The organism is Mycobacterium sp. AT1, assembly GCF_002043095.1.
GTDB lineage: Bacteria > Actinomycetota > Actinomycetes > Mycobacteriales > Mycobacteriaceae > Mycobacterium.
This window is the reverse complement of record NZ_MVOC01000059.1, coordinates 1-56,872: the sequence shown is the minus strand read 5'-3', so window position 1 is coordinate 56,872 and position 56,872 is coordinate 1. Positions and strand designations below refer to the sequence as shown.

At 67.3% G+C, this 56,872-nt stretch carries 52 protein-coding genes and 2 pseudogenes (1 of these 54 cut by a window edge); 27 read left to right on the top strand and 27 right to left on the bottom strand.

Translation table 11 applies throughout. The annotated features are described in order from the left end of the window. The 3 genes in view from B1790_RS26095 to eltD are tightly spaced (at most 38 nt apart) and all read right to left on the bottom strand, a layout consistent with a single transcriptional unit that may run on beyond the window. Positions 1-920, bottom strand: the 5' portion of a protein-coding gene (locus B1790_RS26095; protein WP_079926197.1) for a carbohydrate ABC transporter permease. Its footprint begins 37 nt before the window's first position; the window shows 920 of its 957 coding nt (coding positions 1-920); it begins with the start codon at positions 918-920; the stop codon falls past the left edge of the window. A gap of 14 nt (positions 921-934) precedes the next feature. Then, complete coding sequence (locus tag B1790_RS26090; RefSeq protein ID WP_079926196.1) at positions 935-2,383, bottom strand: extracellular solute-binding protein; 1,449 nt, start codon at positions 2,381-2,383, stop codon at positions 935-937. A 38-nt stretch (positions 2,384-2,421) separates the two neighbouring features. Continuing rightward, a complete protein-coding gene (gene eltD, locus B1790_RS26085) occupies positions 2,422-3,510 on the bottom strand; it encodes an erythritol/L-threitol dehyrogenase (RefSeq protein ID WP_079926195.1) in 1,089 nt (362 codons plus the stop codon). Between the two features lie 131 nt (positions 3,511-3,641). Here eltD and B1790_RS26080 point away from each other — a divergent pair, with 131 nt between their 5' ends. After that, positions 3,642-4,670, top strand: coding sequence for a sugar-binding domain-containing protein (locus B1790_RS26080; RefSeq protein ID WP_079926194.1), 1,029 nt, complete (start codon positions 3,642-3,644; stop codon positions 4,668-4,670). Between the two features lie 10 nt (positions 4,671-4,680). Here B1790_RS26080 and B1790_RS26075 read toward each other — a convergent pair whose 3' ends face one another. Beyond that, positions 4,681-5,538 carry an LLM class flavin-dependent oxidoreductase gene (locus B1790_RS26075; protein ID WP_079926193.1) on the bottom strand — a complete coding sequence of 286 codons (858 nt, stop codon included), beginning with the start codon at positions 5,536-5,538 and terminating at the stop codon, positions 4,681-4,683. Next, complete coding sequence (locus B1790_RS26070; protein WP_079926192.1) at positions 5,535-6,287, bottom strand: SDR family oxidoreductase; 753 nt, start codon at positions 6,285-6,287, stop codon at positions 5,535-5,537. Before B1790_RS26070 ends, B1790_RS26075 begins: the two co-directional genes overlap by 4 nt. 98 nt (positions 6,288-6,385) lie before the next feature. On the opposite strand from B1790_RS26070, the gene B1790_RS26065 reads away from it, so the two are divergent. Beyond that, positions 6,386-7,378 carry an Lrp/AsnC family transcriptional regulator gene (locus B1790_RS26065; RefSeq protein ID WP_079926191.1) on the top strand — a complete coding sequence of 331 codons (993 nt, stop codon included), beginning with the start codon at positions 6,386-6,388 and terminating at the stop codon, positions 7,376-7,378. Between the two features lie 37 nt (positions 7,379-7,415). Here B1790_RS26065 and B1790_RS35690 read toward each other — a convergent pair. After that, positions 7,416-8,659: pseudogene (locus B1790_RS35690) on the bottom strand (DUF222 domain-containing protein). Between the two features lie 140 nt (positions 8,660-8,799). Here B1790_RS35690 and B1790_RS26055 point away from each other — a divergent pair. From B1790_RS26055 to B1790_RS26045, 3 genes are all read left to right on the top strand, one after another. Next, entirely contained in the window at positions 8,800-9,294 is a 495-nt protein-coding gene (locus B1790_RS26055; RefSeq protein WP_079926190.1) for a lipoprotein LpqH, read from the top strand. A gap of 101 nt (positions 9,295-9,395) precedes the next feature. Beyond that, complete coding sequence (locus tag B1790_RS26050) at positions 9,396-11,126, top strand: hypothetical protein (RefSeq protein WP_079926189.1); 1,731 nt, start codon at positions 9,396-9,398, stop codon at positions 11,124-11,126. Beyond that, on the top strand, positions 11,108-12,316 hold the full coding sequence (locus B1790_RS26045) for a CHAT domain-containing protein (protein WP_079926277.1): 1,209 nt from the start codon (positions 11,108-11,110) through the stop codon (positions 12,314-12,316). Before B1790_RS26050 ends, B1790_RS26045 begins: the two co-directional genes overlap by 19 nt. 4 nt (positions 12,317-12,320) lie before the next feature. Here B1790_RS26045 and B1790_RS26040 read toward each other — a convergent pair whose 3' ends face one another. After that, positions 12,321-12,965 carry a hypothetical protein gene (locus B1790_RS26040; protein WP_079926188.1) on the bottom strand — a complete coding sequence of 215 codons (645 nt, stop codon included), beginning with the start codon at positions 12,963-12,965 and terminating at the stop codon, positions 12,321-12,323. Between the two features lie 83 nt (positions 12,966-13,048). On the opposite strand from B1790_RS26040, the gene B1790_RS26035 reads away from it, so the two are divergent. After that, positions 13,049-14,371, top strand: coding sequence for a hypothetical protein (locus B1790_RS26035; RefSeq protein ID WP_079926187.1), 1,323 nt, complete (start codon positions 13,049-13,051; stop codon positions 14,369-14,371). Further along, a complete protein-coding gene (locus B1790_RS26030; RefSeq protein WP_079926186.1) occupies positions 14,368-15,453 on the top strand; it encodes a hypothetical protein in 1,086 nt (361 codons plus the stop codon). Before B1790_RS26035 ends, B1790_RS26030 begins: the two co-directional genes overlap by 4 nt. On the opposite strand, the gene B1790_RS26025 is transcribed toward B1790_RS26030, so the two are convergent. The 3 genes from B1790_RS26025 to B1790_RS26015 form a co-directional block, all read right to left on the bottom strand. Beyond that, positions 15,447-16,823 (bottom strand): alpha/beta hydrolase family protein, encoded by a 1,377-nt coding sequence (locus tag B1790_RS26025; protein ID WP_079926185.1) that lies wholly within the window; start codon positions 16,821-16,823, stop codon positions 15,447-15,449. The genes B1790_RS26030 and B1790_RS26025 overlap by 7 nt on opposite strands. A 131-nt stretch (positions 16,824-16,954) precedes the next feature. Continuing rightward, entirely contained in the window at positions 16,955-20,257 is a 3,303-nt protein-coding gene (gene lysX, locus B1790_RS26020) for a bifunctional lysylphosphatidylglycerol synthetase/lysine--tRNA ligase LysX (RefSeq protein WP_079926184.1), read from the bottom strand. A gap of 45 nt (positions 20,258-20,302) precedes the next feature. Beyond that, positions 20,303-20,689 (bottom strand): DUF1844 domain-containing protein, encoded by a 387-nt coding sequence (locus B1790_RS26015; RefSeq protein ID WP_079926183.1) that lies wholly within the window; start codon positions 20,687-20,689, stop codon positions 20,303-20,305. A gap of 251 nt (positions 20,690-20,940) precedes the next feature. Between B1790_RS26015 and infC the strand changes: the two genes are divergently transcribed. The 4 genes from infC to B1790_RS25995 are packed head-to-tail and all read left to right on the top strand — an operon-like array spanning position 20,941 to position 23,002. Further along, on the top strand, positions 20,941-21,576 hold the full coding sequence (infC, locus tag B1790_RS26010) for a translation initiation factor IF-3 (protein ID WP_079926182.1): 636 nt from the start codon (positions 20,941-20,943) through the stop codon (positions 21,574-21,576). A gap of 24 nt (positions 21,577-21,600) precedes the next feature. Further along, positions 21,601-21,795: a 50S ribosomal protein L35 gene (rpmI, locus tag B1790_RS26005; protein ID WP_056547671.1), complete on the top strand. Its 195-nt coding sequence runs from the start codon at positions 21,601-21,603 to the stop codon at positions 21,793-21,795. Positions 21,796-21,848: 53 nt separating this feature from the next. Beyond that, positions 21,849-22,238, top strand: a complete 390-nt coding sequence (rplT, locus tag B1790_RS26000) for a 50S ribosomal protein L20 (protein ID WP_056547667.1) — start codon at positions 21,849-21,851, stop codon at positions 22,236-22,238. A 2-nt stretch (positions 22,239-22,240) separates the two neighbouring features. Then, the gene (locus B1790_RS25995; protein ID WP_079926276.1) at positions 22,241-23,002 is read left to right on the top strand and encodes an RNA methyltransferase; all 762 of its coding nucleotides are present in this window, start codon (positions 22,241-22,243) and stop codon (positions 23,000-23,002) included. Here B1790_RS25995 and B1790_RS25990 read toward each other — a convergent pair. Both B1790_RS25990 and B1790_RS25985 read right to left on the bottom strand, forming a co-directional pair. Then, positions 22,992-24,236 carry an acyl-CoA dehydrogenase family protein gene (locus B1790_RS25990; protein ID WP_079926181.1) on the bottom strand — a complete coding sequence of 415 codons (1,245 nt, stop codon included), beginning with the start codon at positions 24,234-24,236 and terminating at the stop codon, positions 22,992-22,994. The genes B1790_RS25995 and B1790_RS25990 overlap by 11 nt on opposite strands. 4 nt (positions 24,237-24,240) lie before the next feature. Then, positions 24,241-25,278, bottom strand: a complete 1,038-nt coding sequence (locus B1790_RS25985) for an oxygenase MpaB family protein (protein ID WP_079926180.1) — start codon at positions 25,276-25,278, stop codon at positions 24,241-24,243. Between the two features lie 189 nt (positions 25,279-25,467). On the opposite strand from B1790_RS25985, the gene B1790_RS25980 reads away from it, so the two are divergent. Beyond that, positions 25,468-26,334, top strand: coding sequence for an adenylate/guanylate cyclase domain-containing protein (locus tag B1790_RS25980; RefSeq protein WP_079926179.1), 867 nt, complete (start codon positions 25,468-25,470; stop codon positions 26,332-26,334). On the opposite strand, the gene B1790_RS25975 is transcribed toward B1790_RS25980, so the two are convergent. Beyond that, entirely contained in the window at positions 26,324-27,022 is a 699-nt protein-coding gene (locus B1790_RS25975) for a hypothetical protein (RefSeq protein ID WP_079926178.1), read from the bottom strand. The two genes, B1790_RS25980 and B1790_RS25975, sit on opposite strands and share 11 nt — an antisense overlap. A 77-nt stretch (positions 27,023-27,099) precedes the next feature. Between B1790_RS25975 and B1790_RS25970 the strand changes: the two genes are divergently transcribed. From B1790_RS25970 to B1790_RS25955, 4 genes are all read left to right on the top strand, one after another. After that, the gene (locus B1790_RS25970) at positions 27,100-28,608 is read left to right on the top strand and encodes a carboxylesterase/lipase family protein (protein WP_079926177.1); all 1,509 of its coding nucleotides are present in this window, start codon (positions 27,100-27,102) and stop codon (positions 28,606-28,608) included. Between the two features lie 63 nt (positions 28,609-28,671). Continuing rightward, positions 28,672-30,615 (top strand): primary-amine oxidase, encoded by a 1,944-nt coding sequence (locus tag B1790_RS25965; RefSeq protein ID WP_079926176.1) that lies wholly within the window; start codon positions 28,672-28,674, stop codon positions 30,613-30,615. A 64-nt stretch (positions 30,616-30,679) separates the two neighbouring features. Continuing rightward, complete coding sequence (locus tag B1790_RS25960) at positions 30,680-32,674, top strand: phosphotransferase (RefSeq protein ID WP_079926275.1); 1,995 nt, start codon at positions 30,680-30,682, stop codon at positions 32,672-32,674. Next, a complete protein-coding gene (locus tag B1790_RS25955) occupies positions 32,671-33,000 on the top strand; it encodes a YnfA family protein (protein ID WP_079926274.1) in 330 nt (109 codons plus the stop codon). Before B1790_RS25960 ends, B1790_RS25955 begins: the two co-directional genes overlap by 4 nt. On the opposite strand, the gene B1790_RS25950 is transcribed toward B1790_RS25955, so the two are convergent. Beyond that, on the bottom strand, positions 32,997-33,929 hold the full coding sequence (locus tag B1790_RS25950; RefSeq protein WP_369832427.1) for a hypothetical protein: 933 nt from the start codon (positions 33,927-33,929) through the stop codon (positions 32,997-32,999). The genes B1790_RS25955 and B1790_RS25950 overlap by 4 nt on opposite strands. 3 nt (positions 33,930-33,932) lie before the next feature. Here B1790_RS25950 and B1790_RS25945 point away from each other — a divergent pair, with 3 nt between their 5' ends. Next, the gene (locus tag B1790_RS25945; RefSeq protein WP_158083881.1) at positions 33,933-34,454 is read left to right on the top strand and encodes a DUF4333 domain-containing protein; all 522 of its coding nucleotides are present in this window, start codon (positions 33,933-33,935) and stop codon (positions 34,452-34,454) included. Here the strand turns inward: B1790_RS25945 and B1790_RS25940 are convergent. Continuing rightward, a complete protein-coding gene (locus B1790_RS25940) occupies positions 34,435-35,142 on the bottom strand; it encodes a FadR/GntR family transcriptional regulator (RefSeq protein WP_079926173.1) in 708 nt (235 codons plus the stop codon). The two genes, B1790_RS25945 and B1790_RS25940, sit on opposite strands and share 20 nt — an antisense overlap. A gap of 138 nt (positions 35,143-35,280) precedes the next feature. Here B1790_RS25940 and B1790_RS25935 point away from each other — a divergent pair, with 138 nt between their 5' ends. Then, the gene (locus tag B1790_RS25935) at positions 35,281-35,775 is read left to right on the top strand and encodes a gluconokinase (RefSeq protein WP_079926172.1); all 495 of its coding nucleotides are present in this window, start codon (positions 35,281-35,283) and stop codon (positions 35,773-35,775) included. Beyond that, positions 35,775-37,175: a GntP family permease gene (locus B1790_RS25930; RefSeq protein ID WP_079926171.1), complete on the top strand. Its 1,401-nt coding sequence runs from the start codon at positions 35,775-35,777 to the stop codon at positions 37,173-37,175. Before B1790_RS25935 ends, B1790_RS25930 begins: the two co-directional genes overlap by 1 nt. A 57-nt stretch (positions 37,176-37,232) precedes the next feature. Here B1790_RS25930 and B1790_RS25925 read toward each other — a convergent pair whose 3' ends face one another. Continuing rightward, positions 37,233-38,231: a DoxX family protein gene (locus B1790_RS25925; RefSeq protein WP_079926170.1), complete on the bottom strand. Its 999-nt coding sequence runs from the start codon at positions 38,229-38,231 to the stop codon at positions 37,233-37,235. Between the two features lie 113 nt (positions 38,232-38,344). Between B1790_RS25925 and B1790_RS25920 the strand changes: the two genes are divergently transcribed. Then, positions 38,345-39,745, top strand: coding sequence for a xylulokinase (locus B1790_RS25920; RefSeq protein WP_079926169.1), 1,401 nt, complete (start codon positions 38,345-38,347; stop codon positions 39,743-39,745). A gap of 17 nt (positions 39,746-39,762) precedes the next feature. Here the strand turns inward: B1790_RS25920 and B1790_RS25915 are convergent, their stop codons facing one another. Beyond that, positions 39,763-40,488: an alpha/beta fold hydrolase gene (locus tag B1790_RS25915; protein ID WP_079926168.1), complete on the bottom strand. Its 726-nt coding sequence runs from the start codon at positions 40,486-40,488 to the stop codon at positions 39,763-39,765. A 117-nt stretch (positions 40,489-40,605) separates the two neighbouring features. Further along, positions 40,606-41,514, bottom strand: a complete 909-nt coding sequence (locus B1790_RS25910; protein ID WP_079926167.1) for a LysR family transcriptional regulator — start codon at positions 41,512-41,514, stop codon at positions 40,606-40,608. A 34-nt stretch (positions 41,515-41,548) separates the two neighbouring features. Between B1790_RS25910 and B1790_RS25905 the strand changes: the two genes are divergently transcribed. From B1790_RS25905 to B1790_RS25895, 3 genes are all read left to right on the top strand, one after another. Then, positions 41,549-42,364: an acyl-CoA thioesterase domain-containing protein gene (locus B1790_RS25905; protein WP_079926166.1), complete on the top strand. Its 816-nt coding sequence runs from the start codon at positions 41,549-41,551 to the stop codon at positions 42,362-42,364. A gap of 107 nt (positions 42,365-42,471) precedes the next feature. Then, positions 42,472-43,335: a DMT family transporter gene (locus tag B1790_RS25900; RefSeq protein ID WP_079926165.1), complete on the top strand. Its 864-nt coding sequence runs from the start codon at positions 42,472-42,474 to the stop codon at positions 43,333-43,335. 319 nt (positions 43,336-43,654) lie between these two features. Beyond that, positions 43,655-44,461 (top strand): hypothetical protein, encoded by an 807-nt coding sequence (locus B1790_RS25895; protein ID WP_198952122.1) that lies wholly within the window; start codon positions 43,655-43,657, stop codon positions 44,459-44,461. On the opposite strand, the gene B1790_RS25890 is transcribed toward B1790_RS25895, so the two are convergent. Genes B1790_RS25890 through B1790_RS25875 form a run of 4 tightly spaced genes read right to left on the bottom strand, consistent with a single transcriptional unit; the run spans position 44,458 to position 48,571 of the window. Then, positions 44,458-45,321 carry an ABC transporter permease gene (locus B1790_RS25890; protein ID WP_079926164.1) on the bottom strand — a complete coding sequence of 288 codons (864 nt, stop codon included), beginning with the start codon at positions 45,319-45,321 and terminating at the stop codon, positions 44,458-44,460. The two genes, B1790_RS25895 and B1790_RS25890, sit on opposite strands and share 4 nt — an antisense overlap. Beyond that, complete coding sequence (locus tag B1790_RS25885; protein ID WP_079926163.1) at positions 45,318-46,193, bottom strand: ABC transporter permease; 876 nt, start codon at positions 46,191-46,193, stop codon at positions 45,318-45,320. Before B1790_RS25885 ends, B1790_RS25890 begins: the two co-directional genes overlap by 4 nt. 15 nt (positions 46,194-46,208) lie before the next feature. Next, a complete protein-coding gene (locus tag B1790_RS25880; protein ID WP_079926162.1) occupies positions 46,209-47,402 on the bottom strand; it encodes a spermidine/putrescine ABC transporter substrate-binding protein in 1,194 nt (397 codons plus the stop codon). A 59-nt stretch (positions 47,403-47,461) separates the two neighbouring features. Then, positions 47,462-48,571: an ABC transporter ATP-binding protein gene (locus tag B1790_RS25875; RefSeq protein ID WP_304528838.1), complete on the bottom strand. Its 1,110-nt coding sequence runs from the start codon at positions 48,569-48,571 to the stop codon at positions 47,462-47,464. Positions 48,572-48,896: 325 nt separating this feature from the next. Here B1790_RS25875 and B1790_RS25870 point away from each other — a divergent pair, with 325 nt between their 5' ends. The 3 genes from B1790_RS25870 to B1790_RS25860 all read left to right on the top strand — a co-directional run bounded on the left by B1790_RS25870 (position 48,897) and on the right by B1790_RS25860 (position 51,231). Further along, positions 48,897-49,379: a TspO/MBR family protein gene (locus tag B1790_RS25870; protein WP_079926161.1), complete on the top strand. Its 483-nt coding sequence runs from the start codon at positions 48,897-48,899 to the stop codon at positions 49,377-49,379. Between the two features lie 7 nt (positions 49,380-49,386). Then, positions 49,387-49,869, top strand: a complete 483-nt coding sequence (locus B1790_RS25865) for a phosphate-starvation-inducible PsiE family protein (RefSeq protein WP_079926160.1) — start codon at positions 49,387-49,389, stop codon at positions 49,867-49,869. A 150-nt stretch (positions 49,870-50,019) separates the two neighbouring features. After that, entirely contained in the window at positions 50,020-51,231 is a 1,212-nt protein-coding gene (locus tag B1790_RS25860) for an acyl-CoA dehydrogenase family protein (protein WP_079926159.1), read from the top strand. Positions 51,232-51,237: 6 nt separating this feature from the next. Here B1790_RS25860 and B1790_RS25855 read toward each other — a convergent pair whose 3' ends face one another. After that, entirely contained in the window at positions 51,238-51,987 is a 750-nt protein-coding gene (locus tag B1790_RS25855; RefSeq protein WP_142271518.1) for a hemolysin III family protein, read from the bottom strand. 8 nt (positions 51,988-51,995) lie between these two features. Next, positions 51,996-52,229 carry a hypothetical protein gene (locus B1790_RS25850; RefSeq protein WP_079926157.1) on the bottom strand — a complete coding sequence of 78 codons (234 nt, stop codon included), beginning with the start codon at positions 52,227-52,229 and terminating at the stop codon, positions 51,996-51,998. A 55-nt stretch (positions 52,230-52,284) separates the two neighbouring features. Between B1790_RS25850 and B1790_RS25845 the strand changes: the two genes are divergently transcribed. Then, positions 52,285-53,082, top strand: coding sequence for an SDR family NAD(P)-dependent oxidoreductase (locus B1790_RS25845; protein ID WP_079926156.1), 798 nt, complete (start codon positions 52,285-52,287; stop codon positions 53,080-53,082). Between the two features lie 52 nt (positions 53,083-53,134). On the opposite strand, the gene B1790_RS25840 is transcribed toward B1790_RS25845, so the two are convergent. From B1790_RS25840 to B1790_RS34800, 3 genes and pseudogenes are all read right to left on the bottom strand, one after another. After that, complete coding sequence (locus B1790_RS25840) at positions 53,135-54,013, bottom strand: 1-acyl-sn-glycerol-3-phosphate acyltransferase (RefSeq protein ID WP_079926155.1); 879 nt, start codon at positions 54,011-54,013, stop codon at positions 53,135-53,137. A gap of 67 nt (positions 54,014-54,080) precedes the next feature. Continuing rightward, positions 54,081-56,408: a pyruvate dehydrogenase gene (locus B1790_RS25835; protein ID WP_079926154.1), complete on the bottom strand. Its 2,328-nt coding sequence runs from the start codon at positions 56,406-56,408 to the stop codon at positions 54,081-54,083. Continuing rightward, positions 56,405-56,872: pseudogene (locus B1790_RS34800) on the bottom strand (hypothetical protein); the annotation flags it as partial. The pseudogene B1790_RS34800 and the gene B1790_RS25835, both read right to left, overlap by 4 nt.

Here is a 56,872-nt window from a genome sequence, read left to right as displayed (position 1 = left end):
CCGAGCACGCTCACGAGGTAGCGCGCGGTGATGAACACGATGATCCAGAGCAGCAGCATGTACGTGCTGCCGCGGGAGTAGTCGAGGTTGATGATCGAGTCCTCGAACGCTCCGATCTGCAGGGTGCGGGTGGCCACGCCGGGGCCGCCTGCGGTCAGGACGTAGATGTGGTCGAACACCTTCAGGTTGTCCATGAACCGGAAGATGACGGCCACCAGGATGTACGGCCACAGCATCGGCAGCATGAGCTTGCGGAACATGTAGAACCAACTGGCTCCGTCGACCTCGGACGCCTCGAACGGCTCCTTCGGAAGGGACCGGATACCGGCCAGCACGAGAATCGCCACGAACGGCGTGAAGATCCACAGGTCGACCAGGATGACCGAGAACAGGGCGTTGCCACTGGACAACCAGTCGAAGGTGTTGCCAAGTCCCAGAACGTGGTTGAGGACGCCGAACTGCGGGTTGAACATCAGCTTCCAGATCACGCCCGCGATGACGGGGGCGATCATCAGCGGAAGGATCAACACCTTCTCGAAGATCTTGCCGATGATGCTCGACCGGTTGAGCAGCAGGGCCAGGCCCACTCCCAGCGCGGTCTCGACCAGGGTGGCGAGGACGGCGAAGATGGCCGTCGTGCGCACGCTGTACCAGAACACCTGGTCACCGAGAACGGATTTGAAGTTGTCGAACCAGACGAAGTGCGGGTTCGGGTTGACCGCCGCGTAGTTGAGGAAGGCGTAGTAGGCGCCCACCACGAAGGGGTAGAGGATGCCGACGACGATCACCAGAGCGGGAATCGACAGCAGGTAGGGACGGAGCTTGCGGCGCCAGGTCGGCACCTCGGGCGCGTTGCGCCGCTGCGCGGCGGCAGGCTGTTCCGGCGAAGTTGCCGGCGCCTTGGGGGTTTGGGTGGTCATGACTGCCAGAACTCCTAGAGGTTGACCTTGGAGGTGTTGGTCTTGGCGAGGCTGCGTAGGCGAGACGCAGCGTCGTCACCGCCGTAGATGTCCTGCAGGGCTACGGCCCAGTTCTGCGTGGTGTCGAAGAACTTCTTCTGCGGTGTGAACTGAATCTTCGACTGACCGATCACGGTCTCGAAGGCCTCCAGGTAGCCGAACTGGTCTGCGGCGACCCGCTTGAACGTGGTGTCGAACACCGACTTTCGCACCGGGTCGGCGTACGTGCCGCCTTCGACGGCCTTGTTCATCGCCTCCTTGCCGGTGGCCCACTGGATGAACAGCCAGGCGGGCAGCTTGTTTCGGGAGTTGGCGCTCATCGCCCAGCTCCACGTCCACAGGTTGGTCTTGTAGTTGCCGTCAGGCCCGGCCGGTCCCGCGTACCAGGCGATGTTGCCGGCTTCCTTGCTGGCACCGGGCTTGTTCTTCGGGTAGGTGGCGCTGTCGGCGTCGAACACCATCATCGCCTTCCCGTCACCGAGATCGCCTGTGGCATTGGGGTAGTCGTAGGTGGTCCACGACGTCGGCCCGGCTTGGTGCTGCATGTCGATCCACTTCTTGGTGAAGTCGATCGCCTTGTCGCTGTCCATCTCGGCGATGAGTTCCGAACCGTTGAACGTGTAGTCGACCGCACCCTCACGGCTGTACTGCGTCATGAAGCCGGGGTGAATGGTGGCCCAGGACTTCGAGCCGCGGGTGGAGATGCCGTAGCGGTTCTCCGAGCGGTCGGTCAGGTCGACCGCCAGCTGGATGAAGTCGTCGAGGTTGTCGGGCAGCTTGGTGATGCCCTTTTCGTCGAAGATGCGCTTGTTGTAGGCGACGACGTTGTTCTCGAAGCCCCACGGGATGGCCCACTGGCCGCCGGTCCCCAACGGGTTGCCGTTGACGAAGTCCCACCTGGTAGAGGTTCGCAGACCCTCGAAGATGTCCTCGAAGTCGTACTCGGCACTGGTGGCCGAGCTGTTCTGCAGCCACGGGTTGAGATCCTCGACCCAGCCCGGCGGGCCGTACTGCCAGATGAAGTAGGCGCCTAGCATGAAGGCATCGTGCTTGCCAGAGCCGCCGGCCAGTTCGGTGTTCAGCTTGGTGAAGTAGTCGGCCTCGGGAACCAGGTCGACGTTCACCGTGATCCCGGTGAGCTCGCTGAACTCCGCGAGCAGCGGTTGGTACGACAGCTGATACGGGTGCGGCGTCTGAAGGATGTTCAGCGTCTGCCCGGACGCCTTCTTCCAGTCGAAGCCACCGGTCACCGCCGACGCCCCGTTGGGGGCGCTGGCCTTGCCGCCGACGCCGCAGGCGCTCAGCACGGGCAGGCTGGCCGCGGCGGCTCCGGCAACGCCCAACGCCGCCAACATGTTTCGTCGCGACATCTGGGGGCCACCCGGGCCGGCCCGGAATATGCCTGCGCTGCGATCTCGACTCATCTTCGTGTCCTTCGTGGGATCCTGCGGGGGATGTCGGACTACGCCGGGATCAGGGAGACCTTGACTGATTCCTTGCCGCTGCCAACGAGGTCCAAGCCCTTCTGGAACTCGCTGAGCGGAAGTTGGTGGGTGCAGATTTCGTCGAGTGGCAGCACGCCGGACTCGATCATCTTGATGGCGGCGGGCCAGCAGTACGGCCCGAGGTGGGCGCCGAGGACGTCGAGTTCCTTGTCGTCGCTGATGATGCTCCAGTCGACCGTGACGTCGCTGCCGAAGACGCCGTACTCGACGTAGCGGCCCAGCTTGCGCAGGGCGTTGAGCCCCTGCGGCACGGCGGACGGGTGCCCGGTGCCCTCGAGGTACACGTCGGCCCCGTAACCACCGGTGAGGTCCTTGACGATCTTCTCGACGTCTTCCTCGGCGATGTTGATCGTGATGTCGGCACCGCACTTCTTGGCGAGCGCGAGCTTCTCGGGTGCCATGTCCAGCGCGATGACGTGCATCGGGTTCTTGGCCCTGGCCCCGGCGATCATGCCGAGCCCGATGGGTCCGCAGCCGGCCACGACGACGGTGTCCTCGAACGTGATCTGCGCGCGTTCGACGGCGTGCAGCGAGCAGGACAGCGGCTCGACGAACGCGGCATGCGCGGGCGGGATGTCGCCGGAGATCTTGTGCACCAACGCTTCTACGGGGTAGGTCATGTACCCGGCCATCGCGCCGGGCGTGCGGCGCTTGAATCCGTAGAGGTCGTGGGGTTGGCACATGTGATACTGGCCGCGCTTGCAGAAGCGGCACTCCCAGCACGGCACGATCTGTTCGGAGGTCACCCGGTCGCCGACCGCGATGCCCCACCGGCTTGCCGCTGCGTCGTCGAGTTCGACGACGCGGCCGACGAATTCGTGGCCGGGGATGACCATCGTCTCGGTCCAGGCGGGGCGGTTCTCGTCGCCCCAGAACTTCGCGGCGCCGTGGTAGCACTTCAGGTCGCTGGCGCAGATGCCGACCGCTTCGACCCGGATGAGCGCTTCGCCCGGCTTGCGCTCCGGAACCGCGACCTCCTCGAGTCGGTAGTCGTTCGGTCCGTGACAGACGACGGCCTGCATCTTCTCGGGGATCTGTTCGGGCATTTCGGGGACTCCTTCGGCTGTGGCTGAGGTCACATTATCGAGACCGTGCACATTTGTCCAGAACGAATGTTCAGCAAAATTCGCTTCAGAACATATGTGCAGGCATGCGCGAGCGGTGCCATACTTCCTGCATGCCCAGGTCGGCTCAGCCCATGCCGGCGAACCAATCGGTCGACGCCGCATCGCAGGACGGCGAGGCCAGTCACTTCGCGGCTTCACTGCTCTACGCAGCCGCGCGGCTGTATTACGAGGACGACGCCACCCAGGCCGAGGTGGCCGAACAACTCGGCACCAGCCGCGCCACCGTCAGCAGGTTGCTGTCCGAGGCCAAGCGGCAGGGCATCGTCCGCATCGAGGTGGTGCCACCCGCCGAGGCGCGCACCGGTGACCTGGCCGATCGGCTGGCCCGCGCACTCAACATCACGTCGGTCTATCTCAGTGCGCAACTCCCGGCCCCTACCTCGGGTCGCTCCGTCGTCGACGTCATGGGACGGGTACTCGCACCGGCGGTGGCGAGGGCGCTCGGCGAGGCCGGGCTGCTACCGGGCGACGTGCTCCTGGTGTCGTCGGGACGCACCGTGTACGAAGTCGCCCAGTGCGAGCTGACCCCGTTGCCCGGCGTCGTGGTCGCCCCGACCGTCGGCGGCAACGACCAGCCCGAGGAGTGGTACCAGACCAACGAGATCACCCGACTCGTCGCCAACCGGATCGGCGGGCGGGCGAACTACCTCTTCGCCCCGGGGCTGCCAGGCGTCGAGCTGTACCAGTCACTGCTGAACGATCCGAGCATCCAACGGGTGCTGCATCTTTGGCCTCATGCGCGGTGTGCGCTGATGGGTATCGGCGCTCCCCCGCTGACCCGCTCGGACATCCCTCGATTCGTTCCGACGGGCTCGACGTCGCTGCGCTCCGCCGTCGGAGACGTGTGCTCGCGCTTCTACGACCGGGACGGCCGGCCGGTCGAATTCGAGGACGGCGACCGCTTGATCGCCGTGGAACTCGAAGTGCTGCGGCACATTCCGGCGACCATCGCCGTGGCCATCGGCAAGGAGAAGGTCGACTCCATCATCGCCGGCGCTCGAGGCGGCTACTTCAACCGTCTGGTCACCGATCCCGGGACGGCCAACGACATCTTGACCAGTCCCACACTCACCGACTGACCGTCGGCGGCTACAGCACGGCGTCGGCGAGTCGGTCGACCTGATCCAGCGAGGCCACACTCGGATGGAACAGCAACTGGTCGAAGCCCATGTCGCGATACCGCTGCACGGTGCCATGGGCATCCGCCGGCGTGTCCACCATGTCCGCGACGTTGAGCGCCGCATACTCCGGCTTGTTTCCGTAGTACGTGCCCAGGTTTCGCCGTCCCTCCGCGACTACGGAATCGTCACCGAGCGTGAAGTTCACCGACGTCTGCATCAGCGGACGGCCCGTGCGACCTGCGTCCTGCCAACGGGTGCGGATCTGCTCGGCGAAGGACGCCTGGGTCTCGTAGTCGCGCACGGCGCCGCCGGCCCAGCCGTCACCGAGCGTGGCCGCCCTCCGCAACGTCGGCTTCCCCTTTCCGCCGAACAGCACGGGGATGGTCACGGGAGCCGGGCACAGCGCCGTCTCCCCGTCGAACGGCGCACCCGACCAAACCCTCCGCCAGACGGTCACGGAGTCGTCGAGAATGGCTCCGCGAGAACCGAACTCGACCCCGGCGCCACGGTAGTCGTCGGGTCGCGCACCGACTCCGACACCGACAACGAGCCGACCGCCGGAGGCGTCCGACAGGGTCGCCAACTGCTTGGCGAGAAGGACCGGCGGGTAGAGCGGGGCCAACAGAACATTGGTCACCAGACCAACCGTCGAGGTGGCACCCGCGGCCAGCGCCAGAGTGGTGACCGAGTCGAGGCTCGGGTAGATCAAACGGTCGATCGTGGTCACGACGTCGAATCCGCGCTGCTCGGCCCGGCGTGCACACTCGACGACCAGCGTGCCGTCGACTCCGGCGACGTGGTTGGGCAATCCGATTCCAATCTTCATTGGGTTCCCTTCGAATCCTCGTAATTGACTGCTGCATAGACTTCTTGGTAGTCGCCGCGGCGTTCGGCGAACCGCAGCTGCATGGCCGCGTCGACGACGACCTCATCGGCCTCGGGACGGGAGGCCAGCAGCGAAACGACGTCGCGGACAAAACCCTCGACTCCCACCCCGTAGTCGTCGTCCGCGGTCGCGTCGGTGTAGACCCGGGGCGGAGGAATCTCGATCACCCGAATCGGGCTGGCCCGCAATTGGAATCGCAGGGATTCGGTGTAGGAGTGCATCGCCGCCTTGGTGGCACAGTAGGTGGGGAGGCCAGCCTTCGGTACGAAGGCAAGGGACGAGGTGACGTTCACGATCAACGCGGATGACCTGCGTCTCAGCGCGGGCAACAGATGCGCGGTGAGCAGGAGTGGGCCGAGCAGGTTCGTCGAGATCACGTCGCCGATGACATCGGGATCCGGGGCCTGCAGATCTTCGGTGCGCATGATTCCCGCGTTGTTGATCAACACGTTCACCCGCGGATGTCGCCGCACGACCTCCTCGGCGAAGGCGCGAACGGCACCCGCGTCACTCTGGTCGAGCGGAAGGCACGCGATACCTGGGTGCCGACGGGCAACGGATTCCAGCGCATCCCGGCGGCGACCCGCGATGACGACCTGGTTACCTGCCTGATGCAGAGCGGCGGCTAGACCTTCGCCGATACCGCTGCCGCCGCCGGTGATGAGGATGGTGTTGCCCGCTAGCCGCATGCACTCCAGAGTGGCCGGGCGCGGTGCCGATCAGCGACTGACGGCCGTAGAATCGTCAACAATCTTCATGACAGCGCCACACCCATAGTGTTATCCACATGATCGATGCGCTCGACGGCCAAATCATTCACGCGTTGCAGCTGTCACCCAGGGCGTCGTTCCGTCTTGTCGCCGACACCGTCGACGCACCCGAACAGACGGTCGCCCGTCGCTACCACCGACTACGGCGCGACGGAGCGTTGCGCGTCGTCGGTCTGCTGAACCCGAGGGTGCACGGTGACGCCCAGTGGGTGGTCCGTGTCCGCGCCAAGCCCGATGACATCCCTCGCCTCGCCGAGGCGCTGGTACGGCGGCCAGAAGTGACTCACGCCAACATTCTTTCGGGCTGGAGCGAACTTGTCTTCGTCGTGCGTGCGCCGCTGACCGAGGGCCCCGACGGGCTGCTCGGGCGACTGCCGCGCACCACGTCGGTGATCGACCTCGACATCGACCTGATCCTCCACACGTTCGGTGAGGCGGGCACCGAACCGTGGACCGCCTACGGCCACACCCTGGACGCCGATCAGGTTCATCACATCCTGCAACGATCCACCCCGCCGTCGCCCACCGTTCGACCCGCCGCGCCGACCGCCGAGGATCAGCCACTCTTCGACGCGCTGGCCGCAGACGGCCGCGCACCCCACTCGCGCCTGGCCCAAGAGACCGGCTGGTCCACGCCTCGCGTCGCACGCCGCCTCGCCGCACTCGAGGCCGCGGGCACCCTGACCTACGACCTCGACGTCCTGCCCCAGCGCCTAGGCTTCGAGCTCAACGCGATGATTTGGCTGACGACGACGCCGCAACACCTCGACAGCATCGGGCAGCAGATCGCGGCACACGCCGAGATCGCGTCCGTGGCCGCCATCAGCGGTCGAAACAACCTGATGGCCATCGCCATTTGCCGCGACGTCCAACATCTCTACGGCTATCTGTCCGGTGAGTTCGCCGCCGTGGAGCACGTGGGAGGCTACGACGTGAGCATTCGCGCCCAACGCCTCAAGCAGACGGCGTCCTTGATCTCACGCGGGCGGCTGATGAACGCGTACGCGTGACTGACGTTGTCCACCAACGTCATTGACATCTGATGGGTCAGTTGTCTCGCGGTGGCGGTTGGGGTTCGAACGGTGTGTACCACCACCATTCAGCCCGCTCCCCCAACGGGCCACGACACGGTTTCACCGACGGGCGGGGTTGAGTCGGCGGACGCGCCAACGACCCTGGTTTCAGGGGTGTGCCGTCGGCGTCGGTCACGACGAGCTGTTGGGCGGGGCCGGTGATGGTGATGCCGCCGCTGTGATGAAGGCGATGGTGAAACGGGCACAACAACACCAGGTTGTCGAGCTCAGTAGCTCCGCCGTCCTCCCAATGCCGGATGTGATGAGCATGCAGACCGCGCGTCGCGCCGCACCCGGGGACCACACAGCACCGGTCGCGGTGCTCCAGGGCTCGGCGCAGGCGGCGGCTGATCTGGCGGGTCGCCCGCCCGGACCCGATGACCTGGCCGTGACGTTCCAACCAGATCTCACAATCCGCCTCGCACATCAGGTACCGGCGGTCCTCCTCGGACAGAAACGACCCAAGATGCAAAGCAGCATTGCGGTTTTCGACGTCCAGATGCACGACGACGGTGGTGTGCTGCCCATGCGGGCGACGCGCCACGTCACTGTCCCACCCCGCCTCCACCACGCTCATGAACGCATCCGCGGCGGTGGGGAACGGTGGCACCTGGACCGAGGGACCCTCGGGATTCTCCCCGTGCCGGGCACCGCCGCCAGCTTCGATATCGGTGTCGATATCAGCATCGTCGGCGTGGTCACGCTTCCACGCCGCCACCAACGCATCACGATGCGAATCCAGCGCGGCATCCAGTTTCGCCGCCTCTACCTTCGGCAGCGTGATCCGGTAGGTGGTGTGCGTCTCCCCGACGGACTTGCGGACCGANNNGAACGCAGCTGGGTCACCGTCGCCACCGCCGCCAACTGCGCGTAATGCTCATCGGACCCCTTCCCGGCCCGCTCGGCGATCACCGCGACCTGATCCAACGACAACTGACCGTCGCGCATCATCGCCGCACACCGCGGGAACTCCTCCCACCGCCGCGCAGCGGTCACCATCGTCTCCGCGGTATGCGGGGAGACACCCAGCTTCCACGCCACCAACGCCGGCACCGACCGGCAACCGGTCGCACCCCAAATCCCGTCACCCTCGATCTCCGCGGCGATCTCCACCAACCGGCTGTCGATCGCGTTGCGCTGCCCCGCCAGCTCCTCCATCTCGGAGAACAACACGTCAAGGCGCTCCTTAGAGCTCAAAGACGTTGTCGCCGAAGACATGCCACCATTCTACGAGAGGGGTCTGACATCAACGGCGGATGAACGTCACCCGCAATTGTTGGGATCGGTAGCGCTTCGGCCCTCGTGTACTTGTCTCACGACGACGCCATAGGGGCGAAGCGACTTGAAGGGAAACACCCATGAAGAACATCGTGACGGCGGGTATCGGCATCGCGGCAGCGGCATTGGTCTTGGTCGGCTGCTCCGACGACAAGGGCTCGACTCCCGGCTCGAGCACTCCCGCCGCGAGTGGCAGCAGCACCCAGGTCAGCACCAGCGGCAACACCGAGGTCAAGGTCGAGGGCCAGGATCTCGCCGGTCTGGATACCAGCACCGTCACCTGCGTCAAGGCCGGCGGCAAGATCAACGTCGCCAGCGGCGCGGTCGGCGGCCAGCAGGGCGTGGCGGTCGTGATGTCGGATGCGACGCCTCCCGCCGTCGAGTCTCTCGGCTTGGTCGTCGACGGCAGTGCGCTCGCGGTCGCCCAGATGGGCGGCATGACGACCGGGTCGGCGGACGTCGCCGTCGACGGCAGCACCTACACCATCACCGGTGAGGCGCAGGGCGCCGACATGAAGAACCCGATGGCGGGGATGATCACGAAGAAGTTCGAGATCAAGGTGACCTGCAACTGACAGGTCGCCCCGGGGGAAGCGGCGGACGTGCATCGCACGTCCGCCGCTTTCGCCACTTCCGACTTCAACTCCTCGGCTCCGCCGCGACTTATGATGCACCGGTGTCGATCCCCGGGGAGCTGGAACGGGCGCGCCACCTCGCCCTCGCCAGCGACGAGACGGCCGCCAAGGAACTGTTGCTGTCCCCGATGCCGCAGATCGAAGAGGCCGACCGCGACGACTGGATGATGGAGACGCTCGCCCAACTCGGTGAGCTCTACCTGGTCAGGACGGCGTACGACGGTGTCCGCGAAGGCGCGCTGCGCATTCGGGCGTGCCTGGCGGTCTACGCGTCGATCCTGGCGGGAACCGCCACCGCGGACGTGGTCGAGAAGTCGACCTTCACGACCACCGAGATGCGCCATCTGATCCGACGGTACGGGCGCCGGGCCGGATTCCTCGAAACCGGGCTCGCCGCAGCGATCGGCGACCACGAGGAAGCCGCGGTCGCGCTTGCCGCACTCGACGACGGCGACGACGAATTCGCCGACCTGGCAGACGAACACGCCTATCTGCTGACCTATGCGCGGATCGTCTGCGCCGAGGGATTGTGCGGCGACGATCTGCACGTTCGGTCGGTGCCATTGTGGGACAGGGTGATACGACACCTCGACTCGTCGACGGGCAGCGATGAATCGGTCGACAATCTGCGCGTCCTCGGCGGCATCGGCTACGCCAGGTTTTGCATCGAGACCGGCCGTCTCGACGAGGCCGAACCATGGTTGCGCCGCGTCGAAGCCAGGGCCGCGGCGCGCGGGTGGGAACTGGCGACGGCGCGAGCACGGTTGGAACGCGGCGCCGCCAGCTGGTCGGCCGGCGACCGGGTCAGCACCGAGGCCCGGATGTACGAGGCGTACCCCGTGATCGCCAACTACGCCAGGGCCAACGACGTGTCAAGGTGCTGGCTGTTCTTCGGCCTGACCAGGTTGTCCGCGGGTGGGCTCAAGGTCGCCGACGAGTGCTGGGAGCACGCCGAGCGGCACTGGCGCGAGCTGGGAAAGCCCCTGCACATTCACCGCATCTTGTTGCAGCGCAGCTGGATCAGCATCTTCCGCGGCCGGTATGCCGAGGCGGTCGAAATGGTCACGCAGGCACGCGCCTGTCTCGACTCCTCGCCCCGCAGTAGCTGGTTGGCGTACGCCCGCCTCGACGATCACCTCGGCAACATCTGGCGGGCCGAGGCGCTGGCCGATCTCGGCCTCGACGGTGCCGGCCGCCCGGGCGACGACTGGGAGACCGCCGAGGCGCGGTACCAGGCGGGCGCCGGGTCGACCGGGGCAGAACCGGGAACCGATCAACATCGGGCGGCGATGCAGAAGTTGGAGCGCGCCGCGGAACTCAAGGTGCCTGCGTCGCTCGCCGTCGACTCGGTGAGATATTCGGTCGCCGACGCCGAGGCAAGGGCGCAATGGGCGACGTGCGTGTCGGCGCCGCTGCTGGCTGGCGCGTTTGCCGTCGCACTGGAGTGGGAGAACACCGACCTGGTCAGCCAATTGGTCGAATACCACAGTGCACGAGGGACGTTCAGTGCCGAGATGTCCGACGCCGCGGCGCTGGAGTGGTCGAGTGTGTCCACGGCTGCCGCTCCGATCACCGACGTCGACGAGCTCGCGCTGGTGGCCGCGGGCCCACCGATCACCGACGGCACCGGGCTCACCCGGCTGGGTCCGCTGCCGCCGCTGCGGATGGACCCCCTGACCGGACCCGTCCTCGACCACTACCGACTGCTGGCGTTCGAACGCTACGGCCAATGCGTCACCGCAGCCGAATCAGTTTGGGAGACATGGCCATAACGGAGGTGACCCTGATCCTGCGATTCGCCGACGTCGGGGTGGCGACCTACGCCAGTCTCCGGATCGTGGGGGACCCGTCGCGCACGGTGACCTGGGTGATCCAATCCGCTCAGGTCCGCGACGGGCTCGACGAGCTCGCCGCGGCCCTGCCGGAGCCGACGCCGGGGGAGTCCCTGACCGACGCGCTGGAAAGGGCCCTGACGACAGGGCCGTTCGCCGCCGCCGACACCGAAGCGGCGCTCGCCAGGCGACTCGGGTCGTCGCTGCTGTCCGAGCAAGCCTGGAACCTGCTGCTCGACAGTGCACCCGGCGCGGTGCTGTTCATCTCGCCGAGCGCCCGATTGGGGCGCGTGCCGTGGGGTTCACTCGCGGTTCCCGACGACGACGACGTTCGTCGCCTGGTGGAACTGGTGGACCTACTGATGGCCATTCCGCCGAACATCGTCAACGCGCCACGTCCGCGCACCACATGGGTAGAGCGACGGCATCGGTCGCCCTTGGTGATCCTCGATCCGCGCGTTCCCGGGCAACGCCCCGACTCGGCGTTGGGCTCGGTGCTGGGCCGGCCGGCACCGGACACCCTCCTGGCCCGGCACTTCGCGGACGACGTGGCCGCTCGGCGACTGCTGCCCGCGGTGTCCGCGCCGACCGAACTGTTCCGCCGCACCGACGCCGACCGGGACTGGCTGGCGACGATGCTCGCCGAGGCGCCAGGCCGCCTGCTCTACGTCGGTCATGCCAGCGCCGCCGAGGACCGGTCGGGGCGGGCGGATCAAGCGTCCCTGCACCTGGCCGAAGAGGATCCCCTGACCGCCGCGGCGATCATGTCGCGGCGGATGCCGATCCCGCCCCGGGTGGCCCTGATCGCGTGCGCGTCCGGCGGGGACTATCGGTTCGACGAGGCGACGGGACTGGTCGCGGCGATGGTCCTGTGTGGGGCTCAACTGGTCACGGCCACGCTGTGGTCCCTGCCGACGACGGCGGGCTATCGGCGGTTCGCCGGCGGGCAGACCGATCCGATGGGCGAGCTTATCGTGGCGGTCGACGGCGCCCACGGTGACGACCGGGCCGGTCATGCGGTCAACGAGTGGCAGCGGGAGTGTCTGCGGCGCTGGCGTTCCGGTGACGCGACCGCGAATCCGGTGTACTGGGCGGCGTTGGCAACATTCGCGGTCGACGGCGCGCGGTGAGCCTCTAGGCGGGTGGAATCGACACCGCCACCGACGATTCGTCGCCGCTGCGGTAGAAGACGTCGACGATGCATCCCGGAGCCACGTTCGCCAGGGCCGAGGCGGGTATCAGCGTCGTCTCCCTGGCCGGAAACTGCCCGCCCTTGGCTCGGCGGACCATCAGGTCGACCTCGACCTCCCGGTAGTCCTCACGGGCCATCCCCGTGCTCCTCATCGCGGTGACGGTCCCGCGCGACTTCACGCCGTACCTGATCAGGTCCATCTGGGCGGGTGCCACCAGGCCCTTTCGGACCAGCATCTGGTCGAACGCGGTCCGCACCGCGACCATGTCGTCGGCAAGTGAAAGCTGTTCGCGTTCAGCCGGATCGAAGGTCACCAACAACAGCACTCCTGGCTGCAGCTGACCCAGTGACGCGCCGCCCGCGTGCTGGCGCAGGCTGCCGACGAAGTGTTGACCGGTCACGCACTCGACGTCCAGGGTGACGTGCTCGTCGACGGCGCGAACGGTGCCGATGCCGACCTCGGTTGGTCGCCGGGCGCGGCAGGGCACCACCGGTTCGCTCAGCGCGCGGGACAGGGGTATCCAGAGGAGGGCACCGATGGTGCAGGCGAGCAGGAACACGGCGGCGGCGAGCAAGGCGTTGGACATGACGTCAGCCTCTTGGTGCGCGCCGGCTACCGATCCCAACTTCTTCGCGTCGTGTTTTCCAAGCGTGCGCCTATCCTCTCCACATGACCACGGCCGCCGACGTCACCACCAGGGAGGTGCTGGTGTTGCCCAGACGCTCGGTGATCGACGAGGCGTGGCGCGCCATCGGACCGGGTGTCGAGGTGCTCAGCGGCACCGACGGGGCCCCGCTGCGGCGCACCATCAAGCGCATCCTGGATCCGTTGGTGCTGCGCTTGCGCGCCAACCCTCAGTTCTCGGCTCCGGCGGTGACGGCGGAGACGGGTGCGGCCATGCGGGCCCTGATGCTGGACGTTGCACCGCAATTACGTTGGGCGGCAACGTGGTTCGCAATCTTGAAGCTAGAGCGGCGACGGCTGCGCATCACTGCGGGCAACGCCCAGGAACTGTACTTCCCGGTCTGCTTCGAGCTCGCGGTGACCAGGGGTGCACCCCTACCCGACGACCGCGAGACCGCAGCGACCGTGCTCCGTGGCGTTCACGACGACCGCGACCGGACGGGTGTCGAGGTTCTGAACCGCTACGTCGACGACGCCGTGGTGACGCAGTTGAGCCGTCAGCTGGAGTTCAGCTGGCGCGACGTCCGGCCGGGTAGCACCATCGCCGGACCGTTCCTGTCCGGTCTCACCACGGTCCTCGGCGACGCGACGAGCCACAACGCCGAGGCCGCGCGGCAACGGGTGTGGTCCGCGCTGATCGCGGACGCGACGCCCTACAACTTCGGCGCGAGGGCGCGCACCGACACCGAACTACCGTGGTCCATCGTGGACGTCGGCCTGAGTTCCGTTGCCCCGCAACCACCGCCACCGGTCATGTCGGGTGCCGACGGCGCACCGCCGCTGAACCGCAGCGTCGTCGACAGGGTCAGGGCGACACTGCGCCGCGCGCTGGATCGCGACGAACTGCCGGACATCCCGATGCTGTGCGCCGAGGAAGTCGACAGAGCCTGCGCGCCATGGGGTTTGCTCGCCGAAGACAAGCAGGCGGCGCTCGTCGCAGGGATCGAGGTCGCCGTCGACCTCGCCCCGCTGAACGCTGACTCCGCCACCAGGTACGACCTGTCTGGTGACATCCAGGCCCGTTTGCGCAAGGAGGCCTACGTGCTGCACGCCCGCCGCTATCTGGTCGACGGCGGACCGATTCATCCCCGCCAGCGCCAGGTGGTCGACGACCTCGCCGACTTCGCGAAGCCCTATCTCAGGAGGCTCTGGGCGCGCCTTCACGGCCGCGACGTCTGGCAGGAACCCTGCGACGACGTCGACGACCTGCGTTCCCTCCTCGAGGGCGTGGCGCGTTCGGTCAACCTCGATCATCGGCAACGCATCAAGTCCATGCTGGAACTCCAGGAGTACGAGGTGGCCCCGTGAAGCTCGAGGCCAGGAGAGGCGGCTGGACCGGCGGCCCGGCCGTCGCCGACGTGCCCGCCGTGGCGGTTCTCGAGGTCAGCGGCGCGGTGCTGGAGTGGACGGTGGACGATCCGGACGGCGCGGCAGCCCCCCGCATGACGGTGACCGACGTCGCCGCCGCCGACTGGCTGTGGCGGGTGGTGGGTCCGGCGAGCCACGCGGCCCTCGTGTCGGGAGCGGAGCTGGCCGAGGTCGACCTGCTGCCCGAGGCACTGGCACCGCTGCGGCGCCTCGCGATCGGATACTGGCTGCGCAGGTGGTGGCCCGAGAGCAGCCGCGACGGAATCGCGCGCCTCGACCCGGCGCTGCTCGACGGGGAGCTGGCGCTGCTGGTCGGCTCGGCGCAGGAGTTCTTCACCGAGGACACACTGGATTCCGACGTGGAGGGGCTGCTGGCGCCGCACCGGACCGCGCTGAGCGCCCTCGAGCGTGGCGGCGACCCCCGCGTCGTCGAGGTGGTGCGGGCCTGCGTCGACCTGGCCGACGATTCGGGCGTATGGGCTGACGACCTCGCCTCGGCGCCGATCCATGCGGCCGTTGGCCGCCGTGAGGACTACGCGTTGGCAGCGGGGCGGGACGGCGAGCGGAGCCGAGGCGCCATCGCCGGTGGTGTCGCGTCGGTGGACTGGCTGGCAGTGCCGCCCCGGACGTTCGACGCGGCGGAGCACACCGTCGACTGGTCCGTGGAAGCCGCCGACGCATCGGTGTTCGCCACCGTGCGGGTCGCGCTGACCGACGGCGCGTCTGCCGCGGGCGTCCCGGTGCGACTGCAAGCGGGCGCCGCCAGCGCCACCGGCGTCCTCGACGGCAACGGGACGGCCGCGCTGCCGTTGGTGAACTCCGACGGCGACGAGCTGACCGAGATCCAGGCCTGGGACCACGGGTGGTCGACGACGACGGTTCTCGTCGGACCCGGGCGCCCCGACACCGCTGAGGCGGCGGCCCTGCGTGATCGCATCCGGGACTTCGCCAGGACGCGCCTGGCTCAGCCCGGACCCGACGCGTACCTCGCCGAGATCGTCGCCGCCGAGTCCGACTACTGAAGGTGCGACGCCACTGGGGATGCTCCTGGTAGGCCAAGCCTCGGCACCCCCTGCGTGCGGACCTGGCCGGCCAGCCAGGGCAGCGCCGCAGCGAACGCACGGTCGGCGAACGGCCAATCGTGCTTGCCCGGCTGCATCACCACCGAGCAGGTGATGCCGTTGGCGGCACCGAGTGCACACAGTGAGTTGGCCGCCGACGCTTGATCACTGAGGTGCACCGCGGCGTCCTTTCCGCCGAGGCCGGTGCCGTTGGCGTTGACCGCGTCGACGACCGTCGGCCCCGACGACGGCGCCGACCCGTTGACGTCAAACCACCCCGACAGCCCTTGATAGGCACCATGTTTGGTCATCACGGCAGTCGGGTCGAACGCGGCGTAGGCGGCGGCGTTGCCACCGAACAGCCGGTCGACGGTTTGCTGCTTGTTGCCGGAGTTGGGGGCCAGGTCGCCAGCGATGTCCTCAAACGTGCTGAACATGTCGGGGTGCATCGTGGCCAGGTCGACGGCGCAGGTGCCGCCCATCGACCAGCCGACCAGACCCCAGTTGGCGCGGTTGGTACTCACGCCGTAGTTGGCCTCCATGAACGGCACCACGTCCTTGGTGAGGTGGTCTGCCGAGTTGCCGCGCGGGCCGTTGACGCATTCAGTGTCGTTGTTGAACGCGCCGCCGGTGTCGACGAACACCAGGACCGGGGCGTTGCCTCCGTTGGCCGCGGCGAAGTCGTCAACCGTCTTGATCGCATTGCCGGCCCGGAGCCAGTCACCGGGGGTGTTGAATTCGCCCCCGATCATCATCAACGTTGGCAGGTGCGGTGCCGGGTTGGTCGCGAACCAGGCGGGCGGGAGGTACACCAGTTCACCGCGGTGCTTGAAACCCGATGCCGACGACGCGATGTTCACGGGGACGACGACGCCCTTGGCGGGCATCTCGTGCTTGGTCTGCATCGCCACGACCGTCGCCTGATCGGTTTGGTCGGGAAGCGGTCCCTCCGTGAGCTGATTGAAGGCAGTCTGGACGGTGGGGAAGTAGCCGACCCAGAGATTGAGGGCCAGTGCCGCGCACAGAGCGCACAGCGGAAGTCCGGCGGCCGACGCCGACCGTCGCCACCAGCCGGCGTTGCGCCAGCCCGCGACGAGTACCACCGCGGCAAACCCCGTGACGACGATCCAAACCCACAGCAACTTCGGAGCTGGGTCGTCCGACATGCCCTGTGAGGAGATGAACCAGTAGGTCGTGACGGCCATGCCGACGCCGACGGCCACCGCCACGGGCAGCCACAAGAGACGCCACCGTCGGTTCCGCCAGCCGACCGCGGCCACGACGACGGCCACTGTGACGGCTTGGATCACCAGCGGCAACCACCCGTGCATCAACGAGAGGTGCTGTTGCCGAAAGTCTCCTGCTGCCAACCACGATGTCACGACGTCATCGTGAATGGCGTAGCTGACGGTTGGCTGTGGGTGCGGAGGGCAGGAGCGGAGCGACCCGGGATTGATGTGGCCTAGCGGGGCTTGGCCAACGGGAAGGGCAGCGTCTCGCGGATGCTGCGTCCGGTGATCAGCATGACGACGCGGTCGACGCCCATCCCCAAGCCGCCGGTAGGCGGCATCGCGTACTCCATGGCCTGGAGGAAGTCCTCGTCGAGCTCCATCGCCTCCGGGTCGCCGCCGGCGGCAAGCAACGACTGCTCCTGGAGTCGGCGACGTTGCTCGACGGGGTCGGTCAACTCGCTGTAGGCGGTGCCGAGCTCGACGCCCCAGGCCACCAGATCCCACCGTTCCGCCACCCCGGGCAGGCTGCGGTGCGGGCGGGTCAGCGGCGAGACCGACGTCGGGAAGTCCTTGTAGAACGTCGGAGCCTCGGTGCGGTCTTCGACGAGGTGCTCGTACATCTCCAGCACGACGGCGCCTTCGTCCCAGTGGGTCTGGTATGGGATCCGAGCGGCATCGGCGTAGCGCCGCAACGTCGTCAGATCGGTGTCAGGGGCCACGTGTTCCCCGAGTGCGTCGGACACGGCACCGTGCACGGTCTTGACGGCCCACTCACCGGAGACGTCGACCGGCTCGAGCGTTCCGTCCTCCCGTGGCCGCATGACGACGTGGGCACCGTTCGCCGCGAGTGCGGCGTTCTGGATCAGCTCGCGGCAGCCGTCGATCCACACGTTGTAGTCGGCGTGGGCCTGATAGGCCTCCAAGAGGGTGAACTCGGGGTTGTGACTGAAGTCGACGCCTTCGTTGCGGAACGCGCGGCCCAGCTCGAAGACCCGCTCCACCCCGCCGACGCAGAGCCGCTTGAGGTAGAGCTCGGGCGCGATCCGCAGGTACAGCGCCAGATCGTAGGCGTTGATGTGGGTGACGAACGGTCGCGCGTTGGCGCCGCCGTGGATCTGCTGCAGGATCGGCGTCTCGACTTCGAGGAAGTCCTTGGCGAACAACGTCTCTCGAATCGAGTGCAGAACGTTGCTGCGGGCCCGGATGAGGTCGCGGGATTCGGTGTTGATGGCCAGGTCGACGTACCGGGTGCGCACCCGCGCCTCCTGGTCGGTGAGGCCCTTCCACTTGTCCGGCAGCGGGCGCAGGCACTTGCCGATCAGCCGCCACCGGTCGACGAGCAGCGACGGGGTGCCGGACTTGCTGGCACCCATGGTGCCGGTCACCTCGACGAGGTCGCCGAGGTCGACGGCCTTGGTGAAGTCGGCGGTGCTGCCTTCACTCAGACCCGAATTGTCCAACAGCAGTTGAACTTCGGCCGACCAGTCGCGCAGGTCGGCGAACAACACCGAACCGTAGTCCCGGATGCGCAGCACCCGACCCGCCACCGTCACGGTCTCGCCTGCGGTCTCGAGTGCCAGTGCGACGGTGTGGCTGGGCGCCACCCCGACGGGGTAGGCGTCGACGCCCCTGTCCTGCAACGCCTTCAGCTTGGCCATCCGGACGCGGACCTGCTCGGGAAGTCGGTGAACCGGATCCTCGGACGGCCCCTCGAGTCCAAGCCCGGAGGTGTCGGGGGCGCTGCCGTCGGGATGCAGCCTGCCCGAGAGCACCAGCGTCTCAGGAGCCGAAATGTGTTGGCCCGTGTGTTGTTCGGCCCGACGGCTGAACGGCAGCACCAGGAAACCCTCGGCGATGACCGACGCGACACCGACCCGTGGTATCAGGCGGGCGTCCTCGTAGCACGCGAAGCGGGGCACCCATTCGGGCATGTACTTCATGTTCGACCGGTACAGGGTCTCGAGTTGCCACCAGCGCGAGAAGAACACCAGCAGCGCCCGCCACAACCGGGCCACCGGACCCGCGCCGAGTTGGGCGCCCTCCTCGAACGCCGACCGGAACATGGCGAAGTTCAGCGAGATGCGGGTGATGCCGATGTCCGCGCCCTGCAGGCACAGCTCGCTGACCATCAATTCGTTGGTGCCGTTGGGGGATTGAGGCGAGCGCCGCATCAGGTCCAGCGAGGCGCCGTTGGTGCCCCACGGCACCAACGACAACATGGCGACTACCTCGTCCTGCTCGGTGACCGCCTCGACCAGCATGCAATCGCCGTCGGCCGGATCACCAAGGCGACCCAACGCCATCGAGAAGCCGCGCTCGGTCTCGGTGTCGCGCCAATCGTCGGCCCGCTTGATGACGTCGGCCATCTCCTCGGGGGTCAGGTCCCGATGGCGACGAATGTGGACGGTGAGACCCGCCCTCCTGGCCCTGGTGACGGCCTGCCGGACGGGCTTCATGTCGGAGCCGGACAGCTTGAACCTGTCCGGGTACAGAATCGCCTCGTCGCCGAGTTCGAGCGCGTTGAGGCCGGCTTCCCGAAAGGCTTGGGCGGCAGCGGCGCTCGCACCCATCACGCCGGGAGCCCACCCGTAGGACTGACACAGCGTCAGCCATGCCCCGATCGCGGCGGGCCAGGATCGGGGATCACCAAGGGGGTCACCGCTGGCCAGACATACGCCGACCTCCACGCGGTAGGTGATCGCGGCCCGCCCGTTGGGGGCGAACACCACCGACTTGTCCCGACGGGTGGCGAAGTACCCCAGCGAGTCGTTCTTGCCCCAGAGTTCGAGCATCCCGCGGATCGCGGACTCGTCCTCGCCGGTGAGCGCGTTCTCGGCGCGCTGCGACTGGAACAGGACGACGGCGGCCACCATGAGGGCCACCGCCCCGAACAGGCCGAGCAGGGCGTTGACGAAGACGTGCGGGTGGTGGCCGTCGAAGGCATCGGCGTCAACGCCCGCGAAGACGACGACGCGGTTTGCCGCATAGGTCAGCCGTTCGTCGCGGTCCAGGGAACCGGGGAACATCTCCAGCAAGCCCCAGCCGATGAGGATGCCGATCGCCATCCCGGCCGCCAAGGTGGCCGCCGCCTTGATCAGCGCACCGCGCCGCACCCTGGCCCAGAACTCCTTGCGCGCCAGCACCAGGAAGGCGATCGCGGCGACGTGGAACACCAGGCCGATCACCTCGCCGATGTCCTCCATCACCGACTCGGGACCCGTGGAGAGGTCGCCGACGTTCCAGCCGATCGCGGCGACCATGTAGAGCACCAGAATCCACCAGGCGACGCTCTTGCGGGCCGCCAGCGCCGCGGCCAGCAGGGCGAGCACGAACGCCCAGGCGAAGCTGGTGTCGGGGAAGTTGAAGATGTAGTCGTTGACCCACTCGCGCGGCACCCTGATCGCCCACCGCACCAACGGCGAGATGCTGGCGATCAACGACAGCGTGGCGATGATGCCGACGAGCCATCCCGCGGCGGCGGGCACCCATCGGAACGTCGACGTTCGATGCTGCTTCGAGCTAGTCAGCGTCATAGGCCGCGACAATATTCGCTCTGCCCGCGAAATGGTTGGCAGTGGCTACCAGACGGGGCCGGTGAACTTCTCTCCCGGACCATGGCCGGGCTCGTCGGGGAACGCGGAGGACTCGCGAAACGCCAACTGCAGTTGCTTGAGTCCGTCGCGAACCGGCCCGGCGTGCGGGCCCAGGTATTCCGCCGACGCCTTCACCAGCCCCGCCAGCGCAGTGATCAACCTGCGCGCCTCGTCCAGGTCACGGTGCGGCGATTCGTCGGGGTCGTCCTCCGACAGGCCCAGCTTCTCGGCGGCGGCGCTCATCATCATCACCGCGGCCCTGGTGATCACCTCGACGGCGGGGATTTCGGCGAGCTCGCGGACGGACGGCTCTGGCCTCTGGGGGGAGGTCGTGGGGTCGACGTAATCGGGGAGTTCGGGAACCTCGGTCATGCCTGTTAGACTGGCACGTGCGACCGTCCCGGCCTACGCCAGGACAGCAAGTGGAGTCCCGCTCCCACCGTTGACCTTCCAGGTACAGCGGTCCGGTCACACCCACCGCGAGGTGGATGTTCTGCGCATTTGCACAGGCGACGCAAGTCGTGATCGGTCGGCATCGGGCCCTGTCATGTACAGGGCCTTTTCGCTCTGTATGGGCGGATGGCTGATGGTGTGGACTCCTCGAAGACTACATAGGAGGCCCCATCAGCACTGAGACCCGCATCAACGAGCGCATACGTGTACCTGAAGTCCGTCTGATCGGACCGAACGGTGAGCAGGTAGGCATCGTGCGCATCGAAGATGCACTCCGCGTCGCCGCGGACGCCGATCTCGACCTCGTCGAAGTTGCTCCGGCTGCGAAGCCGCCAGTCTGCAAGATCATGGACTACGGCAAGTTCAAGTACGAGACGGCACTCAAGGAGCGCGAGTCTCGCAAGAACCAGCAGCAGACCGTCGTCAAGGAACAGAAGCTGCGACCCAAGATCGACGACCACGACTACGAGACCAAGAAGGGTCACGTCGTCCGCTTCCTCGAGGCGGGGTCGAAGGTCAAGGTGACCATCATGTTCCGCGGACGCGAGCAGTCGCGGCCCGAACTGGGCTACCGCCTCTTGCAACGGCTCGGCGCCGACGTGGCCGACTTCGGCTTCGTCGAGACGTCCGCCAAGCAGGACGGTCGCAACATGACGATGGTGCTGGCTCCTCACCGCGGCGCCAAGACCAAGGCACGAGCGGCACACGACGCCGCTGCACCCCAGGCGCAGCGCGCGGCCCCCGCTCCCGCCGAGCCGGCTGCGGCACCGCCTAGTGACGCACCACCTGCTCCATCCACGACCTGATCCACCACTAGAACCGAGGACTCCATGCCCAAGGCCAAGACCCACAGCGGCGCCTCCAAGCGCTTCCGGAAGACCGGCACCGGAAAGATCGTGCGCCAGAAGGCAGGTCGCCGACACCTGCTCGAGCACAAGGCGACCAAGCGCACCCGCAGGCTCGACGGCCGCGCCGTGGTGGCGAAGAACGACGCCAAGCGCATCAACAAGCTGCTCAACGGCTGACCTGACACGTCTTTCTAGGCCCCAACCTGACCCGCTCGAGATAGGAACACCCCATGGCACGCGTCAAGCGCGCACTAAACGCCCACAAGAAGCGGCGTACCGTACTGAAGGCTTCGAAGGGCTACCGCGGCCAGCGGTCGCGGCTCTACCGCAAGGCCAAGGAGCAGCAGCTCCACTCCTTGACCTACGCCTACCGTGACCGCAAGGCTCGCAAGGGCGACTTCCGCAAGCTGTGGATCACGCGCATCAACGCCGCGGCCCGCGCCAACGGAATCACCTACAACCGGCTGATCCAGGGCTTGAAGCTGGCCGGCGTCGAGGTCGACCGCAAGAACCTCTCCGAAATCGCGATCAGCGACGAGGCTGCGTTCACCGCACTGGTCGAGGTCGCCAAGGCAGCCCTGCCCGAAGACGTCAACGCGCCGTCGGGCGAAGCCGCCTGACACTGCTCACCGAGAAGTCCAATCGGGTAGCTGCGGCAATCAAGCTGCAGCGTCCGATTGGGCGCCGCCACGCCGCACGCTTTCTCGCCGAAGGTGCCAACCTCGTCGAGTCCGCGTTGCGGCGTGGTCTCGTAGACGAGGTCTTCGTCACCGAGTCCGCCGCCGAGCGGTTCGGTGATCTCCTGGTCGACGTCCCGGTTCAGCTGGTCACCGAACGCGCCGCGAAGGCGTTGTCGGACACCGTCACTCCCGTCGGACTGGTGGCGGTGTGCCGGATGCCCGAGGCGTCGCCGGCCGACGTGCTGTCGGCGCCGCGTCTGGTGGCCGTCGCCGTCGACACCGCCGATCCAGGCAACGCGGGCACGCTGATCCGGCTGGCCGACGCGATGGGGGCCGACGCCCTCGTCCTGTCCGGCGAAGGAGTCGACCCCTACAACGCGAAGTGCCTGCGGGCCTCCGCCGGCAGCATCTTCGGAGTGCCTGTGCTGGAGATGCCCGACACCGCCGAGCTGGTGGACGCCCTGAGAGCCGCCGGGCTCCGAGTCCTCGCCACCACGCTCGACGGCGAGACGTCCCTCGACGACGCCGACCTGTCGGCGCCGACGGCGTGGCTGTTCGGTCCCGAAGCGCACGGACTGTCCGACGACGTGGCCGCCCTCGCCGACGCCCGCGTGCGGATCCCGATGGCGGGAAGCGCCGAGAGCCTCAACGTCGCTGCGGCAGCGGCGATCTGCCTGTACCAGAGTTCGCGGGCTAGCCGCTGAGCAGCCCGCGGGCCACGTGGGTAATCTGGACTTCGTTGCTCCCCGCGTAGATCATCAGCGACTTGGCGTCGCGGGCCAACTGCTCGACGCGGTACTCGGTCATGTAGCCGTTGCCGCCGAAGACCTGAACGGCCTCCATGGCGACGTCCGTCGCCGCCTGCGAGCAGTACCACTTCATCGCCGAGGCTTCTGGCAGTGAGATCGGTGTCCCCGTTTGGGCGGCTTCGATGACCCGGAACAGCATGTTGCGCACGTTGATTCGGGCCACCTCCATGCTCGCCAGCTTGAGCTGGATGAGTTGGAACTGGCCGATCTCTTGGCCCCACAACGTGCGTGACTTCGCGTAGTCGACGCAGAGCCGCAGGCATTCCTCGATCACGCCGAGTGCCATCGCGGCGACGCCGATGCGTTCGGCCGAGAAGTTGGAGCGGGCGCTGTCGCGACCGTCGCCCTTGTCGTTGTCCTCAGTCTCGCCGAGCAGCCGATCGCGGCCGACCCGCACGTTGTCGAAGAACAACTCACCCGTCCGCGAGCTGTGAATGCCCATCTTGCGGAACGGCTTCGACTGAACGAAGCCGTCCATCCCCTTGTCGAGCACGAATGTCAGAACCTTGCGGTCGCGCTTGTTGGCGCCGTCCTTCTCGTCCAGCTTGGCGTACACCACCGTCACGTCGGCGTCGGGACCATTGGTGATGAACGTCTTCTGCCCGTTGAGGACGTACCCGTCCCCGTCGCGCACCACATAGGACTTCATGCCGCCGAAGGCGTCGGAGCCCGAGTCCGGCTCGGTGATCGCCCAGGCGCCGATCTTCTCGTAGGTGACGAGCTCGGGTAGCCAGCGTTCCTGCTGCGCCAGGGTGCCGCGCGACGCGATCGTCGGGACGGTCAGGCCGAGGCTGACGCCCACACCGGTGACCAAACCCATGCTGACGCGGCACAATTCGCTGATCAACACGAAGCCCATGCCGGCCTGCGCACCGCCGCCGCCGAACATCCCGCCGCCCGACGACCCGCCGCCGGAGGCACCCCCGCCTTCGCGCATCGAGGCCAGTCGCTTCTCAAGTGACTCCTTGGCCATCGCGTCGATGCCAAAGGTGGAGAACAACTTTCGGATGACCGGGTACGGCGCAATGTCGCCGCTCTCCAGTTCGTCGACGTGCGGACGGACCTCCCGGTCGACGAACTCTCGGACCGCGTCGCGCACGGCGACGTCTACGTCTGACCATTCGAGCATGTGTTCAGGCAGCCCTTTCCGGCTCGTGCCGACCACGCGCCGGGCGCAGGCCTGCGAGGGAGAACGTGGTGTGCATCAGGGACCCGGCACGTTCGATCAACGCCGCGGCATGTGACCCACCAGGGACATAGTGCACCGGGAGGCCTCGGCGGTCACGTGGGGGACCCATGAATGCCGGCGCCTCGACCAGCGGCGCATCGGCCCGCGACCGCCCGGATGCACGCTTGTAAGCCGCCAATGCCCTTGGGTGCAAACGGACTTCGTCGGGGACGGCGACGAACGCCAGTTCCACCAGCTTGCCGAACACACGCAGCACCACCTCGTCACCCGGTGTCCACCGCAGTCCTGCCTTCTCACGGACCTCGGGGTCGAAGAGCCCTGCCGCGATCCACCGCTGACCGGCCACCATGGGTTTGAACAGTTGGTCCCACACCGGGGTCGGCATGGCGACGAACCACGGTTTGGGGATGCGGATCGAGAAGATGTCCAGCGTCGCCCGGTTGATCTCCAACTCGTCGCGGCACGTGGTCTCCCAATAGACCTGGAAGTCCTCCCAACTGGCGGGCACGGGGCGCATGCTCATGCCGTACATCCGGTACCACTGGACGTGCTCGTCGAACAGTTGACGCTTCTCGGCCTCGGTCAGTCCGCCGCAGAAGTACTCGGCGGTCTTGATGATGAGCATGAAGAACGTGGCGTGCGCCCAGTAGAAGGTCTCTGGGTTCAACGCGTGGTAGCGGCGGCCCTTGGCGTCGGTGCCCTTGATGGTCTGGTGGTAGCCCTTGATCTGGGCACCGGTCTGCGCGGCGCGATCGCCGTCGTAGACCACGCCCATGATCGGGTAGACCGACCGTGCCACCCGCTGCAGCGGCTCCCGAAGTAGGACCGAATGCTCTTCGACCCCCGCGCCGAGTTGCGGGTACATGTTCTGCATGGCGCCGATCCAGACGCCCAACATGCCCGTGCGGAGGTCGCCGAAGTACTTCCAGGTCAGCGAGTCGGGACCGAGCGGATCGGCGGTCGTCGTCGATATCGCGGTCATCGCGTCCTCACAGCCGTACAGCTCGGTTCGTCACCCCAACGTATTCGTGACAACGCACGTTGTCCACGAGTGCCCGCGGCGCGGCGGCCTTCGTTACCCGATCGTGCGTCGCCCCTCCACGCCGACGTGACCTGCACGAATCGCACCGCCCTCCGGCCGCCGACGAGAAGGACACCTAGTCTGGTCGACGTGGATGCCGAGTCGTTCGAGGAACGGTCCGACGACGGCGGCGGCCCACTGCACTGGTTGAGGAGCACCAACCACAACGACGGCCTCGTCGCGTTCGTCAGGCGCGCCCGCCGCGTACTGCCCGGCGACCCGGACTTCGGGGATCCGCTGTCCCTCGCGGGTGTCGGTGGCCCGCGGGCGGCGGCGCGCGCTGCCGACCGCATCCTGGATCGCCACGCCGCGTCGCGCGAGGTCAGCCTGGCCGGCCTGCAGGTGTGGCAGGCGCTGACAGAGCGGGTGTCCGGCCAGCCGGCCAACCGCGAGGTGACGCTGGTGTTCACCGATCTGGTCGGATTCTCGGACTGGTCACTGCGCGCCGGGGACGACGCCGCCCTCACCTTGGTGCGGCGGGTCACCCAGGTGACGGAGCCGCCGCTCCTGGAGGCCGGCGGGCAGATCGTCAAGCGAATGGGCGACGGGTCGATGGCGGTCTTCGCCGACCCCGCCACCGCCGTCAGGGCCGTACTGCAGGCCCTAGATGCGGTGAAAACCGTTGAGGTGGGCGGCTATACACCGATGATGCGCGCCGGCATCCACACCGGACGGCCACAGCGGATCGGATCGGATTGGCTGGGCGTCGACGTCAACGTGGCAGCGCGCGTGATGGATCGCGCCACCAGGGGCGGGCTCGTCGTGTCCAACGTGACACTGGCGGGCATTTCCGACGAGGACTTCGAGTCCCTGGGAATCACGGTCAAACGCGTACGCAAGCAACTGTTTTCGGCGAAGGTGCCCGGTGTGCCCGACGACCTTCTCATGTATTGGGTGAGGCCCCGCCGGGATCCGTCAGATGCAGACGGAGCCGACGCGGAAGTCGTCAGCAGCTGAATCTAAGCCCGATGTCCGCCGGCGGCGTGGTCTTCTTCAAACAACCGAACGGCTCGACCCCACTGGCACTCAACGCGACCGCGGTCCGATGACCGTAGTCGACGCAGAACGCGCCTGCGGGATCGGCGCGGCACCGATAGCCGCCGAACGCCAAACTTTGGCCTGACGGTAGCTCGGCCCCGGTGCCGTCACCGAACGGACCCGGGTCACCGTGAGGCGATCCGACGTCGACGGTCGTACCCGTGAAGTCCACCCAGTTGGCCTTCCAGGCCGACTCCACGCCGGCGGGGCGCGGCGGCGGATCCGTCAGCTTCACCAGGCACGCCAGGGCACCGTCCCGATAGCGGTTGGTGACGCAGTTGGTCACGCCACCAGCGGTCGTGAACGCCACGCCATCACCAAGGTCCGTGGTGTCTGCGCCCCGGGTCATGGAGCGATAGCCGGCGACGTCGGCCGGCGTTCCGGCCTCGATCCACCCGATGACGTCGCCGATCGCGGCGCCCCGTTGCGGCGCCGCGGTGGGTGCCGGTGACGGCTTCGTGGGCGGAGTCAACGTCGGAGTGGGTTGGCGCGGGCTGCTCGTCGTGCTGGTGGCGGACGTGGATCCTTGGCCGTCTGCTGACCCGTCCGTACCGCCCGAACAGCCCGCTACCAGCGCAGATACGGCGACTAGGAGGGCAATTCGCATGTCGACCAGGGTAACGGTCGCAATCCGACTGGCCCGTCAGGCACGTCGGGGGCGCGGTTCTTCGCTAACGTCGGGTCATGCACGATCGCACCATTCGCGTGACCGTCGACAGTGGAGTCATCGAGGGTTTCACCGCCGACGGGGTTCACCGGTGGCGGTCCGTCCCGTATGCCCGGCCTCCCGTGGGGCCGTTGCGGCTGCGCGCCCCTCAGCCGGTCCAGCCGTGGCCAGGGGTTCGCTACTGCCACGGGTTCACCTACTGCGCGCCGCAGGACCGCAAGTACACCCTCATGGGCCTCGGCAAGTTTCAGCCGATGAGCGAGGACTGTCTGACGCTCAACGTGGTCGCGCCGGAAAAACCCAGCAACGAGCCGCTGCCCGTGATGTTCTTCATCCACGGCGGCGGGTACATCCTCGGCAGCTCGGCCACCCCGATCTACGACGGCGCCGCCCTGGCCCGGCGTGGCTGCGTCTACGTCTCGGTGAACTACCGGCTCGGCGCGCTGGGATGCATGGACCTCTCAGCGCTTTCGACGCCCGAGCACCCCATCGAGGACAACCTCTTCCTGCGGGATCTGGTCATGGCCCTGCGATGGGTCCGCGACAACGCCGCCGCATTCGGTGGCGACCCGGACAACGTGACGATCTTCGGGGAGAGCGCCGGGGCACACGCCGTCGCCACCCTGCTGGCCACCCCTGCCGCCAAGGGCCTGTTTGCACGAGCCATTTCGGAGAGTCCGGCCAGCGGCATGGCCGGACCGCCCGACGTCGCGGCTGCCTTCGCCGACGACTTGGTCGACGCGCTCGGCGCAGCCCGCAAGGACGGGGCTGCCGCCGTGATGTCGGCGCGACCCGCCGAGCTCGTCGACGGGTTGAACCGGGTGATGAAGCGCGGCATGACGGAGATGCGCGGCGCGTTCGTCGTCGGCCCGACCTTCGACACCGAGTACCTGCCCGAGGACCCACTGCGGGCGATGCGCGACGGCACCGCCCACCGGGTGCCACTCATCGTCGGCACCAACGCCGACGAGGGTCGCCTGTTCACCCGCTTCCTGCAGTTGCTGCCGATGACCGAGCCCGCCATCGACCTGCTCCTCGCGGACTCCGACGTCGAACTGCGTGACCGCATCACCAGTGCCTATCCGGGCTACCCGAGTCCGAGTGCCTGCATCCGCCTCGGTGGCGACTTCGCCTTCGGTACCGCGGCGTGGCAGATCGCCTCCGCGCACGGGCAGCACGCCCCGACCTACGTCTACCGCTACGACTACGCGCCCCGCACGTTCCACCTGTCGGGCCTCGGCGCCACGCACGCCACGGAGCTTCTCGCGGTGTTCGACGTCTACCGGACCCGGCTGGGGTCACTGATGACGGCCGTCGCCGATCGTCGCTCGGCACGCCGGGTGTCGAACGACGTGCAGGCCAGGTGGCGCGCGTTCAGCCGCACCGGATCACCCGGCGACGGCTGGCCCCGGTACACCGCCGACGAGCGCGCGGTGATGGTCTTCGACCGTCATTCGCGGCTCGAACACGACCCCAATGCCGACCGAAGAAAGGCGTGGGAGGGATTCACGCTGGCCTCGAACTGAGCCCTGCACCGGGTTTCCGTCGATCCTCTCGCGCGGCCGCCGTCGACGTGGTCGAGTGGTGAGGTGACGCATCCACTCGATCCACTGTCCTCCGACGAATTCAGCGCTGTCGCTGCGGTGTTGCGCCGCGAACACCAGGTGGAGGCCACCCCGGCTTCGGGTTCCGGGTTGGGGTGGCGGTTCGCTTCGATCGAACTCGTGGAACCGTCAAAGGAGGAACTGCGGCGGTTCGAAGACAGTGGCGACGTGCCTGCCCGCCGAGCGACGGCGATCTGCTTGGACCGATCGGCAAATGCCACCTACAAGGGCGTCGTCTCGCTGAGCACCGACCGGGTCGAGTCCTTCGATCACGTCCCCGGCGTGCAGGCCAACTTCACCGTCGACGAGTTCGTCGAATGCGACCAGCTTCTGCGCAAGCACCCCGAGGTGATCGCCGCGCTCGCCAAACGAGGCATCACCGACCTGGACAACGTCTTCATGGACACCTGGACCTTCGGTGACGCGGTCGCCCCTGCCGAGTTCCGCGACCGCAGGCTGGGTTGGTCGGACACCTGGCGCAAGGACGCGCCAGGGGCCAATCCGTACGCCCATCTGGTCAGCGGCCTGCACTGCGTCGTCGACCTGAACACCATGGAGGTGCTGAGGGTCGAGGATGACGGGGGAGTCGAAACACCCGCCGTGATGGGCGAATACGTGCCCAAGCACGTTCCGGAGCGCATCCGTGCGGCGTCGACGCGGGAGCCGCTCAAGCCTCTTCTCATCACCCAGCCCGAGGGCCCGTCGTTCACCGTCGACGGCAACCTGCTGCAGTGGCAGAACTGGTCGCTGCGCATCGGATTCAACTATCGCGAGGGCATGACGCTTCACACGGTGCGCTACCGCGACGGTGATCGCGAGCGCTCGGTTGCGCACCGGATGTCGTTCGCCGAGATGATCGTGCCGTACCGCGACTCGTCGGTCGACCACTACCGCCGCACCGCCTTCGACATCGGCGAGTGGGGCCTTGGCTTCATGACGACCTCCCTGGAACTCGGCTGCGACTGCCTCGGCGAGATCCGCTACCTGGACGCCGTGATGCACGACAGCGCGGGGGAGCCGTACACGATCACCAACGCGATCTGCATCCACGAGGAGGACGGCGCCGTGCTGTGGAAGCACGTCGACCACGACGCCGGCGCCGAGGTGCGCCGGATCCGGCGCCTGACCATTTCGTTCCACGTGACGGTCGCCAACTACGAATACCTCGTCTACTGGCGTCTCTATCAGGACGGCAACATCGAGTGCGAGGTTCGCGCCACCGGCATCATGGTCACCACGCCGCTGGCCGCGGGCGCGCCGAATCCGAACGGCACTCTGGTCGACGAGCGCACGTATGCGCCGTTCCACCAACACTTTCTGGTGGCGCGGCTCGACATGGACGTCGACGGCGCCGACAACACCGTCTTCATGTCGGAGTCCTACGCCGAGCCGATGGGCCCTGACAACCCGTACGGACTCTCTCTCGTCACGCGCAACGTCCCCCTGCGCACCGAGAGCGAGGGAATGCAGGACTTCAACTTCGACACCCAGCGGGCGTGGAAGGTGGTCAACACCAACGTGACCAACGGCCTTGGCACCCATCCCGCCTACAAGCTGGTGCCCGGCGGGGCGATCCCGGCCATGTTCGATCCCGCTTCGCCAGTTCTCAAGCGCGCGAACGTGATCGGGCACACGCTTTGGGTGACGCCCAACTCGGCCGACGAGCGTTGGCCGGCAGGTGAATTCGTCAACCAGTCGGCCGAGGACACCGGACTTGGGCAATGGACGAAGGCCGACCGGTCCGTCGAGAACACCGACGTCGTGCTCTGGTACGTGTTCGGCCTTCACCACATCACCCGCCCGGAGGATTGGCCGGTGATGCCGGTCGACGTGGTGTCCTTCTGGCTCAAGCCGTTCGGGTTCTTCGACCGCAACCCGTCACTCGACGTGCCCGCGACGGTGTCCGACGCCTGCCACGGGCAGAGTTGACGCCCGTCAAGTTCGCCGGTGAAAACGCCGTCGTGGGTGCCTGCCACTGACTAACGTGGGCGGCGTGCAACCCTTCCTCGCCAACGCCCTCGTCGAACGCCCCGCCGATCTCACCGCCGACTGGCTGACCGCCGCACTGGGTGCCGGACGCGTCGACGACTTCACCGTCGAGCGCATCGGCACGGGACAAATGAGCGAGTGCTACCGCGTGGGGCTGACGTACGCCGACGGACGGGACGGGCCCGCCTCTGTTGTGCTCAAGGTCGCCGCCGCCGACCCCAGCAGCAGGCAGACCGGCCTGGCGATGGGGCTCTACGAACGGGAAGTCCGGTTCTACACCGACATTGCGCCGACGTTGCACGGACCCGTCTCCGAGTGTCACCACGCGGCCTACGACCCAGCAACCGGTGCCTTCGACCTGCTACTCGGTGACGCCGCCCCGGCCGTCGTCGGCGACGAGATCGGCGGCGCGTCGGTCGAGCAGGCGACGATGGCGCTGACCCAGCTCGGTCGCGTGCACGGCCCGCTGCTCGGCAACGCCGCCCTCGCGGACGCCCAGTGGCTCAACCGGGAGTCGCCGCTCAACCAGGGACTGTTGACGGCCCTGTACGCCGGATTCGTCGAGCGCTATCGCGACGAGATCGCGCCCGAGCACCGCGAGGTCTGCGAGCGCCTGGTCGCGGCGTTCGACGACTACCTCGCCGCCGAGGCTGCGTCCGGCCGACCGCAGGGACTGGTCCACGGCGACTTCCGCTTGGACAACATGCTGTTCGGAGAGGACGGCGCCGACCGTCCGCTGACCGTGGTCGACTGGCAGACCGTCACGTGGGGGCCCGCGATGACCGACGTCGCCTACTTCATGGGGTGCGCGCTGCCCGCCGCTCGCCGCCGCGAGCACGGCGATGCACTGTTGCGGGCATACCACGACGCGCTCGGGCCCGACACCTCGGTGAGCCTCGACGACGTGCGCGATGGCGTGCGGCGTCAGAGTTTCTTCGGGGTGATGATGTCGATCGTGTCGCCCATGCTGGTGGAGCGCACCGAGCGCGGCGACCGGATGTTCATGACGATGATCGCGCGGCACTGTCAACACGTGCTCGACACCGACGCACTGGCCGTGCTGTCCCCGCCGTCGCATCCGGAACCGTTGCGGCCCAAGCCCGAAGACGAAGGCCGCCACGAACCGACGGACGAACCGCTGTGGAGCGAGAGCTGGTACTTCGACTTCGTCGACCCCCGCCAGGCGGTCGGCGGATGGTTGCGGCTCGGCCTGATTCCGAATCAGGGCCACGCCTGGATCAACGCCCTGCTGTGCGGCCCGAACATGCCCACCATCGCCGTGCTCGACTTCGAGGCCCCGTTGCCGGCCGACCACACCCGCGTGCACGGCGACGGCGTCCAACTGGAACTCGAGGCCACCGCGCCGCTGCAATGCCACCGGGTGACACTGCGCGGCAGGGGAGAGGCCTACGACGATCCGGCCGACCTCCTCAGGGGCGCCTCCGGCAGGCCCGTCGACCTGGAGATGGATCTGGTGTGGACCACCGTCGGCACCCCGTACCAGTACCGCCTGTCGACCCGCTACGAAATTCCGTGCACGGTGTCGGGAACCGTTCGGGCAGAGGGACGAACGTACGAGTTCTCCGATGTTCCGGGTCAGCGGGACCATTCGTGGGCGGCACGGGACTGGTGGAGCATGGAGTGGGTGTGGAGCGCGCTGCACCTCGACGACGGCACCCACGTCCACGGCCTCGACCTCCGGATCCCCGGCGCGCCGCCGATGGCCGCCGGCTACGTCCAGCGCTCGGGCGAGGTCGTCGAGCTGCAGACGGTCGTGGCGCGAGAGACCTTCGGCGACGACGACTTACCCCTCGGCACCACGCTCGAGGTCACGCCGGCATACCTGACCGCGACCGTCGCGATACGCGGTCACGCCCCCGTGCTGCTGACCTCGCCCGACGGCCGGCTGAGCAGATTCCCGCGGGCCTGGGCCACCGTGACGACGACCGACGGCCGCACGGGTGTCGGTTGGCTCGAATGGAACCGCAACCGGACATGACGGTGCTCAAGTCGGTGGCACTGTTCGTCGTGGCGGCTCTGCTGGAGATCGGCGGCGCCTGGCTGGTCTGGCAGGGAGTCCGAGAACACCGCGGTTGGCTGTGGGCCGGCGCCGGGGTGCTGGCGCTCGGCGCCTACGGGTTCGTGGCGGCGTTTCAGCCCGACGCGAACTTCGGGCGCGTGCTGGCCGCCTACGGCGGCATCTTCATCGCGGGCTCCCTGCTGTGGGGCATGGTCGCCGACGGCTTTCGGCCCGACCGCTGGGACGTCACGGGTGCGGTGGTCTGTCTGCTCGGGGTCGGTCTGATCATGTACGGTCCGCGCTAAGACAACTGGGCACCGTCGTCGGCGAGGTCGTCTCGTCGCAGTCCCATCGGCGTTGCGGTGGGGATGTCGCCCCCGGCGACCACCTTCCTGGTGAGCGGGGTCAACGTGCGAAACAGCAGTTCTAGTTCGCCGTCGTCGAGGGCGTCGAACGCCGACAGCGACAACCGGTCGGTCAAGTCCTCGAGGTGTTGTTTGAACTCCCGGCCCGAATCCGTCAGCGCGCCTTGGTCGTCGACGAATCCGCGGGCGGCGAGTCGGCCGAGGCACACTTGCCACTCCTGGTCGTCGTACTCGCGGCTGCGCATGATGAACTCGCGAGGCACCCGATCGGCCAGCGCGTGCAGGACGTTGCAGTCGCGGCCGCCGACGCCGTTGGCGACGAGTACCGCGACGTGGGTGTCGCCGCGGTGTTCCCGCAGCAGGGTGCTGGCGTGCCACAGCCGGGCCGCCGGTTGGTCGGGCCACGGCACCGCGCGATTCGCGGCGAAGAGCGGGCGGCCGTCCAGCGGGGCAGTGGCCGCGGCCTTGGCCAACAGGTCGGCTGCGGTCTGCACCTCGGTACCGTCGCCGACCCCGCACCGACCGAGGGCGGCGACGGCCGACACCTCCCGCGCGCGGAGGGCGTCGGCCGGGCTGGCGAATTCCCATGCGGCGGGGAGTGCGCGAGCCACGTGAGCCGGGGCGAAGTTGTAGAAGGCGGCGGTGACCAGGTCCGCGCCGACTGCGCCTAGCGGCGCCGCCCGTGCACCGAAGTAACCCATCCAGAAGCCGCGGAAGCCGGCCCTGCCGAGAGCCTCGCGGGACTCGGGGGCGAAATAGGTCAGTGCGTGCACGGGTTCGAAGCGGTCGAACAGCCTGCGGGCCGTGGTCGAGGTTCTGCTCACTTTGGCAGTCAACCACCGTGACCCCGCCCGGATGGAAGGATGCATGCCATGCGGTTCACGGTGACTGCCGCGGCCCTGGTGCTGACGGGTGGGGTCACGTGCGGCTGCGTCGGCGCGACGGGTCCCGACGTCACGCCGACGGTCGCGAAGGAGGCTCTGCAGAGGGACGTCTCCGACAAGCTGACCGCCGCCGGTGACCGGCCCGAGACGGTCGTGTGCGAATCGGATCTCATCGGCGAGGTCGGCAGAACCGAGCGATGCGACGTGGTGGTCGACGAAGCCAACAGCTTTCAGCCGATCGTCACCGTCACCGGAACCGACGCGGGCGCAATCCAGTACGACCTCACCCCGGCACTGTCACGAGAGCAACTCGAGCGGGCGGTGGCGCGCCTCGTCGCCGAGAAGTCCTCGGAGCGCATCGATTCGGTGGCGTGCGAAGGCGGTCTGAGGGGTGAGGTGGGCGCATCCGCCGGCTGTGACGTCGTCGCAGGGAAGACTCAGGCCCGCCGGATAGTGGAGGTCACCGAGGTGTCGGGGCTGACGATGACGTTCACTTTGCGGATGAACTGACGTCGTCTACCGCTTCGTCGATGATCTCCCGCATGGCGCGTTCGGCGGTCTCCTCGTCGCGAAGCCGAATCGCCCGGGCGACCTCGTCGTGCAGTGCGATGGCGACCGGGTTCGGCGTCTCGGGCATCATGCCGTGGTGCGTGCGCCCGGTCAGCACCTCGGCGACGACGCCGTTGAGCGCCCGGAACATCTCGTTGCCGCTGGCCTCGAGCAACGTCTGATGAAACACCTTGTCGGCCAACAGGTATGACTCCAGGTCGCCGGCCCGGCCGTGCATCACCATGTCCGAAACGGCTGCCGCCATGATGCGGCACTGGTGCGGATTGGCCCGACGGGCGGCGAGGGCCGCCGCAGTGGGTTCGAAGCCGCGCCGCAGTTCCGAGAGGGACACCAATTGTGCTGCGCGATCGCCAGATTCGAGCCGCCATCGAATGACGCGTGGGTCGAAGACGTTCCATCGTTCTGCGGGCTGGATGGTGATGCCGACGCGGCGACGGGACGCGACCAGGCCCATCGACTCGAGCACCCGAACTGCCTCGCGCGCGACGCTGCGGGACACGCCGTATTGGACGCCGACGCCTTCGAGGTTGATCACCCCGCCGGCAGGGAGCGTCCCCGACACGATCTCGGCACCGATGCCGGTCAGCACGTTGTCGTGCAGCGCGCTGACGTTTGGGGGTCCGGCCACCCATACATCTTGTCATAAAGTTTGCTGACTGCCTTAAAGACATATCTTTCGCTCAAACGCTTGTAATGATCTTACTATTGAGGCACTCTGTGTGACGACAAGCACAACTGGGTGCGACCGATCGGGAGGTGGGCTGGCATGGCGCCAATCGTCGTAATGGGTGTGTCCGGGTCCGGCAAGTCGACCGTTGGCGCAGCACTCGCCCAACGACTACGAGTTCCATTCGCCGACGCGGACGACTTCCACCCCGAGGCCAACATCGCCAAGATGACCGCGGGTCACGCCCTCGACGACGACGACCGGCGGCCCTGGCTGGAGTCGATCGGGGAATGGCTGGCCGCCCACGCCGAGGGCGGCGTGATGAGCTGCTCGGCACTCAAACGCACCTACCGCGACCAACTTCGGGAGCACTGTCCCGACGTGGACTTCCTTCACCTCGCGGGAACGCCAGAAGTGATCGGCCGCAGGCAGGCCAGCCGACCGGGACACTTCATGCCGGCCTCGCTGCTCGCGTCCCAATTCGAGACCCTCGAGCCACTGGCGGCCGACGAGAACGGCGTCGACGTCAACGTCGACCAGAACATCGACTCAATCGTGAACGAATACGTAACGCTGACCCAACGGGAGCTGTGATGATCAACGGAATTACCCTGCTCGCCGACGACGCCCCGAAACTCACCGAGCCGGTGGCCTCGGGTTGGCACCTCGTCCTGGCGTTCCTCGTCGGCATCGGCGTCATCGTCGTGCTGATCACCATCGTCAAGCTTCATCCCTTCCTGTCGTTGATCTTTGGTGGGCTGACGGTCGGAATGGTGGCGGGGGAGAACCTCACCACCGTGCTGGCGTCCTTCACCAAGGGTTTCGGTGAGACCGCCGCCGGTGTCGGCATCCTCATCGCGCTTGGCGCGATGTTCGCCAAGCTGCTGGCCGATTCCGGCGGAGCCGACGAGATAGTCGACACCATCGTCGGGCACGCGTCACCACGAATGTTGCCGTGGGCAATGGCGTTGGTCGGCGCGATCATCGGCCTCCCCATGTTCTTCGAGATCGGCCTGGTGCTGCTGATTCCGGTCATCTACCTGGTCTCGCGCCGCTCGCAGCTGTCCTTGATCACCGTCGGAATCCCAGCTCTGGCAGGCCTTTCGGCGATGCACGGGTTCGTCCCACCGCATCCAGGGCCACTGACCGCCGTCGGGCTCCTCGACGCCGACCTCGGCGTCACGCTGGCTCTCGGTGTCGCAGTGGCGATCCCGACCATCGTGCTGGCAGGACCGTTGTTCGGAAAGCTCGCAGGGAAGTGGGTCGTCGTCGACGCGCCCGACACCTTCGACGCGGACCGCTTCACCGATGGCGAAGACCGACGCCGACCGTCGTTCGGCATCACGCTGTTCTCGGTGCTGCTGCCCGTCGTGCTGATGCTCGGCAAGGCACTGGTCGACATCTTCATCGACGACAAGGCCAACCTGGTCCGGTTGGTGTTCGACACCCTCGGCACCCCGCTGATCGCGCTTCTCATCGCCGTCATCGTCGGCATGTTCACCCTCGGCCGCGGCGCCGGGATGGACCGCAGCGAGGTCACCTCCTGCATCGAATCCGGTCTCCCGCCGGTCGCCGGCATCATCCTGATCGTCGCCGCCGGTGGCGGTTTCAAGCAGGTGCTCGTCGACAGCGGCATCGGCACCCTGCTCGCCCGCTGGGCAGAGGGCGCGAACATCTCGGTGCTCATACTGGCCTGGCTGATCGCGGTGCTGATCCGGCTCGCCACGGGTTCGGCCACGGTCGCCACGATCACAGCGTCGTCGCTCATCGTGCCGCTCGTCGCCGACCTGCCAACCGGCGAGGTGTCGTTGGTGGTGCTCGCCGTCGGCGCGGGTTCGCTGTTCTTCTCCCACGTGAACGACGCCGGCTTCTGGTTGGTCAACCAGTACTTCCGGCTCACCGTCGGTCAGACCATCAAGACCTGGTCGATCATGGAGACCGTGCTCTCGGTCAGTGGTCTCGGCGTCGTGCTCCTGCTGGATCTGGTGATCTAAGGCTGGACCAACGAACGGCGGGGGGGCCCCCCCAAAAAANNGTCGTGGTGTGCGGGTCTAGCGGACGCGCTTCTCGAGTTCCTTCTGCGCGCGCTTGAGATCCTTGCGGGTCTGCTTGGCCTGCTTGCGGCTCAGCGAAGCGAACTCGTTGCTGCGATCTTGGGCCAGGGCGGCGATCTCCGCGCCGCGATCCCGGGCTGCGTCAACCAATTCCGGCGCCCGGTCGCGGGCCACGTCGACCAGCTTGGCGCCGCGCTTGTGCGCCACGTCGGCCAACTCGGTGCTGCGATCCTGCGTGAGTTCGGCGAGCTCAAGACCGCGCTTGCGCGCCTTCTTGGCGAGCTTGGGTGCACGATCGCGTGCCACGTCCGCCAGCTCGGAACCACGCTCCAGCGCGACGTCGGCGAACTCCGACCCGCGCTCGTATGCGAGGTCCGCGAGTTCGGAACCGCGTTCCCTGGCGACGTGGGCCAGCTCGCGTCCACGCTCCGCGCCGACGTGCAGACCGGATTGGATGCCCTCGCCCCACTTGTCGACGAGCTCGCTGTCGATCAGGGCGTTGGGGGTGTCGGACCCGCTGGGCAGGACGCCGGTGACCCGTTCGCTCACCTTCCGTGCGGCACGTCGGCTACGCCACCCCAGCGACGGACGGCCCTCGGTGTCGACCGAGGCGATGATCAGGCCGCCGATGAGGCCGACGTCGGCGAACAGTGCCTTGCGCTCCGCCGCCTTGCGCGCGGGATCGGTCTCGTTCCAGAAGGCGTGGCTGCCGAGGCTGCCGGGGACCACGCTGACGGCGAGTGCCGCCGAGGACAGGCGGGGCAGCTTGCCCGCAGCGAGCAGCAGACCGGCACCGATCTGAACACCAGCGGTCACCTTGGCGACGGTCTCGGCGTTCGTCGGCACGTTGGGGCCGACCGGATCCGGAAGCTTGCTGAGACCTTCGAGGGTGGGTCGGGCGGCGTCGGCGGCTGGTTTGGGGCTGCGGAGTGCGTCCACGCCACGGGTGATGAAGGTGGTGGCCAGCATGGGACGCGCTATTCGTCGGATCAACATGCGCGCATTATTCCCCGGGGGGGCCGGTCGCAAACCCATAACGCGCCGAAGGGCAAGTCGCTCGAACACCGTCGCATTAGGGTGGAGATTCCAAGAACCAAAAGGAGGTCGGCGTGGCCCTCGTCGCGGGAATCGACTCGTCCACCCAATCGTGCAAGGTCGTCATCTGCGACGCCGACACCGGTGACACCGTGCGCTCGGGTTCGGCGCCGCACCCCGGGGGCACCGAGGTCGACCCGGCCGCTTGGTGGGCCGCGCTCGCAGACGCCGCCGCGGCCGCAGGTGGGCTGGACGACGTCGCCGCGGTGTCGGTCGGCGCCCAGCAGCACGGCATGGTGTGCCTCGACGGCGCTGGCAACATCGTGCGAGATGCGTTGCTGTGGAATGACACTCGATCCAGTGGCGCGGCGGTCGCGTTGGTCGACGAGCTCGGCGGCGCAGCAGAATGGGCAGCGCGGATCGGCGTGGTGCCGGTCGCGGCGATCACCGCGACGAAGCTGCGGTGGCTGGCGGACAACGAACCAAAGAATGCCGACGCGACCGCGGCGGTCTGCCTTCCACACGACTGGCTGACGTGGCGGCTGTCGGGCTCGACCGACATCGACGACATCCGCACCGATCGCAGCGACGCCAGCGGCACCGGGTACTTCGCGGCCGAGGACAGCACCTACCAACCGGACTTGCTCGAGCTGGCGATGCGCGGACGACGTCCGATCGTTCCGCCCGTCGTCGGTCCGGCGGAGGCCTCGGGGCGGACCACCACCGGGGCGATCCTCGGTCCAGGCGCCGGTGACAACGCCGCCGCGGCGCTTGGCCTCGGGGTCGGGCCGGGGGACTGCGTCGTCTCGCTTGGCACCTCGGGGGTGGTCAGCGCGGTCGGTGACGCCGCCCCGCACGATGCCGAAGGGCTGGTGGCGGGCTTCGCCGACGCCACGGGGCGGCAGTTGCCCCTGGTGTGCACGCTCAACGGCGCACCCGTGTTGGCGGCGGTCGCCAAGATGCTCGGAGTCGACTTCGAGGAGTTCGACCGGCTCGCCTTGTCCGCGCCGCCCGGCGCGGAGGGTTTGACGCTGGTGCCGTACTTCGACGGTGAGCGCTCACCCAACCTCCCTGACGCGGCAGGCGCACTGCACGGGGTGACGACTCGAAATCTCTTGCCGTCCAATGTTGCCCGTGCCGCCGTCGAGGGTCTTCTAGCCTCCATTCAGTTCTGTGTGGAGAAGATCTCACGTCAGGGCGTCGACGCCGGCCGGGTGATCCTGGTGGGCGGAGGTGCCCGCTCGGAGGCGGTCCGCCGGATCGCTCCGGCAATCCTCGGGGTGCCGGTTCACGTCCCCCCGCCTGCGGAGTACGTGGCGCTCGGCGCGGCGAGGCAAGCCGCGTGGACGGTTTCGGGCGACGACGAGCCACCGGCCTGGAGCCTCGGCGCCACGTCGTCGTTCACCGCCGACCCCACGCCCGACGTGATCGAGCGCTACCGGTCCGCGCAGGCACTGACGCTGGGCCAACGCTGACCCGGGCCGGCGCGACGTCACGCTGAATCGCGGGCCGTCTGCGACACGGTCGTCGACGACAGCTGGTTGACGACGAAGGCCGCGGCTTGGTCGGCCGTCCCGTTGTTCTTGTAGGCGCTGTGCGCGGAGCGGTCGAGGCCGCCGGGGGAGCAGACCGGATCGCCCTGGTTGCACTCCTGGACGGTCTTGTTCACGTAGGCGTCCCCGATGGCGATGGGTGGAGCGCTGTGGTCGACCAGATTCAGGAACCACGGGTCTGGCGTGCCGAACAACGCCACGGCGGCGACGTGCGAGGCGACCGACGCCGGCATGGGCCCGGTGATGTCCGCGGGCAGGGTGAACCCGGCCGGGATCGCGCTGGCGGTGGTGTAGCCGGCGACGGCCGCCCCCTGCGAGTAACCGCCGAGGACGATCTTCGTGTTCGGGCACGTGGTGGCGATCGACTGAACCTGGCGGCTGGCGTCGGCGACCCCGTTGGCGGCGGCCTGGAAGTCCAGCGAGGCGGGGTAGTCGACCGCGTAGACCCCGACGGGCTGACCGAGCTTGGCGTTGAGGGAGTCGACGAAGGCCTGACCGGTGTCGCCGATGCCTGGCGCCTCGAAGGTGCCCCGTGCGAAGACGACCTCGACGGCGGAGCAGGCCGGGTTCGTGTCTGCCTGGGCCAGCCCGGCGGCTTGCGGACCGAGGACCGCCGCCGCGGAGGCGAAGGTGGCGGCGAGGATGCGCAGCTGGTGGTTCGGCATGGTCGAGCCTTTCGACGGTCCTGGGTGAGTGCATTCAGACTCCCGTGCCGACGACGTCGTCACATCGCCGCTGACCACCAGAAACCGACCACCGCTAGCGGCCACGGCCGCTACCGGCTAGCAGGGGGGTCGGGGCCAGTCCCGCTGCTCGTCCGAGGAGGGACGCAGACCGTCGAGCAGCAGGCGCAGCGGCGCCCAGCTCTCGCGACCCCGCCGTGTTGCCGCGTAGGCCGTCATGACGACGGCCGGCCCGGCCAGTCGCAGCACCGAGACGCCCTGCCGGGCCGGCCGGTTCACCGGCAGCAGACCAACGCCGTAGCCGGCCAGGATCAGGTCTTCGACCAGGTCGAGGCTGTCGATCTGGTGTGCGATCCGCGGGGTGAAGCCAGTCAGCGCCGCCAACGTTCGCACGGCGTCTTCGTCAGCGGTGTTGCGCGAGTTGACGATCCACGCGTCGTCGGCGTAGTTCCGCAGATCGGCCGTGTCACCCGCCGTCGCGTCGGTCCGGACGCCGAGACCCCAGGGCGTCGACCACAGCGCCACCGTGTCCAACGCGGGGTTGGGAGACGCCGGCGCCAGGTTGTAGTCGTAGACGAGGGCCAGATCCAAGTCGTCGTCGACGAGCAACCGGAACGCCTCGACGGGCTCGTACTCACTGACGATCGCGTCGACGCGCGGGTGGCTGACGGCGAGGTCGGCCAGAACCGGAAGCAGTGACACCCTGATTCCGGTGGCGAATCCACCGACGCGCAGGGTCCCGGCGGGTTCGGCGTCCGGATCGAGGTCGAGGCGCGCGGCGTCGACCGCGGCGAGGATGGTGACGGCATGATCGGACAGCCGGCGGCCGGCGGGCGTCAGACGCACGCGGCGCCCTGCAGGCTCGACGAGGTCGACCCCGGCGTCCTTCGCGAGCGCCGCGATCTGCTGGGACACCGTCGAGGTGGTGAGGTGATGGGCCTCCGCAACCGCACGCATGGAGCCCAGGCGTGACAGGGCGAGCAGGAGCTGCAGTCGGCGGGTGTCCACCTTGGCATTGTCCGCCCCGTGCGACGATTCGAGAATGACTGCGCGTGCGGCCCACTTCGTCCAAACGTCGGCGGACACCTTCCTACCTACGGAGAATGCCCGAAGCCGTTGGGGCCCAGATCATCTCAACGGACCGGCCCTGGTCGGGCTGGCGGCGCGCACCATCGAGGAACGGTTCGGCCTCGACGAATTCATGCCGGCGCGCCTCACGGTTGACCTCTTCAAGGCGGCCCGCGCAGTGCCCACCACCGCGACGGCGCGACTGGTCCGCGACGGCAGGCGGGTGCGCAACTCCGAGTGCGAGCTGCTCCAGGACGGCGTCGTGGTGGCGAGAGCCATCTTGGTCCAGTACCGCCGCTCGTCGGTGCCACGGGGCGAGGAGTGGTCGGCGACGATGGACCTGCCGAGACCGGTCGCCGTCGACGGCTCGAGTCACCTGACGATGGGGAGCGACGACGGCGGCTGGAGCCCCAACATCGCGGACCACCAAAACGCCTCGCGAAAGCGATCCCGGAATCGCGCCGTCGACGTGGTCGAGGGGGTGGCCAACTCTGCGCTGGTCAACGCCGCATACGCCGCGGAGGGCACCAGCCTGGTCACCAACCTCGGCACGGCGGGCATCGGATACATCAACGGCGACCTGACCGTGGCGCTGGCCCGTCTGCCGGTCGACGAGTGGATCTACCTGCAGGCCGACTCACACTGGACGGCCGACGGCATCAGCACGGGATCGGCGACCCTCTACGACCGTGTCGGAGCGTTCGGGACGGGCGTCGTCACCGCGGTGAGCAACCCGGCGGCGCAGATCGACTTCACGGACGCCACCGCCTCGGAGGTGGAGTACCTCTAGCCCCGTGAGCGCCCCGGGACCACCAACCTGACCGTTCACCTTTCCCGAACGGTGTGTCGGGCTTTATCACGTGGACGCGAACGGTGGTCGTGCCATTGAATGCAGCCATGGGCAGGAACCAGGCGCGCACCGGTGTGCTGATGGCATCGGGGGCGATGCTGTGCGTTCAAGCCGGTCTGGCGTTGTCCCTGGGGCTGATCGACCAGATCGGCGTCGAGGGTGCGGCGTGGTTGCGGCTGACGTGGGCCGGGATACTGCTGCTGGTCATCGTCCGACCGCGGCCGTCAGCCTTCACCAGGACGACCTTCCTGACGTGCGTCCTCCTCGGGGTGGTGACCGCGGCGGTCACACTGCTGTTCATGGCGTCCATTGCACGTATTCCGTTGGGTACCGCCAGTGCATTGGAGTTTCTCGGGCCTCTCGGCGTCGCCGTGGCAAAGGGCAGGGGTAAGAGCCGCTTCGTGTGGCCCGGCCTGGCGGCCGTCGGCGTTGCGCTGCTGACCCAACCGTGGGCCGGTGCCGTCGACCTGGTGGGCGTCGCATACGCGTTGGGCGCAGCGGCCTGCTGGGGCTGCTACATCCTGCTCACGCAACGCGTTGGCGACGGAGTGGAGGGAATCAACGGGCTGGCGGTGTCGATGGGCGTTGCGGCGATCTTCTCCACCCTCGTCGTGGGCACGTCGGTGATTCCGCATATCACGCCCGAAATCCTGCTGTTCGGAATCGGTCTCGCCATTCTGCTGCCGGTGATCCCCTTCACCTTGGAGATGATGGCGCTCCGGCGGCTGACCACGGCGTCGTTCGGAACCCTGATGAGCATCGAGCCGGCGTTCGCCATGCTGATCGGCTTCCTGGTGCTGTCGCAGGCTCCCGACGGTGCGGGAGTCCTCGGCATCTGTCTCGTCGTGGCCGCCGGCATCGGGGCAGCCAGGTCAGGTGCCCGACCTCCGGTCCTCGTCGACGTCACCTGACGTCGATCTTCGACGCTTCCGCGACACGCCGTGCGGAACGCGAGGTGGTCGTCGTCGTTCGTCAGCTACGCCACGCCGACGGCGACGCGCCAAACGAGCAACCGCTGCGTCAACTGCGTGATACCGATCCGCTCATGGTCGACGCCCGTCCAGGGCACAATGACGAGCGCCATTGGCTAATGGGTGGAAAACCACGTTTACAATTCGGCAATCCATTTGCTGGATATGTCAATATATACGCAATTGCCAGGTAGAGGCACTTCGGCGACAAACGTATTATATTGCCCTAGTCGGTCCATCAAACGACGAAGGCGGAGCCATGACGACGTTGGAATACACGAAACCCAGCCAGGTATTACCTGGCGGGACCATGTCATGGTGGGATCCGGCGGCCGAATGCGCGGTCACCATCGCCGAACCGGCGGCGGCACCCGACCTCTTCGCCGAGTACCACCGCGGTGCCGTGGCGAGTTACGCCAAGTTCGGCGTCAGCGACGCACTCGACGCAGACACCGCCCGCTGCGCGGCCGACACCGCACTGTTCTGGGTCATGACCGACGTCGACGGAGGCGTCATCGGCGGGGTCAGGACGAAGGGCGCGCTGACCGCGCCCGAGGACTCGCATGCCGTCGTCGAGTGGCAGAACCAGCCGGGGGAGTCGGACGTCCGCAGGATGCTTGCGGAACGCATCCCCTCCGGCGTCATCGAGATGAAGGCCGCCTGGATGCGCGGCGACGGCGCCCGCAATCCGAATCGGCCAAAGCTACACGCTCGCAGCGGCTTTCATTTGACCACGCTTCTCGGCGTGGACTACTACATGGCCACCTCCGCGGCGCACACCCTCGAGCGGTGGCGGTCGACTGGCGGTGTCGTCGCCCCCATTCCCGCGACGCCCTACCCGGACGAACGATACGAAACGAAGATGATGTGGTGGGACAGAAGGACCTTCACGGTCCACGGCGAACCTGCCCAGGTGGCCTCGATCGTCGTCGAGATGGCACGAATCCACCGACACGGACAGCCGGCAACAGAACGCCGCCTCTCGGCACGTACCCGCAGCGCACTGTCCACCCACCGCCCGAGGACCGGCGCCCTCCGACACGGCGCCGCCGAACTCGTCGCCTAGAGATCGATTCGCTTGCGTCGGTACAGGGTTCCGGCCATCAGCAGCACCAGGCTGATCACCAGAATCGCGGTCGCGAGCACGTCGATCTGCGGCGGTACGGCGGCCTTCGTCGCCGCGTTCACGAACAGCGGGTAGGTCACCGTCGACCCGCTCACGAAGTACGTCACGATGAAGTCGTCGAGTGACAGCGCGAACGACAGCATCCCGGCCGCGACGATCCCCGGGACGATCAACGGCAGCGTCACCTTGAAGAACGTGCGGGTCGGGCTGGCACCAAGATCCATCGACGCGTCTTCGAGTGTCCAGTCGAAGCCCCTGACCCGGGCCCGCACCGTCATCGCGACGAAGCTGATCTCGAAGGCCACATGCGCGATCACGATGGTCGTGAAGCCGGTGGCCCAACCGAGGTCGAGGAACAGGGTCAGCAAGGACGCACCCATCACCACCTCGGGCGCGGTCAGCGGCAGGACCAGGAACGTGTCGACCGCTCCGCTGCCGCGAAACCGCTGTCTTACCAACGCAATTGCCAGGAAGGTACCGAGCACCAGCGCGATCGCCGTGGATAGAGCCGCCACCTCGAGGCTCTTCTGCAGCGCCTCTGCCAACGCTGGGTACTTGAAGGGATCGGCCCAGTTCTCGAGAGTGAAACCCTGCCACGTGTAGTTGAACTTGCCCGACGGCTTGTTGAACGAGAACAGCACGATGACGAAGATCGGTATGAAGATGTAGAGCAGCACCAGCGCGGCGACCACTCGAAGGACGACGTCGCCGAGCTTGCCGGGGCCCAGGACCGAGCGACGTGCCTTGGCCGGCGGCTTGTCGATCAGGTCGACCACCGCTGCGCCTTCCTGAAGCGTCATACCAGATCCTCCGTGCCGAGGGCTCGTGTGTAGGACAGCACGCCAGCCAAGATCATTGCCATCAACAGAAAGCTGAGTGCGGCCGCGGCGGGATAGTCCTTGACCACCAAGAACTGCTTCTGAATGACGTTGCCGATCATCGTGGTCTGCGTACTGCCCAAATAGTCGGCGTTGATGAAGTCGCCCATGGCGGGAATGAAGACCAGCAGGCTGCCCGCGAGCACACCGGGCACCGAAAGCGGGAAGATGATCTTGGTGAACGCCCGGAAGCTCGACGAGTACAAATCCTTCGAGGCTTCGAGCAACCGCGGATCGATCTTCTCGAGGCTGACGTACAGCGGCAGGATCATGAAGGTCATCGAGTTGTAGATCAGACCCCCGATGACGGCCCAACTCGTGGACAACAGTCGTCCGTCCGGTGGCAGCAACCCGATCGTGCCCAACACCTGCACCACGACACCGTCGTCGGCAAGGATCGTCTTCCACGCCAGCGTGCGAACCAGGAACGTCACGAAGAACGGCAGCACGACAAGACCCAACAACAGGTTCTTGTACCGACCCGACTTGAACGCGATGACGTACGCCAGCGGATAGGAGATCGCCAGCGAGACCACGGTGGCGGTGAACGCGTACAGCAGCGACCGCAGGATCTGGTCCTGGTACGTCGACAGGGCATGGGCGTAGTTGCCGAAGTTCCACGCAAAGGTCAACTGCGGCAAGTAGATCGAGCCGCCCATCGTGGACAACGAGGTCCGGAACAACGACCAGAACGGCACAACGAAGAAGACCGCGAGATAGACGAGCGCCGGAGCGATCATCAAATACGGCGCGATCTTGCTGCGCTGGCGACTGCTGCTGGCTACTCCTGCCATGTGCGGGCCCGGTCCCTAGCCGCCGGTGACGGCGGCGTAGGCAGTGTTGAACTGCTGCGTCTGCTCATCGGTCAGCGCGGCCCAGGTGTGCAACTTGTCCTGAAAGTCCTTCGGCGGGTTGATGAGCGGGTTCGCGGCGATCTTCGGATCGATCTTGTTGAGTTCGTCGGTCATGTCCGAGAGCACGGGCACGTACTGGACGAAATTGACCAGCTTCGCGTAGTTCGCCCGGTCGTACACGTAGTCGATGAAGGCCTCGGCCGCGTGCTGGTTCTGCGTCGTGTAGGGGATGGTCATCGTATCGATGAACCAGTCGCCACCGGACTCGGGGATGATGAACTCCAGATCCGGGTTGTCGGCCTGCAGCTGGACGACGTCTCCGGAGTACGCCTGTGCGATCGCGATGTTGCCCGCGGCAAGGTCGTCGGCGTAGTCGTTGCCGGTGAACCGACGGATTTGGCCCTTGTCCTTCTGCTCCTTCACCAAGTCGACGGCCTTCTGAACGGAGTCCATGCTCGGGTCGGCGACGTCGCCGCCCTGCGAGGTCATGATCATGCCGAGGCCGTCCTGCATGTCGGAGAGCAGACTCACCTTGCCCTTGAACTGGGGATCCCACAGGTCGTCGATCTTGGTGATCGTGCGGCCCGTCGCGGCCTTGTTGTAGGCCAGCCCCACCATGCCGGTCATGTACGGGGCGGTGAACTTGCGTCCCGGGTCCGACTTGTCGTTCAGGAGGTCGGGCCGCAGATTCTTCTTGTTGGGCACCCGGGTGTCGCTGATCTCGTTGAGCCAGCCCAGTTCCTTGAGGCGAAGCGCCATGAACTGGGTCGGCACGACGAGGTCGGCGCCGATGTCCTGCTTGCGCGACAACGGCTCCTTGTTCTTGGCGAACCACTGCTCGTTGTCGTTGAAGTCTTCCTTGTAGTCGACGGTCAAACCACTGGCCTTTTGGAATGCCGCGACGAAGCCGTCGGCCATGTAGAGCGGCCAGTTGGAGACACGCAGACTGCCGGTAGCCGGCTTGCCATCGTCTGGAGCTGCCGAGGTGCTACTCGAGCTCGTCGTGGTGGACGACCCACACGCTGCGAGGAATGACCCGCCGAGCCCCAGCGCGGCCGCGGCGGCGGCACCGCCCCCGATGAAGCGTCGACGCGAGGTGCGTGCCGCGGCGAGTCGCGCCATCGTCCTGGGATCGATCTCGTTCGCCATGGGGGTGCCTTTCGTGGTGCTGGGGAGGGGACTGGTTGTCGGAGCGTGGGTTTCGACGGTCAGGTTTCCGGAGGCGCGTCGAACATCTCCTCCAAGTCCTCGGTGGTCGGGATGTCGGCGGCCGGAAGGACGAGTGAGGCGTCGGGCGCCCACGCGACGTGCACGCGGTCTCCCGGCCTCAGCAGGGGAAGGTTCTGCTCGGTTCCGACGTGCGCGACGATCGGCGAGCCGTCGGGGGCGTCCATGGACAGGCGGACCACCGGACCTTGGAACGTCAGGTCCGTCACGGTGGCGGACACCGTTGCGACGTCGCCCTCGGGTGGGTCGACGGAGACGCGGACCCGCTCCGGTCGCACCATCAGGGTGGCGTGCCCACCGGCCTCGATGGCGGTGTCGCCAGGCCTGGCGCGCAGCGTCGTACCGAGGACTGACAGCTCGGCGACACCCCCGTCCATCCTGATCTGCTTTCCCGGCCACAGGTTCGCCTGGCCGATGAAGCTGGCGACGAAGACCGTCGCGGGCCGGTCGTAGATCTCGGTCGGACTGCCGATCTGTTCGACGTTGCCCGCGTTCATGACCGCGATGCGGTCGCTCATGGTGAGCGCTTCCTCTTGGTCGTGGGTCACGTAGACGAACGTGATGCCGACCTCGCGTTGAATGCGCTTGAGTTCGAATTGCATGGCGTGGCGCAGCTTGAGATCCAGTGCGCCGAGCGGTTCGTCGAGCAGGAGCGCGCTCGGGTAGTTCACCAGTGCCCTGGCGAGTGCGACGCGTTGCTGCTGTCCGCCGGAGAGTTGCGCAGGCTTGCGCTTGGCGAAGTCGGTGAGCCGGACGATCTCGAGGAGCTCGTCGACCCGGCGCTTGACCTCTTCCTTGTCGATCTTCTTGCTCCGCGGACCGTAGGCCACGTTGTCCCACACCGTCATGTGCGGGAACAGGGCGTAGTGCTGAAACACCGTGTTGACGTTGCGTTTATGCGGGGACACCGACGACACGTCGACGCCCTCGAGGCGGATCGCCCCCTCGGTGGGCGTCTCGAAGCCCGCGATCATGCGCAGCGTCGTCGTCTTGCCGCAGCCCGACGGACCCAGCATCGAGAAGAATTCGCCCGAGGCGATGGAGAAGTCGGCGTCCGCCACGGCGAGGTAGTCGTCGAACCGCTTCGTCACGTGGTCGATCTCGATGACCGGCTGACCGGCCTCGAGGGGGACCGCGCCTTCTCCCGTGGTGCTGTCGACGGCGGAGCCGTGTGTGCCGCTCAGGACGACCTCCCTCGTTGTTTGGCACGAAGGGCGGGCCCCCAAGGAATGAGGTGGACCCGCGCGGCCCCGTGCACTGTGGGTAAACAATCGCCGATCTTGGAGCCCTTCGCAAGCGATTCCGCAACGAATTTACATTTCGACAACCGGATTCCGCACCACGAGATTGCTGCGACGGCGAATCCGCTTGAGAGACCCCCTGGCCGGGTACGTTCGAGTGGTCGAAAGGAGTCGCATGCGTCCGCTCACCCTCGCCAAGACCGCTGGTGCCGCCGCGGCCACCGCCGTCATCGGCGGTCTCGCCACCGGACCGGCAGTCCAGTCGAATTGGTACCAGACGCTGCGCAAGCCCAGCTTTCAGCCGCCGCGACAAGCCTTCCCGATCGTGTGGCCGCTGCTCTACGCCGACATCGCGGTGGTTTCGGCGGCCACCATCGACGAACTCGGCGAACGAGGCGCCCGGCAGGAAGCCAAGACGTTCACGGGACTTCTCGCCCTCAACCTGCTGCTCAACGGCAGCTGGTCGTGGCTGTTCTTCAACCGCCGCCAACTCGGCCCGTCGGCGGTGTTGGCTGGCGCACTTGCCGTCAGCAGTGCCGATCTCACTCGGCGCGCGGTCCGCGTCAACGGAGCACCGGCGAGGGCGCTATGGCCCTATCCGCTGTGGTGCGCGTTCGCGACCGCCCTGTCGAGCTGCATCTGGTGGCTGAACCGCTAAGCCCACGATGTCAAAGACCGAAGACGTCGAGGAAGACGAAGAGGATCGGCAACGCCTTGCCGACCGTGTGCTGAGCTTCGTCGAAGACGCCGTCTACTGGGCCATCGCCGTCGTCTTGGCGTTCGGCTCGGTGGCCCTGCTCGTCGCCCAGTTCAACACGATGCTGAGGTTGCGCAACACCCCGGCCTCGACGCTCATGCTCGAGGTCCTCGACGGCCTGCTGCTGCTGTTCATCTTCGTCGAGTTGCTCTACGCGGTCCGGGCCTGCCTGCGTTCGCACGAGATCGTCGCCGAGCCGTTCCTGATCGTGGGCATCCTGGCCGGCATCAAGGAGATCGTCGTGCTGTCGGTCGAGGCGGCGACGCTGTTGGAGAAGGGGCCGGAGTTCTCCCGTGCGATCGTCGAGATCGGTGTCCTCGGTGGCGTCGTCCTCGTTCTTGCGTTGTCCGCGTTCATCCTGCGCGTCCGACGTCGGGACGGCGGCGACTGATAGGTCGCGTCGGAGCGGCAGGTGCAGTCGCCGGGGTAACTAGAGGCCCGGTAAGTTCGGTGCGTACAGTCGTTCACTGATCGGGTGCCGCGGTCGCCACCCATGCCAGCCACCCACGCGCGGGTCGATTCCGCCGAGAGGAACAGCCACATGACCTTTTCGCTCGAGTTGTCCGACGACGTAGTCGAAGTCCGAGACTGGGTTCACGACTTCGCCGAGAAGGTCGTCAGACCCGCGGCGGCGGAATGGGACGAGCGCGAAGAGACGCCGTGGCCGATCATCCAGGAGGCCGCCAAGATTGGCCTGTACTCCGTGGAACTGTTCGCGACCCAGGCCGCCGAGCCGAGCGGACTCGGTCTGCTCACCGTGTTCGAGGAGATGTTCTGGGGTGACGCGGGCATCGGCCTGTCGATCCTTGGCACCGGACTCGCCGCAGCGTCGCTGGCCGCAACCGGAACACCCGATCAGCTCGGGGAGTGGTTGCCCCAGATGTTCGGCACCGTCGACGAGCCGCTTCTCGCGTCCTTTTGCGCGTCGGAACCGGGTGCCGGCTCCGACGTGTCGGCCATCATCACCCGGGCTCGATACGACGAAGCCAACGACGAGTGGGTGATCAACGGCACCAAGACGTGGGCCACCAACGGTGGGATCGCCAACGTCCACATCGTCGTGGCGTCGGTGCATCCGGAACTGGGGTCCCGCGGGCAGGCGACGTTCATCATTCCGCCGGGGACGAAGGGCTTCAGCCAGGGACAGAAGTTCAAGAAGCACGGCATCCGCGCGTCGCACACCGCCGAGGTCGTGCTCGACGACGTCCGCATCCCCGGCCGTTTGATCATCGGCGGTAAGGACAAGTTCGACGAGCGCATCGCCAGGGCGCGCGAGGGCAAGCGCTCGGCCGGTCAAGCCGCGATGAAGACCTTCGAGCGGACGCGCCCGACGGTGGGCGCGATGGCGTTGGGCGTGGCCCGCGCGGCCTACGAGTACGCGCTGGACTACGCGCAGGAGCGCGAACAGTTCGGTCGCAAGATCGGCGACTTCCAGGCCGTTGCGTTCAAGCTCGCCGACATGAAGACCAGGATCGACACGGCGCGGTTGCTGGTGTGGCGCGCCGGCTGGATGGCTCGCAACGACAAGCCGTTCGTCAACGCCGAGGGATCGATGGCCAAGCTCGCCGCCAGCGAGACCGCGGTCTACGTCACCGACGAGGCCATCCAGATTCTCGGCGGCAACGGATACACCCGCGACTATCCGGTCGAGCGCATGCACCGTGACGCGAAGATCTTCACCATCTTCGAGGGCACCAGCGAGATTCAGCGTCTGGTGATGGCCAGGGCGATCACCGGGTTGCCCCTGAAGTAGCTGCGGCTACAGGACGACCAGCCAGATCGCGATGTAGTGGCAGGCCGCGCCCGCCGCCGTGAACGCGTGGAAGAACTCGTGGTAGCCGAAGGTCTTCGGCCACGGGTTCGGCCACCGCACGCCGTAGAGGATCGCACCGATGTTGTAGAGCGCGGCACCGGCACAGAGCAGGACGACGACGGCCAGGCCCGCACCGTCGAGCAGGACGCCGGCGAACCAGATCGCGGTGTAGCCAAGGAGAAGGTAGAGCGGCACGCCGACCCACCGGGGCGCCGACGGCCAGAACATCTTCAGCGCGACGCCGGCCGCGGCGCCCGAATAGACGATGGTCAGCACCAGCTTTGCCGTGTCCGGCGGCATGGCGAGCAGCGCCAGCGGGGTGTAGCTGCCTGCGATGAAGAGGAAGATCATCGAGTGGTCGGCGCGCTTCATCCACTTCAGGGAGGCCGGGCTGGTCCACTTCACGCGGTGATACACGGCGCTGACGCTGAACATCCCGATGATCGAGGCCGAGTAGACGAGGGTGGCAAGACCAGCGTTGGGTCGCCCGACGAGCCACGCCGCCGGCACCAGCGCGGCCCCGGCGACGATGGCAACTGCCGCACACACCAGGTGGATCGCGCCACGGGCACTCGGGGGAGTGTGCAGGATCTCGGTGACCGTGTCGGCGAGAACCTGGGGGAGGTCGTCGTCACCCCGCAGAATCTCCGGGATGTCTTCGTCGGCCACCGGCGCTTGCTTGGCGGATCCGGTCATCGTGCCGCTCATGTGGTCACCGATCTGTGCTCGTTCAGGACATCTTTGCTGTCGTAATAGAGCCGTCGCCAATCGGCGGTGGCCGCCGCAGCACACGGTCGGGCCTGGCGTCGAGAGTACAGAAGGTCGACGGTCATGATCACCAGCAAGCAGCCCGCTCGGATCACGATGCGATGAACAGTTGGCGCCTTCGCCGTGATGAAGAGTGCGACGCCGATGACCGTCGAAGTGGTCCCGCTCACTCTTTGCCTGAGTAATTATGTCGCCTAAGGAAGTGTCGGCGAGACGGGACGGGTGATGGGCAGATTCGAGGGCAAGGGCGTGCTGGTGACCGGGGCCGCGTCGGGGATCGGCAGGGCCACGGTCGAACGGTTGCTGGACGAGGGCGCTCACGTGGTGGGCGTCGACCTCGGCCCCGAGGCACCGGCGAGTGAGGCCGGACGCAGCACGTACCAAGCCGTCGACGTTCTCGACGCCGCCGCGGTCGGTGCCGCGATCGCCACCGTGGTCGCCGAGGCCGGCCGCCTCGACGGCGTGGTTCATGCGGCAGGCGTCGCAGGCGGAGGTCCGGTGCACGTCCTTCCCGACGAGGAGTGGGACCGGGTGATCGGCGTCAACCTGAAGGGCACCTTCGTCGTGACCCGCGCGGCGCTGGCTCAGATGGTTCGACAGGAGCGGGTCGACGGGGAGCGTGGCGCCGTGGTGACCCTGGCGAGCATCGAAGGATTGGAGGGGACGGCGGGCGGCAGCGTCTACAACGCCTCCAAGGGGGGTGTCGTGCTGCTCACCAAGAACATCGCAATCGACTACGGGCCCAGTGGAATTCGGGCCAACGTGATTTGCCCGGGCTTCATCCAAACCCCGATGTTCGACTCCGTGATGGGCATGCCCGGGTTCGAAGGTCCCCGCGAGTCCCTGCGCCACGAGCACAAGCTGCGCCGGTTCGGGCGTGCCGACGAGATCGCTTCCGTGGCAGCGTTTCTGCTGTCCGCCGACGCCAGCTTCGTCAGCGGACAGGCGATCGCGGTCGACGGCGGGTACACCGCGGGCCGCGACCACGGCGTCACCGAGCTGATGGGACTGGGGGAGCAATAGGCACGCCGAACGGACGTGGCCGCAAGCGATCTAGGACCTCGTGGGCGGCGAGCTACCCGATCAGCGGGATCCGGTCGGATGTCATGTCCGTCAGCGCATCCTGCATCGCCGTCTCGACGCGCACCGCGAAGTCGCCGGGGTCCTCACCGTCGGTCGGCGGCATCGCCGGAAGCACTCGCGTGACCAGTTTGGTCGGCAGGGGCAGGTAGGGCAGCATGCCGACGGCGCCGATGCTGAGGCCCCACGGCAACGAGATGCTGACGGGCGCCGACTTGACCCTCAGCAGCTTGTCGAGACGGATGGCCCGCGCCAACCGTTCCCCGCTGGAGATGACGAACAGGGACTCGCCGGCGCCTGCGGTGACGATCGGGACGATGGGGACACCGGCGTCCATCGCCAAGCGGGCGAACCCACTGCGCCCGCCGAACTTGACGTGGTTGCGCTCATCCCACGCCTTCGCGGCATCGAGGTCACCGCCGGGAAATACGGCGACGTGCTCGCCTCTTCCGAACGCCTCCTCGGCCGATTGCGTGCTCGCCGGTCGCGCTCCGAGCGGCTCGATCAGGCGGCCGACCCCCAGCGTCCAGGCCACCTGATGGGTCAAGATGGTCACGTCGCGGTCCAGCTTCAGCTGTTCGAACGTGGCGCCGACGGCGAAGACGTTGAGGTCGAAGATTCCGCCGAACCCGTGATTCGCCACGAACAGCACCGGGCCACTCAAGGTTCCGGCGTCGGCGGTGACCTCGAGGCGGTTGTAGCGACGGACGAACTCGATGGCGAGCCGCCGAAACGCGAAGGCAGCGCCGCTAATCAGGTCGGGGGAGGATTCCTCGGCATCGGGCTGCGCCTCGGCGCCCTCCTCGATGGCCGCCAGCAGCGCATCGGCCAGGCTCTCGACGTCGCCGTGCTGGGATGTTTCTTGCTCTGGCATGGCACCTTTCGATGGGGTTCGATCGCCCCGTCGATGATGCCGTACCCGTGGCCGCTGCGCGGCCGGATCAGGTAACCAGATCTAGGGCCGCCCGGACGATGCCATCGGCGCCGATGCCGTGAAACTCGTATACGGCGTCGAGCGAACCGACCTGCCCGAATCGGCTGACACCCAAGGACTTGGTCGGCACTCGGTTGAGAGTCGCCAGGAAGGTCAGAGTGTGCGGATGCCCGTCCAGGACGGTGACCATGGGCGCGGCGCGATGAGCGGGAAGGATCTGGTCCAAGATCCACGACGGACCGTCGCCTAGTCCGTGACGAGCTTGCAGCGCCTCGTACAGCAAGCCGGGACTGGTGACGCACACAACCTCGGCGGCCACGCCCAGTTGGTCCAATCGGTCTGCGGCGGAGAGGGTTTCGGTAACCAATGCGCCCATGGTGACCAAGGTGACGTCGGGCTTGTCGGTGCCGCGAATGACGTAGCCGCCTGCGACGACGTGGCGGCGGCGTCTCTCGCGAGCGGCGGGGTCGAAGGGGATCGCAGCGAGTTCCTGCCGAACGGGCCGGGTGGACAGCCTCAGATAGGACGACGTGCCGTCGGGACGCCCCAACCGCGACAGGCAGTCCATCAGTATCCATTCGACTTCGACGGAGAACGCCGGTTCGAAGCTGACACAGCCGGGCTGCTCGAGACCGATCGATGGAGTCTTGATGGATTGGTGCGCCCCACCTTCGGCTGCCAGGGTCACGCCCGACGGAGTGCCGACCAGAATGGACTGGCCACCGGCGTAGATGCCGTAGGACCATGGTTCCAGTGCGCGCTCGACGAAGGGGTCGTACAGCACCCCGATCGGGAACAGGGGCTGGCCCCAACGGCTCCAGGTGGCGCCGAGTTCCGAGATCAGTCCGACGAGGTTCGTCTCGGCGATCCCGAGTTCCATGTGCTGGCCGGTGGGCTTTTCCCGCCAGTGCATGATCGTTTCCCTGTCGTCGTCGAACCAGTTGCGCCGCTCATCGGTGGACCACACCCCAACCTTGTTCAGCCACCCCGCGAGGTTGGTGGAGGAGCTGACGTCGGGGCTGACGGTCACGACGCGTTTGGCGACGTCCGGCGCGTCTCGGGACAGGTCGAGCAGGGCACGACCAAGGGCGGCTTGAGTGGTGGACACCGCGGGCGGGGTGCGGCCCAGATCCGTTGGCACCGCAGGGGGCGTACTCGTACTCGGGCGGTCGCGGCGCAGGCGTTCGGACGTGGCCGAACACAGACGCCCGGCTGGACTGTCGGCGTCGAACGTGGCCCACGGTCGGGTGGTGTCCTTGCCAAGGCCGTTCGCCAGGTCGGCGTACTGCTCGTCGCTCAGCAGCGACGAGTGGTTCTGCGGATGCCCCTCGGTGGGAAGGCCGTAACCCTTGATGGTGTAGGCGATGATGACCGTCGGACGGGTATCGTCGATCTGCGTGTAGGCCTCGCGCAGTGAGGCGAGGTCGTGTCCGCCCAGGTTGCGGATCGCGGCCAGCAGTGTCGCGTCGTCGAGATCGCCAAGGAGGAAGGCGATCTCGTGGGCGTCGGGCTCTGCGCCCGGCAACCGATCGCGCAATTCCATTGCCGTGCATCGCAGAAGGCGTTGATATTCGGGGTTGGGCATGTCCAAGATGCGCCGTCGTAGCGCGGGGCCGCCGGATCGGGTGAACAGTTCTTCGAGCAACCTGCCGAACCTGACGGTGACGACCTGCCAACCGGCCGCCGAGAACATGGATTCCAGACGTCCGGCGGCGATGTTGGGGACCACCCGATCCAAGGATTGCCGATTCATGTCGACGATCCAGACGACCTCGCCGAGGTATTGGACGGAGGGATCCAGGATCGCCTCCCATACCGCGCCCTCGTCGAGTTCGGCGTCGCCTACCAACGAGTACTGGCGGCCTGCGCCGGTGTTGGCGAAGGTGGTGTCGACGTAGCGGCGGGCGAAGGCGCCCCAGATTGGGGCGGTGGCGCCGATGCCCACCGAGCCGGTCGAGTAGTCGACGGGGTCGGGGTCCTTGGATCGGCTCGGATAGCTTTGCAGGCCACCGAATTCCCGCAAGGTCGTCAGGTACTTCTCGTCGAGTTCGCCTAGGAGATAGTTGACGGCGTGCAACACCGGTGATGCGTGCGGTTTGACCGAGACACGGTCGCCGGGCTGAAGCTGTTCGAACCACAGGGACGTCATGATGGCGACCATCGACGCCGACGACGCCTGGTGTCCACCGACTTTCATCCCCGTCGGGTTGGGCCGAACCCGATTGGCGTGGTGGACGATGGAGGTCGACAACCACAGCGCCGCATCGCAGACGTCCCTTAGCGCTTCGCCGTGGGCTTCTGCTGGCGCCGGTGACGTCGAGTGCGGCAGGCTCATGATTGCTCCTGGTGGCGGTAATGGGGATTCTGACCGGCCTCGGCTCGGACCCTACTCAGCGGAGCCCAGGCACTCAGGACGAACGCCTCGAACTGGTCGACGGCGTCGACTCCGGTGTGGCTACGCCACACGACGTGACCGTCGGGGCGGACGACGACGGCGCCCCGCTCGCCGATCTCGAGGAGATCGAGCATCGCCGAACGGCCGTCTGGGTCGGGCGGGCTGAGCACGGTCATGGCGATCGGGAGATCTCCGAGCGACGGCGGCATGCTCGCGGCCCACGTCTGCGGGTCGCCGGTGAAGAGCGTCAATCCGGTCAGTCGGATCAGATCGTGAAGAGGCCGGACACCGCCTAGACCGTCACCCACGACAGTGTGCGGCAAACGCGCGCCAGGATGCGTGGTCGGCACGTAGAACGACACGTCGCCGTCGGGGCAGGGACCTTCGACACCGGTGTCGATCAG

Coding starts and splice junctions, on each gene's coding strand:
- B1790_RS25860 (WP_079926159.1), top strand. CDS start 50,020: ATGACCTTTTCGCTCGAGTTGTCCGACGACGTAGTCGAAGTCCGAGAC.
- B1790_RS26055 (WP_079926190.1), top strand. CDS start 8,800: ATGAAGAACATCGTGACGGCGGGTATCGGCATCGCGGCAGCGGCATTG.
- B1790_RS26075 (WP_079926193.1), bottom strand. CDS start 5,538: ATGAAGATTGGAATCGGATTGCCCAACCACGTCGCCGGAGTCGACGGC.
- B1790_RS25930 (WP_079926171.1), top strand. CDS start 35,775: ATGATCAACGGAATTACCCTGCTCGCCGACGACGCCCCGAAACTCACC.
- B1790_RS25865 (WP_079926160.1), top strand. CDS start 49,387: ATGTCAAAGACCGAAGACGTCGAGGAAGACGAAGAGGATCGGCAACGC.
- B1790_RS26065 (WP_079926191.1), top strand. CDS start 6,386: ATGATCGATGCGCTCGACGGCCAAATCATTCACGCGTTGCAGCTGTCA.
- B1790_RS26080 (WP_079926194.1), top strand. CDS start 3,642: ATGCCCAGGTCGGCTCAGCCCATGCCGGCGAACCAATCGGTCGACGCC.
- B1790_RS25870 (WP_079926161.1), top strand. CDS start 48,897: ATGCGTCCGCTCACCCTCGCCAAGACCGCTGGTGCCGCCGCGGCCACC.
- B1790_RS25970 (WP_079926177.1), top strand. CDS start 27,100: ATGCACGATCGCACCATTCGCGTGACCGTCGACAGTGGAGTCATCGAG.
- B1790_RS25990 (WP_079926181.1), bottom strand. CDS start 24,236: ATGCTCGAATGGTCAGACGTAGACGTCGCCGTGCGCGACGCGGTCCGA.
- B1790_RS25915 (WP_079926168.1), bottom strand. CDS start 40,488: ATGCCGAACCACCAGCTGCGCATCCTCGCCGCCACCTTCGCCTCCGCG.
- eltD (WP_079926195.1), bottom strand. CDS start 3,510: ATGCCCGAACAGATCCCCGAGAAGATGCAGGCCGTCGTCTGTCACGGA.
- B1790_RS25880 (WP_079926162.1), bottom strand. CDS start 47,402: ATGGCGAACGAGATCGATCCCAGGACGATGGCGCGACTCGCCGCGGCA.
- B1790_RS25905 (WP_079926166.1), top strand. CDS start 41,549: ATGACTGCGCGTGCGGCCCACTTCGTCCAAACGTCGGCGGACACCTTC.
- B1790_RS26015 (WP_079926183.1), bottom strand. CDS start 20,689: ATGACCGAGGTTCCCGAACTCCCCGATTACGTCGACCCCACGACCTCC.
- B1790_RS26090 (WP_079926196.1), bottom strand. CDS start 2,383: ATGAGTCGAGATCGCAGCGCAGGCATATTCCGGGCCGGCCCGGGTGGC.
- B1790_RS25895 (WP_198952122.1), top strand. CDS start 43,655: ATGACGACGTTGGAATACACGAAACCCAGCCAGGTATTACCTGGCGGG.
- B1790_RS25845 (WP_079926156.1), top strand. CDS start 52,285: ATGGGCAGATTCGAGGGCAAGGGCGTGCTGGTGACCGGGGCCGCGTCG.
- B1790_RS26070 (WP_079926192.1), bottom strand. CDS start 6,287: ATGCGGCTAGCGGGCAACACCATCCTCATCACCGGCGGCGGCAGCGGT.
- B1790_RS26025 (WP_079926185.1), bottom strand. CDS start 16,823: ATGCACGGGTGGTTGCCGCTGGTGATCCAAGCCGTCACAGTGGCCGTC.
- B1790_RS26035 (WP_079926187.1), top strand. CDS start 13,049: ATGACCACGGCCGCCGACGTCACCACCAGGGAGGTGCTGGTGTTGCCC.
- B1790_RS25955 (WP_079926274.1), top strand. CDS start 32,671: ATGACGGTGCTCAAGTCGGTGGCACTGTTCGTCGTGGCGGCTCTGCTG.
- B1790_RS25935 (WP_079926172.1), top strand. CDS start 35,281: ATGGCGCCAATCGTCGTAATGGGTGTGTCCGGGTCCGGCAAGTCGACC.
- B1790_RS26040 (WP_079926188.1), bottom strand. CDS start 12,965: ATGTCCAACGCCTTGCTCGCCGCCGCCGTGTTCCTGCTCGCCTGCACC.
- B1790_RS25885 (WP_079926163.1), bottom strand. CDS start 46,193: ATGGCAGGAGTAGCCAGCAGCAGTCGCCAGCGCAGCAAGATCGCGCCG.
- B1790_RS25950 (WP_369832427.1), bottom strand. CDS start 33,929: ATGCATCCTTCCATCCGGGCGGGGTCACGGTGGTTGACTGCCAAAGTG.
- B1790_RS25900 (WP_079926165.1), top strand. CDS start 42,472: ATGGGCAGGAACCAGGCGCGCACCGGTGTGCTGATGGCATCGGGGGCG.
- B1790_RS25890 (WP_079926164.1), bottom strand. CDS start 45,321: ATGACGCTTCAGGAAGGCGCAGCGGTGGTCGACCTGATCGACAAGCCG.
- lysX (WP_079926184.1), bottom strand. CDS start 20,257: ATGACGCTGACTAGCTCGAAGCAGCATCGAACGTCGACGTTCCGATGG.
- B1790_RS25840 (WP_079926155.1), bottom strand. CDS start 54,013: ATGCCAGAGCAAGAAACATCCCAGCACGGCGACGTCGAGAGCCTGGCC.
- B1790_RS25945 (WP_158083881.1), top strand. CDS start 33,933: ATGCGGTTCACGGTGACTGCCGCGGCCCTGGTGCTGACGGGTGGGGTC.
- rplT (WP_056547667.1), top strand. CDS start 21,849: ATGGCACGCGTCAAGCGCGCACTAAACGCCCACAAGAAGCGGCGTACC.
- B1790_RS25975 (WP_079926178.1), bottom strand. CDS start 27,022: ATGCGAATTGCCCTCCTAGTCGCCGTATCTGCGCTGGTAGCGGGCTGT.
- B1790_RS25925 (WP_079926170.1), bottom strand. CDS start 38,231: ATGTTGATCCGACGAATAGCGCGTCCCATGCTGGCCACCACCTTCATC.
- B1790_RS25985 (WP_079926180.1), bottom strand. CDS start 25,278: ATGACCGCGATATCGACGACGACCGCCGATCCGCTCGGTCCCGACTCG.
- B1790_RS25835 (WP_079926154.1), bottom strand. CDS start 56,408: ATGAGCCTGCCGCACTCGACGTCACCGGCGCCAGCAGAAGCCCACGGC.
- rpmI (WP_056547671.1), top strand. CDS start 21,601: ATGCCCAAGGCCAAGACCCACAGCGGCGCCTCCAAGCGCTTCCGGAAG.
- B1790_RS25855 (WP_142271518.1), bottom strand. CDS start 51,987: ATGACCGGATCCGCCAAGCAAGCGCCGGTGGCCGACGAAGACATCCCG.